The organism is Cupriavidus neocaledonicus (genome assembly GCF_000372525.1).
GTDB classification, from domain to species: Bacteria; Pseudomonadota; Gammaproteobacteria; order Burkholderiales; family Burkholderiaceae; genus Cupriavidus; species Cupriavidus neocaledonicus.
Map to the genome: position 1 here is coordinate 1 of NZ_AQUR01000086.1, position 55761 is coordinate 55761.

A 55761-nucleotide genomic window follows, 5' to 3' on the forward strand; every position below is an offset into this window, starting at 1 on the left:
AGCGGCAGCGCCTTGCCGCCGCGCATCTGCTCGTCGGCGGTGATCAGCGCCACCGCGCCGACGTCGACCAGCCGCTCCTGCAGCGACTTGGCGGAGAAGCCGCCGAACACCACCGAGTGCGTGGCACCCAGGCGCGCGCAGGCCTGCATCGCGACCACGCCCTCGACCGACATCGGCATGTAGATCACCACGCGCTCGCCCTTCTTGATGCCGAGTGACTTCAGGCCGTTGGCGAAGCGGCACACCTTGGCGTGCAGCTCGCGGTAGGTGACGCGCGTCACGGTGCCATCGTCGGCCTCGAACACGATCGCGACCTTGTTGGCATTGCCGTTCTGCAGGTTGCGGTCCAGGCAGTTGTACGAGGCGTTGAGCTCGCCGTCCTCGAACCACTTGTAGAACGGCGCGTTGCTCTCGTCCAGCACCCTGGTGAAGGGCTTGTTCCAGTGCAGCAGCTCGCGGGCGTAGCGGGCCCAGAAGCCTTCGTAGTCGCGCTCGGCCTCGTCGCACAGGGCGCGGTAGGCGTCCATGCTGGGAATGGCGGCCTGGCTGGCAAAGGCCTCGGGCGGGTTGAACACGCGATGCTCCTGCATCACCGATTCGATGGCGGACATGGACTGGTCTCCTGATTTTGGACTGGCTTTGGCTGCCACGTTACGCCCGACGGCTTACTTAAACCTGACGATAAATCCCTGCAGCCGGCAGGATCAGGCGCTGCAACGTGTTGCATTGCAGCGGGAAGAATCGGGGGCGCGCCGCGAAAGTGCAGCCTTCTCCATTAGGCTAGCACAGCTATAATGCCGCGAGCCTGATACCTGAATGCGGCGCGGCCCTTGCCGCGCGGTAGCACCGCCCAGCCCGGACCTGCCGTGCACCGCGCCGGCGTGTCGACCGGAAGATCCCGAGGCAAGTACCCGTGCCCGCCAACGCTGCTGTCTTCACTCCCGTCTACGTACTGTTCCTGGTCGCCTCGATGGCGCTGGTCGGCAGCAACGTCGGCCTCGGCAAGTCCATCATCGCCCATGTGCCGGTGCTGCTGTTCGCGCTGCTGCGCTTTGTCATCGCCATCGTCTGCCTGGCACCGTGGTACCGGCCCGCGCGCATGCGCCGGGTCTCGCGCGGCGAATGGCTGAACCTGTTCCTGCAGGCGTTCTTCGGCACCTTTCTGTTTACGCTGCTGATGCTCAACGGCGTGCGCCTGACCAGCGCCATGGCGGCGGGCGTGATCACCAGCACCATCCCCGCCACCGTGGCGCTGCTGTCCTGGCTGCTGCTGCGCGAACGCCTGTCGCGGCGCACGGTGGTGTCGGTGCTGCTGGCGGTGGCGGGCATCGCGGTGCTCAACATCGCGCGCGGCGATTCCCACGGCACCGGCGCAGGCAGCCAGGCGTGGCTGGGCAACCTGATGATCATGGGCGCGGTGGTGTGCGAGTCGATCTACGTGATCCTGTCGCGCCGGCTCACGCAGACGCTGGCCGCGATCGAGATCTGCGCCTACACGCACCTGATCGGCGGACTGCTGATGCTGCCGCTGGGACTGCTGCCGCTGCTGAACTTCGACGCCGCCGCGGTGCCGGCACAGACCTGGCTGATGGTGCTGTGGTACGCGCTGTCGGCCAGCGTGTTCTCGTTCTGGCTGTGGATGAAGGGCATCCGGCATGTGCCGGCGCAGCTGGCCGGGGTCTTCACCTCGGTGCTGCCGGTGGCCGCGGCCACCTACGGCATCGTCTTCCTGGGCGAGCAGCCAGGCTGGCCGCATGGCGTGGCGCTGGCGTGCGTGCTGGCCGGGATCGTGCTGGCCAGCTGGCCGGGGCGGATCACGCGCGGCGCGTGGCGCGGCAAGGCGGCCGGCGCCGAGCCGGGGGCGCGCGCCTGAGCGCTGCGGCAAGGCAGCGGTTACCGCTGGTAACACAGCGTTGCCATGGTCGCTTGGTACAATCCACGCCGATTTTCAACTCCGCCGACCCCGCCCCGCCATGGCTTCCAACCCGATTCCCGAGCAGCAGCCGCAAACCCTGCGGCCGATTCCCAGCATCATCTTCGCGTCGCGCTGGCTGCAACTGCCGCTGTACCTGGGCCTGATCGTGGCCCAGGGCGTCTACGTCTACCATTTCCTGATCGAGGTCTGGCATCTGCTCGCCCATGTGACCGAGTTCGACGAGAACAAGATCATGCTGGTGGTGCTGGGGCTGATCGACGTGGTGATGATCTCCAACCTGCTGATCATGGTGATCGTCGGCGGCTACGAGACCTTCGTCTCGCGGCTCGGCATCGACAACCATCCCGACGAGCCCGAATGGCTCGACCACGTCAATGCGGGCGTGCTGAAGGTCAAGCTGTCGATGGCACTGATCGGCATTTCGTCGATCCACCTGCTCAAGACCTTTATCGACGCCGAGCAGCGCACCACCCATACCATCATGTGGCAGGTGGCGATCCACCTGGCGTTTCTGCTGTCAGCGGTGGCGATGGCATGGGTCGACCGCATGGTGAGCCACCCCGCCGGCGCGCCCGCCAGGCATTGATAGCGGCTTGCGGGGCCAACCCGCTTGCTTGCGGACCGCGGCCATGTGCCGCGGTTTTTGCTTTTGGGCCGACGCATCGGCCAACAGCGGCGTCTACCGCACATTCATCGCTGTGGACGGCTGTATGCAGCCGGGCAGAGCGCCGCTGCTCAGTGTATGATTTCGGGCTGTGTTTCACCGCTGCCCACCCCACAAAATGACCGTCATCAAGCAAGAAGACCTCATCCAGAGCGTCGCCGACTCCCTGCAGTACATCAGCTACTACCATCCGATGGACTACATCACCAGCCTGGGCCGCGCCTATGAGCTGGAGCAGAGCCCGGCGGCCAAGGACGCGATCGCGCAGATCCTGACCAACAGCCGCATGTGCGCGGAGGGCAAGCGTCCGATCTGCCAGGACACCGGCATCGTCACGGTCTTCGTCAAGGTGGGCATGGACGTGCGCTGGGACGGCGCCACCATGGGCCTGACCGACATGATCAACGAGGGTGTGCGCCGCGGCTACACGCACCCCGACAACGTGCTGCGCGCCTCGATCGTCAGCCCGCCCGAAGGCGGCCGCAAGAACACCAAGGACAACACCCCGGCCGTGATCCACTATGAAGTGGTGCCGGGCAACACCGTCGACATCCAGGTCGCGGCCAAGGGCGGCGGCTCGGAGAACAAGTCCAAGTTCGTGATGCTGAACCCGTCGGACTCGATCGTCGACTGGGTGCTGAAGACCGTGCCGACCATGGGCGCCGGCTGGTGCCCGCCGGGCATGCTGGGCATCGGCATCGGCGGCACCGCCGAGAAGGCGATGGTGATGGCCAAGGAATCGCTGATGGAATCCATCGATATCCAGGACATCATCGCCCGCGGCCCCAGGGACTGGGTTGAGGAACTGCGCGTCGAGCTGTACGAGAAGGTCAACGCGCTGGGCATCGGCGCCCAGGGCCTGGGCGGCCTGGCCACCGTGCTCGACGTCAAGATCATGGCCTGCCCGACGCACGCAGCGTCCAAGCCGGTAGCGATGATCCCGAACTGCGCCGCCACCCGCCACGTGCACTTCACGCTGGACGGCAGCGGCCCGGCCAAGCTGGAAGCGCCGGACCTGTCGCAATGGCCGAAGGTCGAGTGGGCACCCAACACCGAGACCTCCAAGCGCGTCGACCTGGACACGCTGACGCCGGAAGAAGTCGCCTCGTGGAAGCCGGGCCAGACCCTGCTGCTCAATGGCAAGATGCTGACCGGCCGCGACGCCGCGCACAAGCGCATCGCCGACATGCTGGCCAAGGGCGAGAAGCTGCCGGTGGACTTCAAGAACCGCGTGATCTACTACGTCGGCCCGGTCGATCCGGTGCGCGACGAGGCGGTCGGCCCGGCCGGCCCCACCACCGCCACGCGCATGGACAAGTTCACCGAGATGATGCTGGCCGAGACCGGCCTGATCTCGATGATCGGCAAGGCCGAGCGCGGCCCGGTGGCGATCGAGGCCATCAAGAAGCACAAGTCGGCCTACCTGATGGCGGTGGGCGGTGCCGCCTACCTGGTGGCCAAGGCGATCAAGCAGGCCAGGGTGGTCGGCTTCGAAGACCTGGGCATGGAAGCGATCTACGAGTTCGAGGTCAAGGACATGCCGGTGACGGTGGCCGTGGACAGCGAAGGCACCTCGGTGCACAAGACCGGCCCGGCAGAATGGCAGGCCAAGATCGGCAAGATTCCGGTCGCCGCGCTGTAAGCCACTACGCGCCGGGACGGTAGAATCCGCCGTCGCGCTCGAAAAGCCGGGTTCCGACCCGGCTTTTTTCTGCACTGTTTCGTGTCCTCCTCGCATCCCAGTGAACCCCGCACCCATCGGCGTCTTCGATTCCGGCCTCGGCGGCCTGTCGGTGCTGCGCGAGATCCGCGCCCTGCTGCCGCACGAGCCGCTGCTGTACCTTGCCGACTCGAAGTACGCGCCCTACGGCGAAAAGCCCGAACGTTTTGTCGAAGCGCGCACGCTGCAGGCCTGCGAGTGGATGATCGATCAGGGCTGCAAGGCGCTGGTGATCGCCTGCAATACCGCCACGGGCCATGCCGTGGCGTTGCTGCGCGAGCGGCTGGCGGTGCCGATCATCGGGGTCGAGCCCGGCCTGAAGCCCGCCGCCGCGGCCAGCCGCAGCAAGGTGGTCGGCGTGCTGGCGACCGCCAATACGCTCAAGAGCGCGAAATTCGCGCGGCTGCTGGCATCGCTGGACGGCGAAAGCCGCTTCCTGTGCCAGGCCGGGCTGGGACTGGTGACGCTGGTCGAGCAAGGCCAGACCGACGGGCCCGCCGTGCGCGAGCGCCTGGCGGCTTACCTCGCGCCGATGCTGGAAGCCGGCGCCGATACCCTGGTGCTGGGCTGCACCCACTACCCCTTCCTGGCAGGCGCTATCCGCGCCATCGCCGGCGATCGGCTGGCGCTGGTCGATACCGGCAGCGCGGTCGCGCGCCAGCTGGCGCGCAAGCTCGACGAGCATGCGCTGGCCGCGCCGTCCGGTGCCCGGGGGCATGACCGCTTGCTCTCGACCAAGGATGCCGCGCATTTGCGCGCGATGGTGGCCGCGCTGCTGCAGATGCAAGCCGCTGCGGAAACCGTGGTGATCGAGCCGGCGCCGGCGTTCTGACCGGCGCCCTCGGTTACCCCTTCGATCAGCGCAGGAAGCCGAGCGGCCGGTGCTCGCGCACCTCGGGCTTGATCGCATGCTCCTGGCGCAGCTGCGCCAGGAATTCATCGGGCGTCAGCGCCTCGCCCAGCAGCACGCACTGGCGCTTGACCGTGGCAAAGTCGCCGGGCGTCAGGCAATCCATCGCATCCAGGTCCGCGCGCATGGCGTCGGTCAGGCCGGCGGCGTTGCCGTCGAGCGCCTCGTCGACGAACATGGCCACGCGCTGCGCCGGCTTCAGCGCGAGGAAACGGATCTTGAACGAGAAGCGCCGCAGCGCGGCCTCGTCGATGCGGTCGAACAGGTTGGTGGTGCAGATAAAGATGCCGTTGAAGCGCTCCATGCCCTGCAGCATCTCGTTGACCTCGGAGATCTCGTAGTTGCGCACCGCCTGCTGGCGGCTCTGCATGAAGCTGTCGGCCTCGTCCAGCAGCAGCACCGCGCCGTCCTCTTCCGCGCGCGCGAACATCGCGGCGATCTGCTGCTCGGTCTCGCCCACGTATTTGCTCATCAGGTCCGAGGCGCGCCGGATCATCAGCGGCAGGTCCAGCTCGGCCGCGATATGCTCGGCCAGCGCGGTCTTGCCGGTGCCGGGCGGGCCATAGAAGCACAGCGTGCCGCGCTGGCGCACGCGCAGCGCGTCGACGATCTTGACCACGTCATAGCGGGTCTCGAGATGCAGGTTCTCGAGCCGGTAGTGCGTGACCACCGGGCGCGCTTCGGCTTCCGGGCGCAGGCCCATGGCGCGGTCGGCATGTTCGAGCTGGCGCAGGATCAGCGCCTCCACGGGCTCTTCCACGTTCGGCCGCGCCAGCTCGACAAAGCGCGCCGCCGACTGCACCTGCGCCGGCGTCAGGGTCTTGCGCGCGGCCAGCCCGGCGATAAAGGCATCGCTGACATCGAGCCCCCCCAGGTGCTTGCGGATGATGTTCTCGCGCACCAGCGGCGGCGGGATCTTCAGCTCGAGGTGGAACTGGAAGCGGCGCAGGTAGGCCGGGTCGATCTGGCGGATCGAATTGGAAATCCAGATCACCGGCACCGGGTTCTGCTCCAGCGTCTGGTTGACCCAGGCCTTGCCGTTGACCGAGGCGCGCGCGTCCTCCTGGCCGAACAGGCTCATCAGCTCGCGCGCGCTGCCCGGGAACACGTCTTCGACTTCGTCGAACAGCAGCGCGGTATGGGCGCGCCCGCGCAGGAACGCCTGCGACACCTGCAGCGAACGGTAGCGGTCCTTGCCCGACAGGCTGTTGCCGTCGCGATCCAGGCAATCGACCTCATACAGCTCGCAGCCGGCCTCACGTGCCAGCAGCCGCGCGAACTCGGTCTTGCCGGTGCCGGGCGGGCCGTAGATCAGTACGTTGACGCCGCTGGCGTGCTGGCGCGTGGCATTGGCCAGCATGGCGCGCAGGTAGCGCGCGTCGGTCTCCACATGCGGATAGTCGGCGGTGGTCAGCGTGGGCGGCGCGGCCGGGCGCGTGAAGACCGCCATCATCTCGGCCTCGTTGGCGTAGTTGCCGAGCAGCACATGCAGCAGCCGGTCCGACAGCCGCATCAGGTCGCCGAGGTCGGTCACACTGTTTTCAGGCAGCGGCTGCTCGATCAGGTTAAGGGTCTCCAGCCGCGAGCCGGGCCGCAGCGACGCCGCCACGTCGGCCGCGCCGGCGCCGGTCAGGCCGGCCAGGATCTGGAACGCCTCCTGGCTGTGCGCGACCTTGCAGTCGACCATCACCGCGCGCAGGTCGCGCTTGTACTTGGCCAGCGCGGCATACAGCAACAGCTTGCGCTCGTGGTCGGGCAGGTCCAGCACGTGGCTGAGCATGTCGATATTGCGCACCAGCAGCACGCGCTCGCCCTCGAGCCGCTGGGCGATCGCCGCGGCCGACGCGTCGAACACGGCGAACATGTCCTTGGCGTGGTGCTTGACGTACTCGTCGAGGTAATAGAACAGCGCGCTTTCATCGAAGGCGCTGTTCCACTGGCCATGGCGGTCGAGGAATTCTTCCGGGGTCAGGCGCGCCGCGCCCTTCCAGGCGGGCATGTCGGCGCAGCGCGCGGCCAGGAAGCGCTGCACGCGCAGCACCACGCCGTAGGGCCACACCATTTCCTGGGCGCTGACGGTCAGGACATCGTTGATATTGCTGCGCAGGTTGAAGCGCGGGCCCAGCGCGCAGACCACGCGCAGCGCAAACTGCGCACACATCCAGTCCAGCGCCGAGCTGGACGATGCGCCGGGCATGGAGCGCAGCAGCGTCGATCGGTCATCTTCAGCAAAACGTGTGAAGTCCATGAACGGGTCCCCGAGCGCGCGATGCGCGATGGCGGGCCGCGACAGGCGCACCGCCACGTCTGCAGTGTCTTTCTATGCTAGCGCGCTTTCCCGCCCTGCGGGCGCGCCCGTGCACGGCCGGCGCCGGCCAGGGTGGCCTGGGGCACCGAAGCGCGGCGCGGTGCCATGGCGTGCCAGCGCGCATGATCCAACCGTATTGCCCTCCCCGATTTGCCGCCGGGACTTGCCGGTATAACGCGCGCGGGCGGAAAATTCCAGTTGCGACGCACAAATCACAACAAATAAGAATCATTATCGTTTATACTCAGCAGCTGACACGCTGCCCCAGAGTGGCGCTCCCACGGCAACCCAGTTGAAGGAGCGTTTATCATGGAATTGCTGCTTAGCCTGCTGGTCGGTTGCGGCATCTCGCTGATCCTGTTCTACCGCAAGTGACGGCGCACGGCCGCCAAGGTGTCGCCGCCGGCAGACTTTTGTTGTTGACACATGTTCGACCAACGCTTCTTAAAGATTACGCTCGCCGTGCTGCTGTTCCACGCCGGCCTGCTTTACCTGATCCAGAGCGGGCTGGCCCGCAAGCTCACCGAGGCCGTGATCGCGCCGGAAATCATCGCGCGCATCATTCCGCTCGAGCCACCCAAGCAGGAGGCGCCGCCCGAGCCGCCCAAGCCGAAGCCCAAGCAGGAAACCCCGCCCAAGCAGGTCAAGGTGACCACGCCCAAGCCGACGCCGCCGCAGCCCAAGCCGGCACCGCAGCCGGTCGCCGACCTGCCGCCGACGCCTTCGGCGCCTGCAGCGCCGCCCGCCCCGCCGGCGCCCCCGGCCCCGCCCGAGCCCGCCCCGGCACCGGTGTCGGCCGCGCCGCGTGCCGTCGGCATCGGCGAAATCCAGTGCACGCCGCCGCAACCGAAGTATCCTTCCCAGTCGCGCCGCATGGGCGAGACCGGCAAGGCCGTGGTGCGGCTGACCACCGATGAAAGCGGCAAGGTCGTCAAGACCGCCGTGGTGACGTCGAGCGGCTCGTCGCGGCTTGACCAGGCCGCGGTGGAAGCCGTGCAGGCCATGCGCTGCAAGCCCTATATGGACAACGGCCGCGCCGTCGCCGTCACGGCGCAGCAGCCGATCGGCTTCGAGCTGAACTGACCGCCCCCGATTTCCGATCTCTGATCTGACCTAAACCAAGCGAACTCACCAGGAAACCAACACATGCAGGACCTCGGACTCACCCACCTCTGGTCGCAAGGCGACTTCGTCATGCGTGCGACCGCCATCATTCTGCTGATCATGTCGCTCGCCTCATGGATCGTGATCCTGACCAAGGCGTGGGATCTGGTGCGCCTGAAGAAGATGGCGCAAGGCGCGGAAAAGCGCTTCTGGCATTCGGACGATTTCGACCACGCGCTGGAAACCCTGGGCGCCGGCGACGCCAACCCGTTCCGCACGCTGGCCATCGCCGGCAAGGAAGCCGCCCAGCACCATCGCGCCAGCCAGCCGCAGCTGCACGACGTGATGGATATCTCCGACTGGCTGACGCGTTCGCTGAAAAGCTCCATCGATGAATCGGTGGCACGCATGCAGTCGGGCCTGGCGGTGCTGGCATCGGTCGGGTCGACCGCGCCGTTCGTCGGCCTGTTCGGCACCGTGTGGGGCATCTACCACGCGCTGATCGGCATCGGCGCCTCGGGCGTGCCGACCATCGACAAGGTTGCCGGCCCGGTGGGCGAGGCGCTGATCATGACCGCCTTCGGCCTGGCCGTGGCAATCCCCGCCGTACTGGGCTATAACGCCCTCACCCGCGGCAACAAGTCGGTGATCTCGAAGCTCAACCGCTTTGCCCACGACCTGCACGCCTACTTCGTCACCGGCGCGCGCGTGCGCCCCACCGGCGCCCGCGCCGAGGACGGCACCGTGCGCCTGGCCACGGCACAGCGCTAAACCGCTAGCAAGGAAGTCATCATGGCATTCGGTACTCTCGAAGGGGACGACGACGAGGTGATGAGCGAAATCAACATGACGCCGCTGGTCGACGTCATGCTGGTGCTGCTGATCATCTTCATCATCACCATCCCCGTGATCAACCACGCGGTGAAGATCGACCTGCCGCGCGCCACCAACACGCCGAACGACCCCAAGCCACAAAACATCAACGTCTCGATCGACGCTAGCGGCAAGGTCTTCTGGAACCAGGTGGAAGTGGACCAGGCCACGCTGGAAAGCAATATCGCGCTGGCCGCGCAGCAGCAGCCGCAGCCTGAGCTGCATCTGCGCGCGGACCGCGAGGTGCGCTACGAGCGCGTGGCCGAGGTCATGGCCGCCGCGCAGCATGGCGGCCTGGGCAAGATCGGCTTCATCACTGAACCCAAGCAGTAAGCCGGCCCCTGCGGGCACGTCTCTGAACGACAAAGGGCACCTTCGTGTGCCCTTTTGTCATGGTGCCGAGAGCTTGCGAAGATGCCGGCCAGCGCCGTGGCTCCGGCCGTAGTCGTCGCGCCACTCGTAATCTTAGCGAGAGGCTATTGTAATGATAACAATTCTCATTTAATATCATTCCATTGACTGCGCCAGGCGCGGCACCGCCGGCCCGGATCGCACTCCCCTAACTCTCCTATCGCAGAACGGAGCCAGATGATGAGCACACTTTCCCTGCCGCTGTCGCAACCCCGCGAAGTCACCCGCCGCCGCCTGTCGCTGCGCCGCGTCGACGTGGCCGCGCAGCCGCGCCGGGATGCCGGGGCAAAAACGGCCCCGTCGGCGATCGCCTCGGTCAAGTCCGCCGTGGCGGCCCTGCCCGCGCGCCTGGAAGCGCTGGTGCGCGACAGCCTGAGCTCGGCGCCGGCCGGCGAACCGGTGGCGCTGGATGCGATCATGCGCGGCGCCAGCACGCTGCCGATCCTGCACAACGGCGAGGTCTACACGCTGCGCGTGACACGCTACGGCAAGCTGATCCTGACGAAATGACGCTGCCCCCGCGCGTTGCGGCAGGAAGGCAGCCGGGGGAGCGATTCGCAATCCGCGCCAGGCGCGGACGCCACGAACGTGGTCGCAAAGACTTTTGTGGGGACCACCTCGGAACGAGGTGTTGGGCAGTAGCCAGGTATGCGTGCCGCGGGCGGGAGTCAGACCCCGGCCGTACCCAGCCATGCCCTCTTTTATGCCGCCCCGCAGGCGCTGCCTGCGGGGCTTTTTCATGCACCGGCGCCAGCGCCGGCGCGAACGCCTTACAGTCCGAGCGCGGCGATGCCGGCACGCGCGACCTGCGCGTCCTCGGTCGACTTCACGCCCGACACGCCGACGGCGCCCACCACCTGCTCGTTGCAGACGATGGGCACGCCGCCCTCCAGCATGCCCTGCAGCACCGGCGCCGTCATGAACGAGTAGCGGCCGTTGTTGATCATGTCTTCGTAGACCTTCGACTCACGGCGGCCCAGCGCCGAGGTGCGGGCCTTTTCACCGGCGATATAGGCCGAGATCGGCGCGGCGCCGTCCAGGCGCTGCATGGCCAGCAGATGGCCGCCGTCGTCGACCACGACGATCGACACGGCCCAGTGATGGTTCTTTGCCTCGGTTTCCGCTGCGGCCATGATCTTCTTCACGTCGTCTGCCGTCAGAACCGTCTTTTGCTGCATGCCACTCTCCTGGTCATAGATTTGGATAGAGGCCGAAGTATAGCGCCGCACCTGCGCCACCGTCATGGCAGCACCGCCACCGGACGACTGAGCTTGCGCACCACAGCAAAATGGCCCGCAAGCGGGCCATGGGTCATGCGATGACTGCGGCGGTGCGGTCAGGCGCCGTCGGTGAACGGGTCGACCTTGCCCAGCCTGGCGCCGTCGGTGTACGGGTCGGTCTTGCCGACACGCGCGCCGTCGGTGAACGGATCCGGCTTGCCGACCTTGGCGCCATCGGTGTACGGGTCGACTGCGCCGACCTTGGCGCCGTCGAGATACGGGTCGACCTTGCCGACCGCGGCGAACGAGGCGGTGGACGCAGTGCCCAGGAGCGCCAGTGCGGCGGCGGCAATCACGGCTTGTTTGATCTTCATGAGATTCCCCTTGCTTCTTGGTTGGTCACGGCATCGCACGCCAGAGGGACCAGCGTCATCGCGATGTCACACAAGTAGTTTAGGGAAAACCCTTAGCGTCGTGCAGGTGATGCTTTGAGCAGTCCGTTCAAATATTTTGACCTCTATCAAATTGCGCCGGTCCGCCCGGAACCAGGCCGGCACCGTTATGTCGCGCTCGCAGCGCCAAAAGGAAAGGGCCCGCAAATGGGGCCCCTTCAGAACAGCCTCGATCCAGGATCGTGCTCAGTCACGCCACCTGCCGTGGCCGTGGCCATGTCCATGGCCACGGTGGTAGCCCGGCGGGCCATAGTAACCGCGATGGCCGCCGTAATAGCGCGGCGGGCCGTAATAGCCAGGACCGTAGTAAACCGGGCGCGGGCGGACCACCACTGGCGGTGGACCGTAATAGACCGGAGCGGGCGCCACCACGACCGGCGGCGGGCCATAGTAGGCCGGAGCGGGCGGATAATACGCCGGCGCACCGATCACCACGCCCGGAACGCCGACGGACACGCCAACGCTCACATGGGCCATGGCTGCGCCAGACGCCAACCCGGCGGCAATACCGCATGCTGCAAGCCACCAACGTTTCATATCCGCCTCTCAAAGTGGGATTTCTCGTAACTGGTATTGTAGGGGTTCGGAAATTTCCAGGTGCAACGGCGCGCACGACATTGTTACCAGCCGTAACAGTGTCGTCACTTTTCGCCAGAGACCAGTTGCAGGTCGTCGGCACGCGCGCCTGCCCTTCCGTCTCAGCCGCGGCTTGCATCCGGGATGCGGAGCCACCACAATATCGGGCTTGCCGCGCGCTGCAGCACCCTGGGCCGGTCTGGCACCGACCGGTAACGGCAACAGACGCAGCGCACGCGCCCGAGTGGTGAAATCGGTAGACACAAGGGACTTGAACAATTTGAGCCTTCGGGGGGAAACGCCCGAAGTGACGCCCGTCAAAGTCGGCGAACGCCCTGGATGCCATGGCATCCGAGCCAACGCCGAGCCAAGCCCAGCCGCCAAGGCCGGGAAGGTGTAGAGAGCAGACGGCGGGCACCTACGGCCGCAAGGCTATGGTGAAGGCGTGCTCCAGCCCACGAACAGCGCCCGCGCTGGCGGCGAAAGCCGAAGTGGGAAGAAAATCCCTCGCCGCAAGGCGTGCCGGTTCGATTCCGGCCTCGGGCACCAAATCCACAGTTGCCATCCTTTGCTTTGGCGGCGACATCCTGCGGGCCGCTGCTCACTGCTGGCGGTCACTGCTGGCGGCCGCCGAAACTTGCAGCGAAACAAAAAGGGGGCAATCGCCCCCTTTTTGCCTGACTCCGGATTGCGCCGTCACGCCATCGCGTAGCACATCAGCGCCCCCGCGCCCATCAGGAACACGAACAGCACACCGGCCAGCGCCAGCGGCTTGCGGCCTGCGCGCACCAGGTCGCCGATGCGGGTGTGCAGGCCGATCGCGAGCATCGCGCAAGCCAGCAGCCAGTTGTCCAGCGCGATCAGCGGCGCCTTCCAGGCAGCGGGCACGGCGCCGGCCGAATTGACCGCCATCACCGCGACAAAGCCCACCGCGAACCAGGGCACCGACTTCATGATGCCGCGCAGGCGGCCTGCGCCGGCGCCGGACCGGGCCGGCTGCGAGCCGCCCTGAGGCCACAGCGCCATCACCAGCAGCAGCGGACCCAGAGCCAGCACGCGCACCATCTTGGCCACCACGGCGGCGTCGGCGGTTGGCTCGCTGATCATCTTGCCGGCGGCGATCACCTGCGCCACTTCGTGCAGCGTCGCCCCGGTAAAGATGCCGAACATGCGCTCGCTCACGGCCCAGTGCCAATGGCCGGTGGCCAGTTCGTACAGATAGGGATAGAGCAGCATGCCCACGGTACCGAACAGCACCACCGTCGCCACCGCCACGGCAGTCTGCTTGTCGTCGGTGCGCACCACCGACGACACGGCGATCGCCGCTGCCGCGCCGCAGATGGCGCTGCCGGAACTGACCAGGATCGCCTCGCGGCGGCTCAGGCCGAACCAAGTCGTGCCAACCCAGGTGCCGAACAGCAGCGTGGCCACCAGCATGGTCAGCGGCACGGCGATGCCCGGCAGGCCCAGCGCGACGATCGAGGCGAAGGTCAGGCGCAGCCCGTACAACGCCACGCCCAGCCGCAGCAGGTAATGCCGCGCCACCTGCATGCCGGGGGCCAGCGGCGCCAGCCAATGGCGCGGCAACGTATTGGCCGCAACCATGCCGGCGCACATGGCCAGCGTCAGCGCGCTGAGCCCGTAGCGCGATACCGCCGGATGCTCGGCCAGCGCAATCGCCAGCCACGCGATGCCGCCCAGCGGGAGCAGTGTCAGCAAGCGCTGCGACCAGGGCGGCGGCAAGGCCGGTGCCGCGGTTGGCGCGGTGGCCGGAGTGGTGCGGGGGCTGGAGACGGAAGACATGGCGGGCTCGAGTTGGGTGTGCTTTAGTGACTCCAGCGTAATGGCGCCCGCCTAACCCGTAAAACGGGTAATATCGTTATGCGTTATTGATATTTTCGATATGGACCCTCACGCCCACCAGCCGGCCGCGCCGCGGCCGGAGCAGCGCCCGCTGCGCCTGACGCTGCGCCAGTTGTCCGTGTTCGTGGCGGTGGCCCAGCATGGCAGCACGATGGCGGCTGCCCAGGCGCTGGCGATGTCGCAATCCGCGGTCAGCGCGTCGCTGGCGGAGCTGGAGCGCGCGCTGGACAGCCCCCTGTTCGACCGCATCGCGCGCCGCCTCAGCATCAACGAGACCGGCCGGCAATTTTTTCCGCGCGCGCTGTCGCTGCTGGACCAGGCGCAGGAACTCGAGCGTTTTGCCGGCCAGACCGGGGTCCAGTTGCGCATCGCCGCCAGCAACACCATCGGCAGCTATATGCTGCCGCCGCTGCTGGCGGGCTTCCGCCACTCGCGCAGCGGCCCGTGCACGCTGGACCTGCGCATCGGCAATACCCGCGAGGTGCTGCAGTCGCTGCTGCAGTTCGAAGCCGATATCGGCCTGGTCGAAGGCGCGAGCCACGAACGCGACCTGCGCAGCGTGCGCTGGTGCGACGACGAGATGGTGGTGATCGTCGGCCCCTCCCACCCGCTCGCCGCGGCACCCCATGACCTGGTGGCCCTGCGCGATGCCGAGTGGATCGTGCGCGAGCCCGGCTCGGGCACGCGCGAGGTGATCGAGGAGCGGCTGGTGCCGCTGCTGGGCGAACTGCGCTTCGCGCTGGAACTGGGCAACGCCGAGGCCATCAAGCGAGCGGTGATGAGCGGCTTTGGCGTCAGCTGCCTGTCGCTGCATGTGGTGCGCGACGAACTCGAGCGCGGCACGCTGGTGGCGATCCGCGATGGCCTGCCGCGCATCGTGCGGCCCCTGCAGCTGGTGGTGCACCAGGACAAGTTCCCGACCCAGGGGTTGCTGGCGTTCACCGAGTACCTGCGCACCATGGCGCCGCGCATCGGCGCCTGAAGGGAAACCGGTCAGGCCGGCTGGGGACCGGCGCCGCGGCTGCGGCGCGCCGTGTACAGGTCGAGCATGTGGAACAGCACGGGATTGAGCATGATCGACAGCAGCGCACCGGCCAGGATCAGCGCCTGGCCGCGTTCGGGCAGGATCTTCAGATAGACACCGAGGCTGGCGAGGATGAACGAGAACTCGCCGATCTGCGCCAGGCTGACGGCAATGGTCATGCCGGTCTGCCCCGAATGCCCGAAGGCGCGCACGATGCCCAGCGCCGCCAGCGACTTGCCGACCACGATGATAAACAGCGTCGCGAGCACGCCCCAGGGGTCGTTCACCAGCACCATCGGGTCGAACAGCATGCCCACCGAAACGAAGAACAGCACGGCAAAGGCGTCGCGCAGCGGCAGCGATTCCTCGGCCGCGCGATGGCTGAATTCGGATTCCGCCAGCACCATGCCCGCAAAGAACGCACCCAGCGCAAACGACACGCCGAACAGCGCATAGGCGCCATAGGCCACGCCCAGCGCGGTTGCCAGCACGCCCAGGCGGAACATCTCGCGGTTGCCGGTCCAGACGATGCGCTCGAGCATCCATGGGATAAAGCGGCGGCCGATTACCAGCATCACCGCCACGAACGCCGCCACCTTGCCCAGCGTGGCGAAGATCGCCAGCACTACCTCGGGGCCCGCAGCGCCGGACGCCGGGCCCGCACCGGCCAGCAGGCCGGCCATTGCCGGCAGCAGCACCAGCGCCAGCACCATCGCCAGGTCTTCGACGATCAGCCAGCCAACGGCGATGCGTCCCTGCGGCGATTCCACCAGGTTGCGCTCCTGCAAGGCCTTGAGCAGCACCACGGTGCTGGCCACCGACAGCGCCAGCCCGTACACCAGCCCCTGCCCCCACGACCAGCCGAAGCCCCACGACACCAGCATGCCCATCAGCGTGGCGATGCCGATCTGCACCACCGCGCCCGGAATGGCGATGCGTTTGACCGCCATCAGGTCCTTGATCGAGAAATGCAGGCCCACGCCGAACATCAGCAGGATCACGCCCAGCTCGGCCAGTTCCGGCGCCAGCGCCTGGTCGGCGGTGTAGCCGGGGGTATGCGGCCCCACCACGATGCCCGCGCACAGGTAGCCGATCAGCGGCGGCAGGCGCAGCCGACTGGCGACCGCGCCAAGGATGAAGGCCAGGACGATACCGCCGACGATGGTACTGATAAGCGGGGTGGCGTGATGCATGCGTGCGGGATTCCTCGGGTCAGGGGCGGAACGGCTAACCCGCTCCCTTGCCCTGGCAAGTGGCACAGCGCATCCGGCGCGCACCAGCGGTCAGCGCGGGACAGTCGCCGCAGCCCTGGGCAGCAGCATCGGAACGGGGAAGAACGGGAAATGCCGCAGCGGCCCCGGACACGCCGGCGGCGCGTCACGGATCGGGGATGGCGATTGACATGCTGCCCCGCGAACCAGGCCGCGGAGCCCCCCGAAAAGCGTACGACAGGAGTAATGTAACATGCCCGCCACGTCCGGGCGGTTGCACCCGGCCCGGGAAAACAAAAACGGCGCCAAAAGGCGCCGCTCTGCTTGCAACTGGAGGCGGAGGTCGGAATCGAACCGGCGTACACGGCTTTGCAGGCCGCTGCATAACCACTCTGCCACCCCGCCAGGTGACGTGCTGCTGGATTGTATCCGCATTCAGCCGAGGCTGCCGCAGCGCTTCGATACGGCATGCCGCTGAACGGCGATCAACCCAAACAAAAAGGGAAGCGTGGCTTCCCTTTGGGGATTGGAGCGGGAGACGAGTCTCGAACTCGCGACCTCAACCTTGGCAAGGTTGCGCTCTACCAACTGAGCTACTCCCGCAGGGCACTGCTTAAATCGAATCAAGGTGTTTTATGCTGCAATGCGCCGATATCTCACAACATCTTGCGCCAAACCTACCTTATCTCGCTGCTTTCGCTTGCGTCGTCAGCAACGAGAATGAGATTATGCAAAGAACTGCCCTCTCCGTCAACCACTTTTTCGAATTTCTTTTCATTTCGGCGCGCCTGCGCGCGCCACTACGTTGCTGCGTTCGCGGATCTGCGGCCACGCCAGCTTCATGTAGTAGATCATCGACCACAGCGTCAGCACCGCCGCCACATAAATCATCCAGGTGCCGAGCCGATGGGCATCGAAGCCGAACAGGCGGTCGCTGAACAGCAGCAGCGGAATCGCAATCATCTGCACGGTGGTCTTGAGCTTGCCGAGGAAATTCACCGCGACGCTCTTGGAGGCGCCGATCTGCGCCATCCACTCGCGCAGCGCCGAAATCGTGATCTCGCGCCCGATGATGACCAGCGCGATCAGGTCGGTGACCCGGCCCAGCGCCAGCAGCGACAGCAGCGCCGCGGTCACCATCAGCTTGTCGGCGACCGGGTCCAGGAATGCGCCGAACGACGAAGTCTGGTTCCAGCGCCGTGCGAGGAAGCCGTCGAGCCAGTCCGTTACCGCGGCGATGATGAAGAACGCCGCCGCGGTCAGGTTCTTGGTGTGCATCGGCAGCCAGGCGTCAGGCAGGTAGAAGACCCCCACCACCAGTGGAATCATGGCGACGCGAAGCCAGGTCAGCAGGATCGGGATATTGAAGGGCATGGAACTCGGACGGCGGGGGACGGTAACCAATCCTGCGATTGTCGCCGATTTCGGGGCCAATCGAGCATTTCCGGCGATTGGCGTGACGGCCCGCCGCCTGGCGCGGCGGGCGGAGTCAGTGCAGCTGCCGGTAGATTTCCTCGGCAAGGCCGCGCGAAATGCCCTCGACGCTGGCCAGTTCGTCGATGCTCGCGGCCATCACGCCGCGCAGGCCGCCGAAGCGGGTCAGCAGCTTCTGGCGCCGGCGCGCGCCGATGCCCTCGATCTCTTCCAGCCTCGAGGTGGTGCGCGTCTTGGCGCGGCGCGCGCGCATGCCGGTGATGGCAAAGCGGTGCGCCTCGTCGCGGATCTGCGCCACCAGCATCAGCGCGGCACTGCCCTGGCCCAGTTCCAGCGCGGGGCGGCCGTCGGCGAACACCAGCGTCTCCAGGCCGACCTTGCGGCCCTCGCCCTTGGCGACACCGACCAGCAGGCCGATATCCAGCCCCAGTTCCTCGAACACCTGCCGCGCCACCTCGACCTGGCCCTTGCCACCATCGATCAGCACGATCTGCGGCACCAGCGCCGCGGCTTCACTGCCTTCGATGCCGCCATCCTCCTGGATCTGCTCGACCAGCTTCTGGTAGCGCCGCGTCAGCACCTGCCGCATCGCCGCGTAGTCGTCACCGGGGATGATGTCCTGGATGTTATAGCGGCGGTATTCGCTGTTCTGCATGTCATGGTGGTGGTACACCACACACGACGCCTGCGTGGCCTCGCCGGCGGTATGGCTGATGTCGAAGCACTCGACGCGCAGCAGTGCCAGGTCCTCCAGGTCGAGCCCGATGGTTTCCGCCAGCGCGCGCGTGCGCGCTTCCTGGCTGCCCTGCTCGGCCAGGCGGCGCGACAGCGCCAGCGCCGCGCCTTGCTGCGCCATCTCCAGCCAGATCTTGCGCTGGCCCTGCGGCTGGCGCACCAGCGTGACCTTGCGTCCCGCATGCAGCGCCAGCGCCTCGAGCACCGCGCCATCGTCCGGCACATGACTGACCACGACGATGGGCGGCGCTGGCTGCTCCAGGTAGTGCTGCACCATGAAGGCCGACAGCACGCGCGTGGCGATGCGGTCCACCGTCAACGGCAGCGCGGCGGCCGCGGCGCCAGCGTCGTCGGCGCTATCGTCGGCGCTGTTGTCCTCGGCGCGCTCGTCGGCGTCCTCGACGATCATCGCCGCTTCATCCGCATGGGCCGGGAAGTAAGCCTTGTCGCCCAGGTGGCGCCCGCCGCGCACCATCGCCAGGTTGACGCAGGCGCGGCCACCCTCGACCGCAACCGCCAGCACGTCGATGTCGCGCGCCTGCCCGCCCACCTCTTCCACCGCCTGGCGCTTGAGCACGGTCGACAGCGCCGCGATCTGGTCGCGCACAGCCGCCGCCTGCTCGAATTCCAGGTGTTCGGCGTGCCGCTCCATCTTGCCTTGCAGGCCTTCCAGCACCTCGCTCTGGCGGCCTTGCAGGAAGCGCGCCGCGTTGGCGACATCGCGCGCGTAATCCTCTTCGCTGATGGCATTGACGCACGGTCCGGTGCAGCGGTGGATCTGGTGCAGCAGGCACGGTCGCGTGCGATTGTTGAAGACGGTGTCCTCGCAGGTGCGCAGCTGGAACACCTTCTGCAGGATCTGCATGCTCTCGCGCACCGCGTAGGCGCTCGGGAACGGGCCGAAGTACTGGTGCTTGCGGTCGGTGGCGCCGCGGTAGTACGCCATGCGTGGGAAGCGGTGCCCGGTCAGCTTCAGGAACGGGTACGACTTGTCGTCGCGAAACAGGATGTTGTAGCGCGGCGCCAGCGCCTTGATCAGGTTGTTCTCGAGCAGCAGCGCCTCGGCCTCGGTGCGCACCACCGTGGTCTCGATGCGCGCGATGCGCGACACCATCATCGCAATGCGCGGCGACAGCTGGGTCTTGTTGAAGTAGCTCGCCACCCGCTTTTTCAGGTCGCGCGCCTTGCCCACGTAGAGCACGTTGCCGTTCGCGTCGAAATAGCGGTATACGCCCGGCAAGCCGGGCAGGCGCGATATGACCGGACGGGCGTCGAAGGGCTCGGCCGGACCCTCGGCCGGGGCTTCAGCCGGCGCTTCAGCCTGCGTTTCGGCTGGCGCAGCGGACGGCATCTCGGCGTGCGCCTCGGCCGGTACCTCGTCGGCGGGTTTCGGAGAATCGGGTTGCTGGTCTGACATGTGGGGACGATGACCGCTGCGGGCCGGCGCGCAGCGACGCCGCGCGGCCTCTAAAATCGCAAGTTTAGAGCAATTCAACCGCGCGCCCCGCCGACCTCCACCTCTCATGCCAATCCGCTCCTGGGACATCTTCTGCACCGTGATCGACAACTTCGGCGACATCGGCGTCTGCTGGCGGCTGGCGCGCCAGCTGGCGCAGGAACACGGGCACGCGGTGCGGCTGTGGGTCGATGACCTGGCCAGCTTCGCCCGGCTGGCGCCGGACCTGGACCCCGCCGCAGCCGTGCAGCACCTTGCCGGTGTCGAAATCCGCCCGTGGCGTCCTGCCCCCGCGGCCGCCGAAGCCGACGGCACCGCCGGCGCCGACCCGCACGATGCCGTGATCGAGGCATTCGCCTGCCATCTGCCGCCGGCGTTCCTCGAGCGCATGGCGGCGCGCGCGCGCCAACCGGCGTGGATCAACCTGGAGTACCTGAGCGCCGAAGCGTGGGTGCGCGAACATCACGCGATGCCGTCGCCGCACCCGCGCCTGCCGCTGGTCAAGCACTTCTTCTTTCCCGGTTTCGAGCCCGGCACCGGCGGGCTGCTGCGTGAATCGATGCTGGGCGCGCAGCGTGCCGCGTTCCTCGACGGCGCGGCGGCGCAGGCGTCACTGTGGCACCGGTTGAGCGTGACGCCGCTGACCGACGCGCTGCGCGTGAGCCTGTTCGCCTACCGCAACCCGGCACTGCCGGCGCTGCTGGAGCAATGGCGCGATGGCACCGAGGCCGTCCATTGCCTGGTGCCGTCCGGCCTGGCGGCCAGCCAGGTGGCGGAGTGGCTCGGCGCCCCGCTGGCACCGGGCCGGCCGGTCGCCCGCGGCAGCCTGTGCGTGCAGGCGATCCCCTTCGTGCGGCAGGAGCACTATGACGAATTGCTGTGGGCCTGCGACCTCAACTTCGTGCGCGGCGAGGACTCCTTCGTGCGCGCGCAGTGGGCGGCGCGGCCGCTGGTCTGGCATATCTACCCCCAGGATGACGAAGCCCACCGGGTCAAGCTCGATGCCTGGCTGGAACTCTTCGCGAACAGCGGCGTGGCACCGCAAGCGGCGGCCGCGCTGGCGGATTTCTGGCACGCCTGGAACGGCTGCGGCAATGCGCCCGACTGGCCCCGCCTGAGGGCGCAGCTGCCGGCACTTGCGGGGATCGCCCCGCGCTGGGAGCGGCGCTTGCAGCATCCCGGCGACCTTGCCGCCAACCTGGTGGCGTTTTGCGAAAATCAGGTAAAATAACCGGTTGATCCAAATGGCGACCGGGCCGGAGAACCAGGGTCTTGCCGGGCGTGAACCACCACGCGGGGCAATGGCCTAAAGCAAGCTGGGCACGGGGTCGCGAGCGCGTGGATCCCGGCTCTCGCGGGCTTACCGCGGGCACGCCGGCAGCGCGCCTTCGCCATTCCAAATTCCTAGACTTTATTTTTCAGGAAATCAGTTCAGATGAAAATCGCACAGGAACTCCGCGTCGGTAACGTGTTCATGATCGGCGGCGATCCGATGGTCGTGCAGAAGGCCGAGTACAACAAGTCGGGCCGCAACGCCGCTGTGGTCAAGATGAAGTACAAGAACCTGCTGACGGACGCACCGGGCGAGTCGGTGTTCAAGGCCGACGACAAGTTCGAAGTGGTGGTGCTCGAGCGCCGCGAATGCACCTACTCGTACTTCGCTGACCCGATGTACGTGTTCATGGACGCCGACTACAACCAGTACGAAGTCGAGAAGGACAGCATGGGTGACTCGCTGAACTACCTCGAGGACGGCATGAACGTCGAAGTCGTGTTCTACAACGACAAGGCCATCTCGGTCGAAATGCCGACCACGCTGGTGCGCGAGATCGTCTACACCGAGCCGGCCGTCAAGGGCGACACCTCGTCGGGCAAGGTGCTCAAGGGCGCCAAGATCAACACCGGCTTCGAGCTGCAAGTGCCGCTGTTCTGCAACATCGGCGACAAGATCGAAATCGACACCCGCACCGGCGAATACCGCAGCCGCGCCAACTAAGGCGCTGGTCTGGCCCCGCTGCAGCGCGGGGCGGGCAATAAAAAATGGCAGCCTCGGCTGCCATTTTTGTTTGCGCGTCAGACGCGGCGCACGCGTTCAGGCGATCAGCTCGTGTTCCTTCAGCGTGCGCAGCGCGGCGCGGTACTCGCCCTCCTGCTGCAGCTTGTTCCAGTCGAGCGGCTTGCGGCGCGCGAACAGCTTGCGGATGCGACGCTGCGAGGCTTTGCCGATCTCGACGTCGAGCTCGCTCAGCAGCTGGTCGGCGCGGTCCGGATGGTTGCAGATCAGCACCATGTCGCAGCCCGCGCTCAGCGCGGCGCGCGCGGCCTCGGTGACGGTGCCGGCGACGCTGGCGCCTTCCATGCTGAGGTCGTCGCTGAAGATCACGCCCTCGAAGCCCAGCTGCGCGCGCAGCACGTCCTGCAGCCAGTAGCGCGAGAAGCCGGCCGGGCTGGGGTCGACCTTGGGATAGATCACGTGCGCCGGCATCACCGACGACAGCGACAGGCCGAGCCATTCATACGGGCGCGCGTCCTGGCCCAGGATCTGGTCCAGCGCGCGTTCGTCGACCGGGATCGCCACGTGCGAATCCGCCTCGACGTAGCCGTGGCCGGGAAAATGCTTGCCGCAGTTGCTCATGCCCGCCAGCAGCAGGCCATGGTTCAGGTGGCCGGCCAGCATCGACACCACGCGCGGGTCGGCATGGAAGGCGCGGTCGCCGATCACGGCGCTGCGGCCGTAGTCGAGGTCCAGCACCGGGGTGAAGCTCAGGTCGATATCGCAGGCGCGCAGCTCGGCGGCCAGCACGTAGCCGCAGGCGACCGCGGCCTTGGTCGCGGCCAGCACGTCGCGTTCCCACAGTTCGCCCAGGCGGTGCATCGCCGGCAGGTGGGTAAAGCCGTCGGTCTTGCAGCGCTGCACGCGACCGCCTTCATGGTCGATGCAGATCAGCACGTCGTCGCGCACCGCGCGAATCGCGCGCGTCAGCGCCTGCAGCTGCGCGCGCGACTCGAAATTGCGCGCGAACAGGATCACGCCGCCGGTGAGCGGATGCGCGATGCGGCGCGCGTCTTCCGCGTCGAGCTGCTTGCCGACGACATCGAGGACCACCGGGCCCGGCCGCTTGCCGGAATTCTTCTTGGACATGGAGAGGGTTGGATTCACAAGGCTGCAGGTTGAGACGCCGCCGCGCCGCTGCGCTCGGCAATGGCGAAGGCGACTGCGTAATCATGTTCGTCACTGACACTGACCCGCACGACCAGCCCGCGTTCCGCCAGCCACGCAGCCAGCTCGCCATGGCACACCGCGGTGGGCTCGCCGGATGGCAGGTTCATCAGTTCCATCGCGCGCCACGTCATCGGCCAGCGCATGCCCAGGCCGATCGCCTTGGAGAACGCTTCCTTGGCGGCGAAGCGCGTCGCCAGGAACGCCAGGCCGCGCTTTTCCGAACGCGCCTTGCGGGCGTGGTACTTGGCCAGCTCGTCGGGGCCCAGCACCTTTTCGGCGAAACGGCCGTTGGTGCGCGTCATCACGCCCTGCACGCGCGCGATCTGGATGATGTCGGTGCCGATGCCGTAAATCACGCCGGGGTGCCCCCGGCAGGATATTGCGTGCCCAGGCGCGCGGCCACCATGATCGCCTTCATCTCGCGCACCGCGTTCTCCCAGCCCGCGAACACCGCATGCGCGACGATGGCGTGGCCGATATTCAGTTCCTTGATGCCCGGCAGCGCCGCGATCGGCTGCACGTTGGTGTAGTGCAGCCCGTGGCCGGCATTGACCACCAGCCCCTGCTTCAGGCCGGCATCGACGCCATCGGCGATGCGGCGGAACTCGGTCGCCTGTTGGTCAGGCGTATGCGCGTCGGCATAGCGGCCGGTGTGCAGCTCGATCACGGGCGCGCCGCAGGCCGCGGCCGCGGCGATCTGGTCCACGTCCGGATCGATGAACAGCGACACGCGGATGCCGGCACCGGCGAGCTGCGCGCACGCCGCCTTGACCTGCTCGAAGCGGCCGGCCACGTCCAGCCCACCCTCGGTGGTCACCTCTTCGCGGCGCTCCGGCACCAGGCACACATCCTGCGGGCGGATCTCGCAGGCGATGTCCAGCATTTCCTGCGTGATCGCGCATTCCAGGTTCATGCGCGTGGCCAGCTGCGGGCGCAGCGCGCGCACGTCGGCATCGCGGATATGGCGCCGGTCTTCGCGCAGGTGCAGCGTGATCAGGTCGGCGCCGGCCTGCTCGGCCAGCAGCGCGGCGCGAATGGGATCGGGGTACACCGTGCCACGCGCGTTGCGCAGCGTGGCCACGTGGTCGATGTTGACGCCAAGGTCGATGACGCCCGGATTTGCGTGGAAGATCATGCGAGCAGGTGCAGGAGAAAGTCGGAGGTTCTTGTCGGTCAGAGATACTGCAGGTCGATCAGTATCTGGCGCGTCTTCAGCGGCGCGCCTTGCAGATAATAATGCAGCAGGAACCGCATCAGCGCGCGGCTTTGCGCGGCGGTCTGCGCGCGGCTGTAGTCGTCCTGCGCCATGTCCAGCAGGGTCTGGCCCGAAACCACCGGCCACGTCGACGGATCGCTCGGCTGGGCCCGGCGCACGCCGCGCTCGGGCTGGTAGACATAATCGAGGCCCGGCAGCACCCGCTCCCCGGTGCTCAGACACTGGTCGAACGCCACCGCGAAGCCGGTTTCCTGCAGCAGCACGCGCTCGAAGCTGCGCAGCACCAGCCCGGCCGGCTCGCCGTGCGCCAGCCGCGTCAGTGTCGACAGATAATGGCGGAACAACACCGGATGCGCGTCCTCGCGCGGGCAGAAGCGCATCAGCAGTTCGTTCAGGTAGAACGCCGACAGCAGCGCGTCGCCGGCCAGCGGCGGCATGCCGCCGACCCACTCGGCCTTGGTCAGGGTCTTGACCTCGCCGCGGCCGCTCCATGACACCGAGACCGGATGGAAGTGCTGCAGCACCGCGCGCAGCGCCGAGTGCGGTCGCTTGGCGCCCTTGGCCACCATCGAGATGCGGCCGTAGTCGCGCGTGAACACGTCCAGGATCAGGCTGGTCTCGCGATAGGGCCAGGCGTGCAGCACGAAGCCGGGCTGCTCGGCCACGCGCGATTCGGGCCGCGCCGGCACGATGCGCATGGCGCGATCCATCATCGCGCGCGCGGCGGCGTCGGCCATGCCGGGCAGCGCGCCGCTGTCGAGCAGTTCAGCGGCCTCGTCGACCACGGGGTCGGCGCGCCGGGCCTTGGGCGCGGGCGCGCGCGCGATGTCAGCGGTCTTGCTCACGGGGCGCTCGCTGGGGGCTCGCTGTCGGGTTGGGCGTCGGGATCGTTGCCGGGCTCACTCGTAGCCGTATGCGCGCAGGCCGGCTTCGTTGTCGGCCCAGCCGCTCTTCACCTTGATCCACATTTCCAGGTAGACCTTGCCGTCGAACAGCTTTTCCATGTCCAGCCGCGCCTCGGTCGAGATCTGCTTGAGCTTGCTGCCCTTGTTGCCGATGATCATGGCCTTGTGCGCATCGCGCTCGACCAGGATGGTGGCAAAGACGCGGCGCAGGCGTCCTTCGGTCTCGAACTTGTCGATGATCACGGTACTGGTGTACGGCAGCTCGTCGCCGGTCCAGCGGAACACCTTCTCGCGGATGATCTCGGAGGCCAGGAAACGCTCGCTGCGATCCGTCATCGCATCGGCGTCATACATCGGCTCGCCTTCCGGCAGGTAGGGCCGGATGATGTCGAACAGCCGCGCGATATGGTCGCGGGTCTTGGCCGACATCGGCACCACTTCGCGGAACGGGAACTGCTGCCCCATCTTTTCCAGGAAGGGCATCATCACTTCCGAGCGGTTCTCGCCGATGCGGTCGAGCTTGTTGGCCACCAGCAGCACCGGCGTGTTCTTCGGCAGCAGCGACAGCACCTTCTCGTCGTCGGCGCCGTAGTAGCCGGCCTCGACCACGAACAGCACCAGGTCCACCGACGACAGCGTGGACGTGACCGCGCGGTTCAGCGAACGGTTCAGCGCACTGGCGTGGCGGGTCTGGAAGCCCGGCGTGTCGACGAACACATACTGCGCGTCATCGGTGGTCTGAATGCCGACGATGCGATGCCGCGTGGTCTGCGCCTTGCGCGAGGTGATGCTGATCTTCTGGCCGACCAGCGCGTTCATCAGCGTGGACTTGCCCACGTTGGGGCGGCCGACGATGGCCACGGTGCCGCAGCGGAACGCCGCGGCCGGGGTATCCGCCGCGTCTTGCTGCGGATGGGTAGATTCGGTCATTCCTTCAACCTGAGAGACAGCTGCGGGTCCTGCGGCTGGGGTTGCTTGCGGGTCTTGCCGGTACGCTCGGCGCGGCTGCGCTTGAGCAGCTGCGGCACCAGCTTCTGGACTTCATCGAGCGCCAGCTTGGCGGCGGCCTGCTCGGCGGCGCGCCGCGACGCGCCGGTGCCGAACACCCGGACTTCCAGTTTAGGCACGGTGCACTCGACTTCAAACTGCTGGCTGTGCGCGGCACCGTGTGTGGCGATTACGTTATATTGCGGCAGGGCAATCTTGTGGCCCTGCAGGTATTCCTGCAGCAGGGTCTTGGCGTCCTTGCCCAGCGTGCGCGGATCGACCTGCTCCAGGATCGGGATATAGAGCTTGCGGATCAGCGCCCGCGCGGCATCGAAGCCGGCGTCGAGGAATACCGCGCCGACGATGGCTTCGAGCGCATCGGCCAGGATCGACGGGCGGCGAAAGCCGCCGCTCTTCAGCTCGCCCTCGCCCAGGCGCAGGGTATCGGACAACTGCAGCATCTGGGCGATTTCGTACAGCGCCTGCTGCTTGACGAGGTTGGCGCGCACCCGCGACAGGTCGCCCTCGTCGAGCTTGCCGAACATGCCATAGAGCATGTCGGCCACGGCGCAGTTGAGCACCGAGTCGCCGAGGAACTCCAGGCGTTCATTGTGCTGGGCGCTGTGGCTGCGGTGCGTCAGCGCCTGTTGCAGCAATTCGGGCTTGCTGAATCGGTAGCCGAGTCGTTGCTGCAAGGCGTCGAGGTTCATATCAGTGCTGCGTTCCTGAATAGGTAATCAACAGGCTCAGGGGTCCGTAGACAGGCACCTCGGTGCGGTACGAGAAATCGACCGACCGGATGGCGCCGTTATCGTCTTCCCGGATCAGCAGGTCCTCGCCCTTGACCGCGGTAATGCGGTCGATGGCGGCCTGCTTCTCGAAGAATTCGACCACTTCACGTTTGTTGGCGGCGCGCTGCTTGGCATAGCCGGCGGCGCGCTTGACCGAAAAATATTCCACCAGGCTCGGGATCGCGCGCAGGGCCGGCAAGGCCACGCCGACCACGAACACCACGATCACCAGCAGCGTCCACACGGAAAACCCGCCGGCGCCAGCCCGGCGCCATGCCGGATGGTTTCCTGCCCCCACCTTCCCAAATCGACCCATCGCGCCTGCCCTCGTTTTGTTGAGTGTTCTTGCGCCGCGCCAGAAGCTTACTTAAACGATCCAACGCGTCCGAAATTGCCCAGGTTCATCCAGATCACGAATGCCTTGCCGACGATGTTCTGGTCCGGCACGAACCCCCAGTAACGGGAATCGAGGCTGTTGTCGCGATTGTCACCCATGACGAAATAGTGACCTGCAGGTACCTTGCAAGTCACACCCTGTTGATTGTAGGTGCAGTTGTCCCGGTACGGAAAATCCGGATCCGCACCGGCGATAAAGGCCGGCCGGTCGGCGTCGTTCAGGATGCCATGCTCGACGCCGCCCGGGAGCTTTTCGCGGAAATGGCGCGAATAGGCCAGGCGCTCCTCGTCGAGGAAGTCCGGCAGCGCGGTGTACTCGGCCGGCTTGCCGTTGATGGTCAGGCGCTTGTTGGCGTACTGCACCACATCGCCGGGCACGCCGATGACGCGCTTGATGTAGTCGAGCGACGGATCCTTCGGATAGCGGAACACCATCACGTCGCCGCGCTGGGGCTCGCCCATGTCCATGATCTTCTTGTTCACCACCGGCAGGCGGATGCCATACTCGTACTTGTTGACGAGGATGAAGTCGCCGATCAGCAAGGTCGGGATCATCGAGCCGGACGGGATCTTGAACGGCTCGACCACGAACGAGCGCAGCACGAACACCGCCAGGATCACCGGGAAGAAGCTGGCCGAATACTCGAGCCACCACGGCTGGCGCAGTTTCTCCTCAGCGAGGCGCTTGCGCGTGGCGTCGGCATCGGCCGCGCCGAAGCTGCCTTGCAGGCGGCCCTGCTGCGAATCGAACTCGGCCAGCGCGAGCCGCGCCGAAGAGCGGCGCTGCCGCTCGAACACGAGCTTGTCGGCCACCCACGCCACGCCCGTGATCACCACCAGCACAAAAAGGATCAGTGCAAAATTCATGACGGCTTCTGGTTCTTGGAAATCCTGGTACAGCCTGTTCTGTCACCGCGCCGGCAAGGCTGCCGCGCGTGGCCCTGCCACTGCCCTGCCCGCGGCAATTACTTGTCGTCGACTTGCAGGATGGCCAGGAAGGCCTCTTGCGGAATCTCGACGGTACCGACCTGCTTCATCCGCTTCTTGCCTGCCTTCTGCTTTTCCAGCAGCTTCTTCTTGCGCGAGATATCGCCGCCGTAGCACTTGGCCAGCACGTTCTTGCGCAGCGCCTTGACGTTTTCGCGCGCGATGATGTTGGAGCCGATCGCAGCCTGGATCGCCACGTCGTACATCTGGCGCGGAATGATCTCGCGCATCTTGGCCGCGACCTCGCGCCCGCGGTATTGCGAATTGGAGCGGTGCACGATTACCGACAGCGCATCGACCTTGTCGCTGTTGATCAGGATATCGACCTTGACCACGTCGGACGGGCGATATTCCTTGAACTCGTAATCCATCGAGGCGTAGCCGCGCGACACCGACTTGAGGCGGTCGAAGAAATCGAGCACGATTTCCGCCATCGGGATTTCGTAGGTCAGCTGCACCTGCTTGCCGTGGTAGCTCATGTTGATCTGCGTGCCACGCTTCTGCGTGCACAGCGTGATCACCGAGCCGACATATTCCTGCGGCATGTACAGGTTGACGGTGACGATGGGCTCGAGGATGGCGTCGATCTTGCTGGGGTCCGGCATCTTGGCCGGATTTTCCACGGTGACAGTGGAGCCGTCGCGCATCTGCACCTGGTACACCACCGTCGGAGCGGTGGTGATCAGGTCCATGTCGAATTCGCGCTCCAGGCGCTCCTGCACGATCTCCATGTGCAGCAGGCCAAGGAAGCCGCAGCGGAAGCCGAAGCCCAGCGCCTGCGATACTTCCGGCTCGAACATCAGCGAGGCATCGTTGAGCCGCAGCTTTTCCAGCGACTCGCGCAGCGCCTCGTACTGGTTCGCTTCCACCGGATACAGGCCGGCGAACACCTGCGGCTTGACTTCCTTGAAACCCGGCAGCGGCGCTTCGGCCTTGCGTTGCACGGTGGTGAGGGTGTCGCCGACCTTGGCCGCCTTCAGTTCCTTGATGCCGGCAATGACAAAGCCCACCTGCCCGGCGGTCAGCGCGTCGCGCTGAATCGACTTGGGCGTAAACACGCCAACCTGCTCGACCAGGTGCTGCGCGCCGGTGGCCATCAGCAGCACCTTGTCCTTGGTGCGCAGCGTGCCGTTGACCACGCGCACCAGCATCACCACGCCGACGTAGTTGTCGAACCACGAGTCGATGATCAGCGCCTGCAGCGGTGCATCGGCATCGCCCTTGGGCGGCGGCACCTTGGCGATCAGCGCCTCGATCACGTCCTGCACGCCCTGGCCGGTCTTGGCCGAGCACGGCGTGGCATCCTGCGCGTCGATGCCGATGACGTCCTCGATCTCCTGGATCGCGCTGTCCGGGTCGGCCTGCGGCAGGTCGATCTTGTTCAGCACCGGCACCACCTCCACGCCCAGCTCGATCGCGGTGTAGCAGTTGGCCACGGTCTGGGCCTCGACGCCCTGCGAGGCATCGACCACCAGCAGCGCGCCTTCGCAGGCGGACAGCGAGCGGCTGACTTCATAGCTGAAGTCGACATGCCCGGGGGTGTCGATCAGATTCAGGTTGTAGACCTGGCCGTCGCGCGCCTTGTAGCTCAGCGCGGCGGTCTGCGCCTTGATGGTGATGCCGCGCTCTTTTTCGATATCCATCGAATCGAGAACCTGCGCTTCCATCTCGCGATCCGACAGCCCTCCGCAAAGCTGAATGATCCGGTCGGCCAGGGTGGACTTCCCATGGTCGATATGGGCAATGATCGAGAAATTACGGATATGGTCCATCTAATGTTCAGGGAAGCGCCGGCTGAGAGCCCGGGCGGCAACAAGCAGTGGAGCGGCCCGGCGCCGCGCGCCGCAAGGCGTGCGCGGGCGTACCGCGGGTTCGGGGGTGCAATTTTTGCGCCAATCCGCAATTTTACCGGATTTTCAATGACTTCCGGGTCGTCATCTGGTGGCGTGGCGCGAATGCCGGCGGCGTTCAGTGCTCGGTGCGCGCGGCGCCATGTGCGGCAAGCCATACCCTTGTCGCCGCTTCGTCAAGGAAATAGTGGCAAAGGGGCGCGGCATGCGCCGACGCGTCCGCGGCCAGGTCCGCCGGCGTGCCAGGCATCAGCACCGGCACCAGCTCGCCAAAGCGCGCCTCGAGGGCGGCATCGGCGTCGACATCGACTTCATGCAGGGTGAAAGAAAAATCGCGCCGGAGCGGCTCCAGCGCGACTTTCATGTCTTCGCACAGGTGGCAGTACGCCCGGCCGTACAGCGTCAGCGCGGGCGTGGCGGCCATGGCGGGTCAGCGCGCCGAGGTGGCGCCCGGTCGCAGCGTCAGCACCTGGGTGGCATCGCCGCGCCGCACGAACACCGCGGCGATGCGGCTCTTGTCCAGCCCGCGCACCAGTTCATTGAACTGGCGCGCGTTGGTCACGTCGGTGTCGCCCAGGCGCAGGATGATGTCGCCCGGACGGATGCCGGCTCGCAACGCCGGGCCGTCGGCCACTTCGACCTCGACGCCGGACTTGAGCTTGAGCTCCTTCAGGCGCGCCTCGGGCAGGTCGCTGACCACCAGGCCCAGCGCGTTGGGCTTGCCGGCCTGCGGCGCGCTGTCGTCCTTGGGCGCCGCGCCGCTGCGGGCGCGCGCCTTGCCGTCCGGCTCCAGCTCGGCGACGGTAATGCTGACCTCGCGGGTCGCGCCCTTGCGCCACAGCTGCAGCGGCACGCGCGTGCCGGGCTTGGTCTCGCCGACCATGCGCGGCAGGTCCGAGGCCCGCTCGATATCGCGGCCGTTGAACTTGAGGATGATGTCGCCCGCCTCGATGCCGGCCTTTTCGGCAGGACCGCCCGGCTCGACGCTGCCGACCAGCGCACCGCGCGCACGGCCCAGGCCCAGCGAATCGGCGACTTCCTTGGTGACATCGCCGATCGCCACGGCAATGCGGCCGCGGGTGACGCGCCCGGAGGACTTGAGCTGCTCCGACACGCGCATGGCCTCGTCAATCGGAATCGCGAACGAGATCCCCATGTAGCCGCCGCTGCGGCTGTAGATCTGCGAGTTGATGCCGATCACTTCGCCGCGCAGGTTGATCAGCGGCCCGCCCGAGTTGCCGGGATTGACGGCGACGTCGGTCTGGATGAACGGCAGGTAGTCGCCGGTGTCGCGGCCCTTGGCGGAGACAATGCCGGCGGTCACGCTGTTGTCCAGCCCGAACGGCGAGCCGATCGCCAGCACCCATTCGCCGGCGCGGACCTTGTTGGAATCGCCCAGCGGCAGGCGCGGCAGCCCGCTGGCCTCGACCTTGAGCAGCGCCACGTCGGTGCGTTTGTCGGAGCCGATCAGCTTGGCCTTGAATTCGCGCTTGTCCGGCAGCGTCACATAGATGGTCTCGGCGTCGGCCACCACGTGCGCGTTGGTCATCACATAGCCGTCCTGGCTGATGATGAAGCCCGAACCTACGCCGCGGCTCTGCTCTTCCTGCTGCGGAGGCTGGCCGCGGCGCGGCGGAGTGCCGGGCGCAGGCGCGCCGGGCATCGGCACGCCGAAGAAGCGGCGGAAAAATTCCGCCATTTCGTCATCGCTGCCCGGCGCGCCGCGCTGGCGCACCAGTTCGGTGGTGCGGATATTGACCACGGCCGGGCTGGCTTTTTCCACCAGATCAGTGAAGTCGGGCAGGTTGTAATTGGCGGCAGCGGCCTGGGCGTGGCTGACTTCGGCAACGGTCGGGCCGAGCAGCATCATGGCAGCCATGACCACGGCCCGCGCCAGGGCTGGAGATCTGAACATCATCGACAACTCCCGGGATTCAGCGAAAAGAAGAAAAACCGACTGGACGTGATCCCGTGGCGGGGACCCCTGCGCAGGTTTCATGGAGCCGGCCCCGTACAAAATCCGGGCGCCGGCTGCACCGGCTCACGCTCAGTGTACCGTCTTGGGCGGACGGTACTCTACGGCGGTCGCAAACTGGCGCACGGTGCTCGCCGGCACCTCGCCCACCACGGTGATCCAGAAATCGGCAACCCGGCGCACCACGACCTGGGTCGCGCCGAGCGCGGCCACGCCTTCGCGGCGCGCACGTTGCTCGGAAACCGGCTCAATGAAGACCGACAGGCCGGTCAGCCCGTCGCTGTAGACGACCTGCAGGACTTCGAACACCTGCCCGCGGGCATTGCCGGGTGCCGGCGCGCGCAACTCGCCAAGCGGACGGCGCACCTCGCGGATTTTCTGGAATCCCTTGAGCGGCACCGCGATCGACCAGCCCTCGTCGCCGATGCTGGTGGGCTGGTAGGTCACCTCGTAGTGGTTCCAGCCGCTGGAATTCTTGATCGCGGCCAGGATGCGCTGCTTCTCGGACGGGACGCCGATCTGCACCTGGGAGAACGACACCTGCTCCAGCACCTTGCCGCCGTCGCCGATGGTCTGCGCGCGCATCAGCAGGCCGGAGTTCTTTTCCGCCCACAGGCGCACCGCGTAGCGCGCGGCATCGTGCGGCTCCAGCGCAAAGACCTCGCACTCCATGCCGGCCACGCGCTCGGCGGGCATCTTGCGCATGTCGTACAGGTCCAGCACATCGTTCTTGTTGGTGGCGAGCAGCGCCGGGAAGCGGTCCTTGGCTTCCTGCTTTTCCACCACCACCAGCTTGGCTTCGGGGATCAGGCTGTGCACCACATCGTTCTGCCGCAGCACTTCGCGTGGCTTGCCATCGAGGGTTTCCAGCCGCTCGTATTCGTTGTGGACGAGATCGCTGTAATGCTGGATACGCGAGGCGTGCATGACGCTGCCGCGCTGATAGATCAGCGTGCCGACATAGTTCTCGCGCTGGGCGGCTTTATGGATCTTGTTGAGCCAGGCAGTGGCGTCGCGTCGGTTCAGCGTATTGTCCGCGGGCTGCGCGGTGGCCGCGGCAGCGCTCAGACACAAGGCCAGAAAAAAGGACCTACGCAGGGCCCTAATTCTCTGCGCGCCCGCTACATGGGCGGACGACCCTCCTTTATGCATGTCCGGCATTATTCCTGCGTATTTTCCTGAGTGAAGTTTGCACCGTTGGCAACCGTGCGCATGGTCGGCACGAAAGCATCCGTTGCCACTGAAGTGCGATGCGCACGCAGGTATTCGTCCAGGCGCGGGTCGCGGATCATCTGCGGCGCGTCCGCGGCGACCGTGACGATGCCGGCAGCCTGGCCGGCGGCCGGCTGCTCGGCCCGGGCCACCACGGCGTCAGGCGTTCCCACCGTGGCCGGGCCGCGCATCTGCGGCACCACCACCCAGCTGACCGCGGCCACGGCGGCGGCGATCGCGGTGCCCGGCATCACGCGGCGCACCCACGACGGCCTGACCAGCAGGCGATGGCGGGCACCGGCCTGTGCCACCGCCGGCGCCAGCACGTGCGGCTCGGCTTCCAGGCGTGCGGAGAAACGCGAGAGGAAATCGGCGGTGGAGCCCGCCTGCGTCAGGTCTTCGGAACGCAGCGCGTCGCCGATCAACTGGTACGTGCTCCAGTCGGAAATGCCAGCCTCGCTCTTTGCGAGATCCAGCACGGCATCGACTTCGTGCGGCGCCAGTTCGCCATCCATCAATACGGAGATCTGCTCCGCTGCTTCCACTACATGAACCGACTGCTTATGAGCCTGACCCATTTCCCACCCCAAGACATTCCATTGAACACCGATAATCCCGTTACTGCTGTCGCTTATCGATGCAGGAATAGGCTGCAACGCTGGCCGCACGACATTCTTCTCTACCACCTGGACCGCCACTTACCACCGCTTGCCCTCTGCCGTTCCCAGCAGCGGACGCAAGCGCTCGGCAATCGCCTCGCGCGCACGGAAGATCCGCGAGCGCACCGTGCCGATCGGGCATCCCATCGCTTCGGCGATTTCCTCGTAGCTGAGGCCCTCGATCTCGCGCAGCGTGATGGCGGTCCGCAATTCTTCCGGAAGTGCTTCCATCGCGCGGTTCACCGTCTCGGCGACCTGACGCGTGTGGAGCATCGACTCCGGCGTATTGATATCCCTTAGTTGTTCACCGTCCGCAAAAGTTTCAGCCTCTTCCGCATCGATATCGCTGGACGCTTCCGGGCGGCGGCCCTGGGTGGCCAGGTAGTTCTTGGCAGTGTTGACGGCGATCCGGTACAGCCACGTGTAGAAGGCCGACTCCCCGCGGAACTGGGGCAAGGCACGGTATGCCTTGATGAAGGCATCCTGCGCCACATCCTCGACTTCAGCGGGATCCCTCACCAGGCGCGAAATCAGGCGAATGATCTTCCGATGGTATTTAGTCACCAGAAGTTCAAAGGCCCGCTTGTCGCCCTGCTGGACGCGTTCAACTAGGAGCTGATCGGCTTCGCGTTCGCTCACGTATGGCTCACCTGCAGTGTATCTCTTGGTTTGGTCGTCACGACAAACGTTGTATTTTACCTACGATTCTCAGCCCGCCCGGTGAAGCAACGCGCATCCTGTGACCGCAAGCTAACAAAATCGTTCCCTGCCCGGGCAATCGGTTGCACCCGCAGTGCAACTCGCGCGGACCGTCGCAGCCATCGCGCCAGCTCGGGGCTGACTACCTGCCAGGGGAGAAGAATGACGCCGGGCATCGCATGGTCACCGGCGGCAAGGCACACCACCGTGGCGCCGCCCATCTGCCAGCACTGCCGCACCACGGCCTCGCGCCGCGCGCCGCCCGGTGCTTCCAGCCAGATCCGCAGCGGTCCTTCGGCGTCGGCGTCCTGCACGGCCGTACAGGTCCAGCGCAGGCCGCGCCACCATGCCGGCCAAGCGCGCAAGGTCGCCGCGGCGGCCAGCGCTAGGCCGATGCCAGCGGCGAGGTGCCACCACAGGAAACCGGCCTGGCTGCCGGCGATGGCGTCGGCCAGCGTCCGCGCCAGCAGCGCGAGCGCCAGCGATTCGGCGGCACAAAACACGAACAGGGCCCACCCCAGCGGGTGGACCCTGCCATGGCGCAGCCCCTTGAGGAACCCCGTAAGGGACCCCTTGAGGGCCCGCCTCAACCACGAATCAGGCGCGGCGGAAAACAAGCGTGCCGTTGGTGCCGCCGAAACCGAAGTTGTTCTTCACCGCCACGTCGATCTTCATCTCGCGCGCCGTGTTGGCCGCGTAGTCCAGGTCGCACTCGGGATCCTGGTTGTCGAGGTTGATCGTCGGCGGCGAGACCTGGTGGTGCAGCGCCAGCACGGTGAAGACCGATTCCAGGCCACCGGCGCCGCCCAGCAGGTGGCCGGTCATCGACTTGGTCGAGTTCACCACCATCTTGTAGGCCTGGTCGCCGAAGGCGGCCTTGATCGCATCGGACTCGTTCTTGTCGCCCAGCGGCGTGGAGGTGCCGTGCGCGTTCAGGTAGTGCACCTGGTCGGCGTTGATGCCGGCATCCTTGAGCGCATTGACCATGCAGCGGCGCGGGCCGTCCATGTTCGGTGCGGTCATGTGGTAGGCGTCGCCGCTCATGCCAAAGCCGATCAGCTCGGCATAGATGCGGGCGCCGCGCGCCTTGGCCGACTCGTACTCTTCCAGCATCATCACGCCGGCGCCCTCGCCCAGCACGAAGCCGTCGCGGTCCTTGTCCCACGGGCGCGAGGCCGCTGCGGGATCATCGTTGCGCGTCGACAGCGCGCGCGCCGCCGCGAAGCCGCCGATGCCCAGCGGCGACACGGTCGATTCGGCGCCGCCGGCCAGCATGGCATCGGCATCGCCGGCCTGGATCAGGCGGGCGGCCAGGCCGATGCTGTGCAGGCCGGTGGTGCACGCCGTCACGGCTGCCAGGTTCGGGCCCTTGATGCCGTGGATGATCGACAAGTGGCCGGCGATCATGTTGATGATCGAGCCGGGCACGAAGAACGGCGAAATCCGGCGCGGACCCCGCTCGCTCAGCACGGCATGGGTATCCTCGATCATCGGCAGGCCGCCGATGCCCGAGCCGACCAGCACGCCGATGCGCTCGGCATTGGCCTCGGTCACTTCCAGGCCGCTGTCCTTGAGCGCCTGCGTCCCGGCCGCGATGCCGTAATGGATGAACGTATCCATGTTGCGGGCTTCCTTGGCCGGGATGTAGTCCTCGGCATTGAAACCCTTCACCTCGCCGGCGAAGTGCACGGACAGCGCGGAGTGATCGAATTTGGTGATGGTGGCGATGCCGGACTTGCCGGCTACCAGGTTGGCCCAGCCTTCGGCAACCGTGTTTCCGACCGGAGACACAAGGCCAAGCCCAGTGACGACGACGCGACGACGGCTCACTATGTTTTCCTACGGGTGCGTGAAACGGGAACGGAACGCGGAGTTGCCCGCCGCCGGCCCGGCGGGCCGCGCGGCGAAGCTCATTCCATTCTGCTTCTTCGAACAGACGAAAGCCACAGAAAACAGCGAGGCGCGGCCGCAACGGCCCGCCCACCTGCCTTCTGTGGCTCGGAATGCAGAGACGACGGGCTTAGGCCTTGACGTGCGCGGTAGCGTAGTCGATAGCCTGTTGCACGGTCGTGATCTTTTCGGCTTCCTCATCAGGAATTTCCATGCCGAATTCATCTTCCAACGCCATCACGAGTTCAACCGTGTCGAGCGAGTCCGCACCGAGATCGTTCACGAACGAGGATTCGTTCTTGATGTCTGCCTCGGCCACGCCAAGCTGTTCTGCCACGATTTTCTTGACGCGTTGTTCGATATTGTCCATGTAACCCTCCAGGGAAGTTCGACAAAAAGTGGGCGCATTTTAGCAGGTTTGGGACAACAGAAATGCTGCCTGCCAAGCTTTGCAAGAATCGCGCCCGATTGGTTCGGAAAACTACGACTTCCGGCGGCTTCTTCCGGCTTCTTGGCCGAAAAACGCAGCCGGAAAACCATTAATTCATGTACATCCCGCCGTTCACATGCAGGGTGGTGCCGGTGATGTAGGCGGCTTGCGGACCGGCCAGGAAGGCGACCGCATTAGCGATATCCTCGGGCTGCCCCAGGCGGCCCAGCGGGATCTGCGTCTTGAGCGAAGCATGCTGCTCTTCGGACAGGGCCTTGGTCATGTCGGTGTCGATAAAGCCCGGCGCAACACAGTTGACGGTCACATTGCGGCTGCCGATCTCGGCGGCCAGCGAACGGGTCATGCCGGCCACGCCGGCCTTGGCCGCGGAATAGTTCATCTGGCCGGGATTGCCGACCGAGCCCACCACCGAGGTGATGTTGATGATGCGGCCATGGCGCGCCTTCATCATCGGGCGCAGCACCGCGCGCGACAGGCGGAACACCGAAGTCAGGTTGGTCTGGATCACGGCCAGCCAGTCCTCGTCCTTCATGCGCATCGCCAGCTGGTCCTGCGTGATGCCGGCATTGTTGACCAGCACGCCGATGCCGCCATGGCTCTTGACGATCTCGTCGATGAGTGCGTCGCAGGCCGCGGCGTCGTTGACGTTGAGCACGGCACCCTTGCCCTTCAGGCCTTCGGCGCCGAGGTAGTCGGTGATGCCGGCCGCGCCGGCTTCGCTGGTAGCGGTGCCGATCACGGTGGCGCCCTGCCGGGCCAGTTCCAGCGCGATGGCGCGGCCGATGCCGCGCGAGGCGCCGGTGACCAGCGCAACCTGGTTGTCGAGAAGTTTGGTCATGCGGTTGTCCTGTTGCTTACTTGAGCAGTGCCAGCGTGTCCTGCAGCGAGGCCGGATCGAAGATCGCGCCGCCGCTCAGGTTGCCGTCGATGCGCTTGGTCATGCCGGCCAGCACCTTGCCTGGACCGCATTCGATCACATGGGTGATGCCTTCGGCGGCCATCTTCTGCACGCACTCGACCCAGCGCACCGGCGCCGCGGCCTGGCGCACCAGCGCATCCTTGATCGCCGCCGGATCGTTGACGATGGCGACGTCGACGTTGTTCACCAGCGGAATCGATGGCGCCGCAAAAGCCAGGCCGGCCATGCGCTCGCGCAGGCGGTCGGAAGCGGGCTTGAGCAGCGACGAGTGGAACGGCGCCGACACCGGCAGCGGCAGCGCGCGCTTGGCGCCCTTGGCCTTGGCGATTTCACAGGCCTTCTCGACCGCGCCCTTGTGGCCGGCGATCACCACCTGCGACGGCGCGTTGAAGTTGACGGCCTCGACCACGCCCGCGGCCGACGCTTCGGCGCACGCGGCGCGCACGTCGTCATCCGACAGGCCCAGGATCGCGGCCATGCCGCCCTCGCCCACCGGCACGGCTTCCTGCATGGCCTGCGCGCGGAAGCGCACCAGCGGCACGGCGTCGGCAAACGGGATCACGCCGGCGGCCACCAGCGCGGAGTACTCGCCCAGGCTGTGGCCGGCCACCAGCGCCGGCGCCGGGCCACCGGCATCGAGCCAGGCGCGGTAGATCGCCACCGCGGCGGTCAGCATCACCGGCTGCGTATTGGTGGTCAGGTTCAGTTCTTCGGCAGGGCCTTCGGCGATCAGGCGGCCGAGATCCTGGCCGAGCGCGGCCGAGGCTTCTGCCACGGTGGCGCGCACCACGGCGTTGTCGGCGAAGGCATTGAGCATGCCGACCGACTGCGAACCCTGGCCGGGAAATACGAAAGCGAATTTCATCGGATGGAAACCCTAACAAGAAATCGGGGGCCGGCGCCGCGGCAGCTCGTGCCTGCGCGGCACGCCTGGCACCGGCCGCGTATCACATGCGCAGCAGCACCGCGCCCCAGGTGAAGCCGCCGCCCACGCCTTCCATCAGCACGGTGTGGCCGGGACGGATGCGGCCGTCACGGACGGCGACGTCGAGCGCCAACGGGATCGAGGCGGCCGAGGTGTTGCCGTGCTCGTGCACGGTCGCGACCATGCGCTCGGCCGGCAGGCCGAGCTTCTTCGCCGTGCCCTGCATGATGCGGATATTGGCCTGGTGCGGAATCAGCCAGTCGACCTGGTCGGGCGACACGCTGGCGGCTTCCATGGCTTCGCGCGCCACCTTGTCGAGCACGTTGACGGCGAGCTTGAACACCGCCTGGCCGTCCATGTGCAGGAACGGGTTGCCGGTGATGTTGCCGCCGGCGACATTGCCCGGCACGCAAAGGATGTCGACATGGCTGCCGTCCGAATGCATCGCGCTGGACAGGATGCCCGGTTCGTCGGACGCCGACAGCACCACCGCGCCGGCGCCGTCGCCAAACAACACGCAGGTGGTGCGGTCGTTGAAGTCGAGGATGCGCGAGAACACTTCGGTGCCGATCACCAGCACGTTGCGGTGCGAGCCGCTGCGGATGAACTTGTCGGCGGTGGCCAGCGCGTACACAAAGCCGGAGCACACCGCCTGCAGGTCGAAGGCCGGGCAGTGGTTGGTGATGCCCAGCTTTTCCTGCACGATGCAGGCGGTGCTGGGGAACACGAAGTCCGGCGTCGAGGTGGCGACGATGATCAGGTCGATGTCCTGGCGGTCGATGCCGGCGGCGGCGATGGCCTGCTCGGCAGCCTTGACCGCCAGCGTGCTGCTGGTCACATCGGGCTCGGCCCAGTGGCGCGCCGAGATGCCGCTGCGCGAGACGATCCACTCGTCGCTGGTCTCGATGCCCTTCTCGGCAAGCTGCGCGGCCAGCTCATGGTTGGTCACGCGCCGCGGAGGCAGGTAGCTCCCGGTACCGATGATTTTTGCGTACTTGGTCATGTATTGTCGGATCGTATGGCCCGCCGGCACCCTCGACCGGCGCGCGTGGCGCTCAGGCGACGTGGGGGCTGGGATGCGCGCCAGGCGCCTCTGTCTCCGGGGCGGGCTGGGCACCGCCTGCGGCGCTGGATTTATCGGCAAAGGCCCGGGTGATGCGGGCGATCACGCCATTCTTGGCGGCATCATACCCGCGTTTGATGGCCCACTCAAAAGAATGGGCATCGGCCGAGCCGTGGCTCTTGATCACCAGCCCGCGCAGGCCGAGCAGCGACGCGCCGTTGTAGCGCGCCGGGTCGAGCCGCTTGGCCAGGCGCGACAGCACCGGCATGGCGACCGCGGCCAGCAGCTTGGTAAACCACGAGCGGGTGAATTCTTCCTTGATCATGCTGCCGATCATCTTGGCCAGGCCCTCGGTGCTCTTGAGCGCCACATTGCCGACGAAGCCGTCGCAGACCACGATGTCGGTAGTGCCCTTGAAGATGTCGTTGCCTTCCACGTTGCCGTAGAAGTTCAGCTCCGAGGCGCGCAGCAGTTCGCCGGCGCGCTTGACCACCTCGTTGCCCTTGATGACTTCCTCGCCGATGTTCAGCAGGCCCACCGTGGGGTGTTCCTTGTGGTCGACGACGGCCACCATGGCCTCGGCCATGCGCGCGAACTGCAGCAGGTGCTCGGGTTCGCAGTCGGCGTTGGCGCCGAGGTCCAGCACCGTGGTGCCCCAGCCCTGTTGGTTGGGGATGGTGGTGGCGATGGCGGGCCGCTCGATGCCTTCGAGCGTCTTCAGCACGTAGCGCGATACCGCCATCAGCGCGCCGGTATTGCCGGCGGAGATGCAGGCACCCGCCAGGCCTTCCTTGACCTGGGTGACGGCAACGCGCATCGAGGAGTCGCGCTTCTTGCGCAGGGCCACCTCGACCGGGTCATCCATGGTGATGACCTCGGTGGCCTCGACGATGCTGACGCGCGGATGATCCAGCGCTTGCAGCTTCTTCAGCTGCGCCCGGATGGCGTCGGGCAAGCCGACCAGCACCATCTCGGCATCGTCGTGGCGGGAAAGAAAACTGATCGCCGCGGGCACCGTCACGGAAACTCCGTGATCGCCGCCCATGCAGTCGATAGCGATTTTGATCGTCATTGTTCCTGGTACGGATAGCGCGGCGGCGCACGCCACGCCCGGCGTGAATCCCGAGCGCCCAACAAAAAAGCGGCAACGATCTTGCCGCTTTTTTGTGTCTGACCGATTATTGTCCGACCCACAGGCATGCGCGAGCGAGACGCAACGTCACGCCTAGCGAAGCTATCAGTCGTTCTTGGTCTTGATGACCTTGCGACCACGGTAGTAGCCGTTCGGGCTCACGTGGTGGCGCAGGTGGGTTTCGCCGGTGGTCGGCTCGACGGCCAGCGGCGCGGCCGACAGGTGGTCGTGCGAACGATGCATGCCGCGCTTGGACGGCGACTTCTTGTTCTGTTGAACAGCCATGATGACTCCTTCGAGAATTTTTCAATATTAACACACGCATCCCGCCCAAGGCGTAGCCGGGGCCCGGCCGGATGCTTCAGATTCACCTGCAAGACCCTGCAGGCCGCGCGCTGGCGGCTTCAGTGCCGGGTCTTCAGGCCGGCCAGCGCCGCGAAGGGCGAAGGCCGCTTTTCTTCCTCAGGCTCAGCTTCAGGCTGGGCCTCGCCGTCCGTTCCGGTCACGAGGCTATCGTGCACGGTCGGGCAGACGTCATGCTTGGGCGCCACCGGCAACGCCAGCAGCACTTCATCTTCTATCAGTTCCAGCAGCGAGAACCGCTTCGAGCCGGCGATCACGTCGACTTCGTCGTCGTCCATCGGCGCGGCGTCGGCCGCTTCCTCGCTTTCCACCACCTCGAAACGCGTCGCCGTGTCGATCGGCTGGGCATAAGGCGCCAGGCAGCGCTGGCAATCCAGCCACATCCGGCCCTGCACCGTCACGTCGAGAAACAGCCGCTGCGCCACCGGGGCGCCGGGCTCGGCCGCCTCTTCGCGCACGAAGCCGGTGGCCGTATAGGCGAAGGTCTCATCGGGTGCCGAGGCTGGCGCTTGCGCGGCGGTCTCGGCTAAGATGCGCGGCAAATCCCGCACCGCCACGTCGCCGGCCAGGCTTTCACCCTTTCGGCACATGGCGAAGAGGTCAAGCGCGCGCAGGTCGATCGGCTGGGTCATGTGCGTGGCTCCTGTCGCAAATCAATGACGGATCAGCCACATTCCTCACCCGACGGAATGCGTGGACTGCGGGCCGCGCACATTGGCGGCACTGCGCCCGGGTGCGGATGCGGCTAAACGCGCGATTATACGGTGTAAACCTAGCTGAGGTCAAAGGCCTTGCTCCGGAAGCCACACGGCTTCCAGCCCTGATTCTATTACTTATGTCTCCAGACCCACGCCCCCGGCTGATCCTCGGCTCCGGCTCGCCCTACCGCCGCGAACTGCTGGAGCGGCTGCGCATTCCCTTCGAAGTCGCGGTGCCGGACATCGACGAAACCCCGCTGGCCGGCGAAGCGCCCGAGGCCACGGCGCTGCGGCTGTCGCAGCGCAAGGCCGAGGCCATCGCCGCCCGCCACCCCGGCGCGCTGGTGATCGGCTCCGACCAGGTGCTGACGCTGGACGGCGCCCAGATGGGCAAGCCCGGCACCCACGACAACGCGGTGGCGCAATTGCGTCGCATGCGCGGGCGCACCGCCACCTTCCACTCGGCGCTGTGCCTGCTGGACTCGCGCACCGGCACCGCGCAACTGGCCGACGTGCAGACCCGCGTGACGCTGCGCGACCTGACCGACGCCGAAATCGAGACCTACCTGCAGCTGGAGCGCCCCTACGACGTGGCCGGCAGTGCCAAGTCCGAGGGACTCGGCATCACGCTGCTGGCGCGGGTCGAGTCCGACGATCCCACCGCGCTGGTCGGCCTGCCGCTGATCGCGCTGACCGGCATGCTGCGCCAGGCCGGCTACCCTCTCCTTTGCGCATGAACCGCATCCACCCCACCCACCCACGATGAGCGGCACCCTCTACCTGATTCCCAATACCCTCGGCAAGCGCGACGAAGCCGACCCGCTGGCCGACGTGATCCCGGCTGGCGTGCAGCAGGTCGCGGCCGGGCTGGACTACCTCGTCGCCGAGAACGCCAAGACCGCGCGCGCCTTCCTGAAAAAGCTGGGTGAAACCACGCCGCTGGCGCGCCCGATCCAGCAGATCGAGATCCAGGAACTGAATGTCAATACGCGCGCCGACGCCCTGGCGGCGCTGCTGGCGCCGCTGCGGGCCGGACGCGACGGCGGCCTGCTGTCGGAGGCCGGCGTGCCGGCGGTGGCCGACCCCGGCGCCGACCTGGTGCGGCTGGCGCATGCGCGCGGCATCCGCGTGCGGCCACTGGTGGGGCCCAGCTCGATCCTGCTGGCGGTGATGGGCTCGGGCCTGAACGGCCAGAGCTTTGCCTTCAATGGCTACCTGCCGGTCGATGCCAACGAGCGCGCGCAGCGGCTGCGCGAGCTGGAACAGCGCTCGCGCAAGTCCAGCCAGACCCAGGTCTTCATCGAAACGCCGTACCGCAACGGCGCGCTGCTGGAGGCCATGCGCCAGCACTGCGCCGGCACCACGCTGCTGTCCGTGGCGGTCGACCTGACCCTGCCCGGCGAGACCATCGTCACGCTGCCGCTGTCTGACTGGCGCCCAGAGCGAATCGCGCTGCACAAGCGCCCGGCAATCTTCTCGCTGCTCGCCCTCTAGGGCAAACAAGCGGACGGAAAATGACAAAGGGGGCGCTCGCGCCCCCTTTGTTCACTCGCTGCCGCGCCCGGCTTCAGCGCATGCCCTGCATGCCGGTGCTCCACAGCATGGTCTTCATCGCAGCGGTGCCCACGGCCGCGCCAAAGCGCTTGGCCACGCGTTCGGCAATGTTCTCCTTGACCGTGTAGTCGACGATATCCTCGGCCTTGAACAGGTCGCGCGCCACGTACTCGGCACTGCCCAGGCCGTCGGCCAGCCCCAGCGCGACACTGCGTTCGCCCGACCAGAACAGCCCCGAGAACAGCTCCGGGTCGTCCTTGAGCCGGTCGCCACGGCCTTCCTTGACCACGTCGATGAACTGCTCGTGGATCTGCTTGAGCATGGCTTCGGCAAAGGCCTTCTGCTTCGGCACCTGCGGCGAGAACGGGTCGAGCATGCCCTTGTTGGCGCCCGAGGTGTAGAGCCGGCGCTCGACGCCCAGCTTGTCCATCAGACCGGTAAACCCAAAGCCGTCCATCAGCACGCCGATCGAGCCGACGATGCTGGCCTTGTCGACATAAATTTTGTCGGCCGCCGCCGCCACGTAATAGCCGCCGGAAGCACAGATTTCCTCGACCACCACATACAGCGGCTTGGACGGGTAGAGGCCCCGCAGGCGGTGGATCTCGTCGTTGATGATGCCGGCCTGCACCGGCGAGCCGCCGGGGGAATTGATTTTCAGGATCACGCCGGCGGCATTGCTGTCGGCAAAGGCCGCCTGCAGCGAGGCGTTGATCGCTTCGGCGCTGGCCGGCGTGCCGGCGGCGATTTCGCCTTCCAGCGTGACCATCGCGGTGTGCCGGCCCGAGGCGCTGATGGCGCCGTCACCCTTGAAGTCGAACACCGCAAACAGGATCAGCGCCAGCAGGCCGAGGCTGACCAGGCGGAAGAAAATACGCCAGCGCCGCGCCGCGCGCTGCTCGCGCAGCGAGGCGGTCAACACCTTTTCCAGCACATCGCGTTCCCAGCCGCCGCCCACCTGCCCGCTGCTGGTGGCGCCGGCCAGGCGCGCCTTGCGTTCGCGCGCTTCACGCCGCGCGGCGTCATCGCCCGCGCGAAGTTCGTCATCCAGCGGGAAATCGGCACGCGGCGCGGTCACCAGGCGCTCGGACTCGGGCGCGGCCGACCCGCCCTCTGCGGCGGGCTTGCGCTGGTCCGGCTGCCCCGGTTCGTTGGGCGCGTCCGAATCCGGTTTCTGTTGTTCTGTCATGCAAATCGCTCGTGGAAATCCATTCAGGCGCCGCCGCAAGGCTCGGGCGCGCGGTACGGCGCCCGTGGCAGCCAGTAGACCTGGCCATCGCGTTCTTCGACCTGCAGCTTGGCCAGCGCAGCGCCGCGGCAAGGACCGCCAACGCACTCGCCGCTATCCGGCGCGTACACCGCGCCATGAGTGGCGCACATCAAGTATAGGCCCGAGGCATCGAAGAACCGGCCCTCCTGCCAGTCCAGCTCCATCGGCACGTGCGCGCACTGGTTCAGATAGGCATGCGCAACGCCATCGAAGCGCACCACAAAGGCGCCGATCTCGCGCCGGTCGAGCGCCACCGAGAAGCGCACGCCGAGCCCGCCCTCCTGCAATGCATCGGCGGCACACAGCCGCACCGGCGCCTGGCCCGAGGCTGCGTCAGGCATGGGCCAGCAGCCACTCGGTCAGGTCGGCGATCGAACTGGCACAGTGCACCGGCGCCATGGCCCTCAGCGACTCGGCGGGGTGCGCCCCGTAGCAGACCCCCAGGCCCTTGGCGCCGGCGTTGGCCGCCATCTGCAGGTCATGGGTGGTGTCGCCGACCATCACCGTGCGCTCCACGTCCTGACCCAGTTCGCGCGTCAGTTCGTGCAGCATCGCAGGGTGCGGCTTGGAGAAGGTTTCGTCGGCACAGCGGGTGGCGTCGAAGAGCGCGGTCAGGCCGCTTGCTGCCAGCGCGCGCTGCAGGCCGACGCGGGTCTTGCCGGTGGCCACGCCGAGAAAATAGTGTTCTGCGCGCAGCGTTTCGAGCATGTCGCGCACGCCGTCGAACAGCACGAGGTCGGCATCGCGGGTCAGGAAATGGTAACGGTAGCGCTCGGCCAGCCGCGGGTAGTCGGCCGGGTCCAGTGTCGGCACCGCATACGACAGCGCATCCTTCAGCCCCAGCCCGATCACGTGGCTGGCGGCGCTGTCGTCCGGCACCGGCAGGCCCAGGTCGCGGCTGGCGAGCTGGATGCACTTGGCGATGGTCGGGGTCGAGTCCATCAGCGTGCCGTCCCAGTCGAAAACGATCAGGTCAAATTGTTGCCTGGCCATGGAAGTCCTTGTGGCGTTTGAAGCACTGCCCTACTCCGGGGCGTGCAACTCACGCAATTGTTGCAGGAATCCGACGCAGTCGTCGGGCAGCGGCGCTTCCACGGACAACGGCTCGCCGGTGGCCGGGTGGATAAACACCAGCCGGTGCGCGTGCAGGAACATGCGCTTGAGGCCCGGCTTGGCCCCGGAACGCGCCAGCGACTTGTTCAGCGTGAAATCGCCGTATTTTTCATCGCCGACGATCGGAAAACCGGAGTGCGCCAGATGAACGCGGATCTGGTGGGTGCGGCCGGTCTTCAGTTCGGCCTCCAGCAGCGTGAAGCCCGCAAAGGCCTCGACCCGGTTAAACACGGTATGCGAGGCCAGCCCGTCGGCCTGGACCCGCACCCGGCGCTCGCCGTCCGGCGTGCTGTACTTATATAGCGGCAGCTTTACGTGCTGGCGGGCGTTCAGGAATTCTCCGGCCACGCAGGCGAAATAACGCTTGTCCATGGTGTTGCCGCGAATCTGCTCATGCAGGTGGACCAGCGCCGAGCGCTTCTTCGCGAGCACCAGGATCCCGGAAGTCTCGCGGTCCAGCCGGTGCACCAGTTCCAGGAACTTGGCCTGGGGCCGCGACCGGCGCAACTGCTCGATCACCCCGAACGCGACGCCCGAGCCGCCATGCACGGCGACACCCGCCGGCTTGTTGATGACCAGCAGGTGGGCGTCCTCGAATAACACCGGAAATTCTCCGGCAGGCACCGGGGCGCCGGATTGCGCCGCGCTCGCCACCCGCATCGGCGGAATGCGCACCACGTCCCCGGCTTGAAGTCGATAAGTGGCATCGATACGCCCTTTATTGACCCGGACCTCGCCCGAGCGGAGCACGCGGTAAATATGGCTCTTGGGTACCCCCTTGGCCACCTTCAGCAGGAAGTTGTCGATGCGCTGGCCTTCGGAGCCTTCGTCAATCGTGACATACGCCACCTGTGGGCTGGCCGGCGCAGGTTCGGCAGCCTTTTCAATTTGATGGCGTAACTCATTCATTTTCAATATAATTTCCTCGCTGTTCCGGCTCGTGGCCGGCAGCGCAAGACCTGTGTAAGCGATGGATCTTCTAGTTTTATTCGATTTTTCGCATTCTACACTTGGGGTTGCCGTCGACCCCGCCCGTCTCCCGCAATTCGCGTTACGCCAAGCGCCAGACGGGCAAATGGCAGCAAAAAGCAGCACGCACGGTGCCGCCGGCATGCAGGAAGTCGCCCAAAGGTGGCTTCGGCACGGCAGGCGGTGACGTGGGAACTGAGTGTTCAGGTAAAACAGAATTTAAAGGCGGATGCCCAGCCGGCATCCGCTTCGGTGAGAGAAGTCCCGCCCGCACCGGGAAACGGTGCCGGCCGGCAGGTTGACCTGCCGCCTGACTGAAAGTTACCGGCGCCCGGTCGCAGAACTCCAAGAAGTAGTAGGTGCGCCCGCCAGGAGAAGTCAGGCTGCAACGGCAACCATGCCGTGTCCGAAAAATTTGCTCTTTGACGCGTCTAGGCCTTCCGCGGCCGGCCGCGATGCCGCCGGTGCTGGTTGCACCGGCGCCCAGCATCGCCTCCGGCATGGGAATGCGCCGGATGTCTGCGCAAGAGCAGCCTCCGGTGTTCTCTCCTGCCCTGCGGTCGTTACCCCGACGTCATCGCTCTCTTTCACCCGCGCCCAGCCGCTCGCATGTCTTGCGCAGCGGCGCTTTCCGGCAATTCTCGCGCCTCGCTCGCTCCCTCGCGTGCTCCATGGATCGCCGCGGACACCGCCCAGACGGTGCCACCCGCGACACTGGAGTGAGGTATTGCGATGAAACGCATGCTGTTCAACGCGACGCAACAGGAGGAACTGCGCGTCGCCATCGTCGACGGTCAGAAACTGATCGACATCGACATCGAGACCGCCGGGCGCGAACAGCGCAAGGGCAACATCTACAAGGGTGTCATCACCCGCATCGAACCCTCGCTGGAAGCCTGCTTCGTCAATTACGGCGAAGAGCGCCATGGCTTCCTGCCGTTCAAGGAAGTCGCGCGCGCCTTCTTCAAGGAAGGCATCGACGTGCGCAACGCGCGCATCCAGGACGCCCTGCATGAAGGCCAGGAACTGATCGTCCAGGTCGAGAAGGAAGAGCGCGGCAACAAGGGCGCGGCCCTGACCACCTTCATCTCGCTGGCCGGCCGCTACCTGGTGCTGATGCCGAACAACCCGCGCGGCGGCGGCGTGTCGCGCCGCATCGAGGGCGAGGACCGCCAGGAACTGCGCGAGACCATGGCGCAGCTGACCGTGCCGGAAGGCATGAGCATCATCGCCCGCACCGCCGGCATCGGCCGCTCGGCCGAGGAACTGCAGTGGGACCTGAACTACCTGCTGCAACTGTGGAAGGCCATCGACGGCGCCGCCGGCGACAACAAGGCGCCGCTGCTGATCTACCTGGAATCCAGCCTGGTGATCCGCGCCATCCGCGACTACTTCCAGCCGGATATCGGCGAGATCCTGATCGACACCGACGAGATCTACGAACAGGCCCGCGCCTTCATGAGCGTGGTGATGCCTGACAACATGAACCGCGTGAAGAAGTACCGCGACGACGTACCGCTGTTCTCGCGCTTCCAGATCGAGCACCAGATCGAATCGGCCTACTCGCGCATGGTGATGCTGCCGTCGGGCGGCGCCATCGTGATCGACCACACCGAAGCGCTGGTCTCGGTGGATGTGAACTCGGCGCGCGCCACCAAGGGCGCCGACATCGAGGAAACCGCACTGCGCACCAACCTCGAGGCGGCCGACGAGATCGCCCGCCAGCTGCGCCTGCGCGACCTGGGCGGCCTGATCGTGATCGACTTCATCGACATGGAGTCGGGCAAGGCCCAGAAGGACGTGGAGACGCGCCTGAAGGACGCGCTGCGCCACGACCGCGCGCGTGTGCAGATGGGCAAGATCAGCCGCTTCGGCCTGATGGAGCTGTCGCGCCAGCGCCTGCGCCCGTCGCTGTCCGAGGGCTCGCACATCACCTGCCCGCGCTGCAACGGCACCGGCCATATCCGCGATACCGAATCGTCCGCCCTGCAGGTGCTGCGCATCATCCAGGAAGAGGCGATGAAGGAAAACACCGCCGCCATCCACTGCCAGGTGCCGGTGGAAGTAGCCGCCTTCCTGCTGAACGAGAAGCGCCAGGAAATCAACCTGATCGAGCTGCGCTTCAAGGTCAACGTGCTGCTGATCCCGAACAAGCACCTGGAAACGCCGCACTACAAGCTGGAGCGCCTGCGCCACGACGACCCGCGCCTGGAAGACAGCACCGCCAGCTACAAGATGGCCGAGGCTGCCGCCAAGGAACTGGAAGCCGACACCAGCTACAGCAGCCGTCGCAAGGAAGAAGCCAAGCCGCGCCAGGAAGCCGCGGTCAAGGGCATCACGCCCGAGCAGCCCGCCCCGGTCTCGGTGCCGCGCCCCGAGCGCGCCCCGCGCCCGGAAGCCGCTCCGGTGGCGCCGCCCGTGCCGGCCACCAAGCCGGTCGAAGCGGGCGGCTTCATCGCCTGGCTGAAGGGCCTGTTCGGTGCCCGCCCGGCCACCCCGCCGGTGGTGGAGCCGGCCAAGCCCGCAGCCGCCGCGGAAACCCGCAGCGCCGATGGCCGTCGTGAGCGCGGTCCGCGTGGCGATGGCCGCGGCCAGCGTGGCGAGCGCGCCGAACGCGGTGAGCGCGCCGAACGCGGCGAGCGTGGCGAACGTACCGAGCGCGGCGAACGTGGCGAGCGCCAGGGCCGCGGCCAGCGCGGTGAACGAGGCGAGCGCGCCGAGCGTGGCGAACGCCCGGCTGGCGAGCGCGGCGAACCGCGCGAAGGCCGTGGCGAACGCCAGGGCCGCCAGCCGCGCCAGCAAGGCGAAGGCCAGGCCACGCCGGCCGTGGCGCGCCAGGCCGAGGCCGCGCCCGCCGAGCGCGTCCAGGGCGAGCGCGCCGAGGCGCGCCAGGAAGGCCGCCGCGACCGCAACCAGGAACGCCGCGAGCGCCAGCGCGAACGCCAGCGCGAGCGCAGCGAGCTGCGCGAAGCCGAAGCCGGTGAAGCGCCGCAGCCGGAAGCCATCGCTGCCGCCCAGGCCCTGGGCGTACTGCCCGAGGCCTTGACCGAAGACACCCGGGCCCGCGCCGAACTGCCGGAAGGCGCCGAAGGTGTCGCCGAAGGTATCGCCGAAAGCGCGGAGACCGCCGATGGCGAGGAACGCCGCCGCCGCAACCGCCGTGGCCGCAACCGCTATCGCCGCGAACGCGACGAGTCGGTGCAAGGCGTGGCAGGTGAAGGCGAAGGCGCTGCTGCCGAAGGCTTCGCCCCGGCCAGCGCCGAAGCCGGCGCGCCGGCCGAGCCCGCGCCGCAAGTAGCCGTGGCCGCGCAAGCCGCTCCCGAACCCGTCGAAGCCGTCCGCATCGCGGTGCCGGCAGACGTGACGCCGGCACCGGCGGCGCAAGCCACCCCGGCGGTCCAGCCGGTGGCCGCGCAAGCTGCCGAACCTGCCGAAACTGTTACGCCGGTGGTGGCCGTGGCGGTGACCGAGGCGGTGGCCGCCGAAGCCATCGCCGAACCTGCAGTCAGCGCGGCAGTCGAGACCGCCGCGCCGGTCGTGCCGCCCGCCACCCCGGCCCCGGTGCCGGCCCCGGCATCCGCACCGGAACCCGTGCTGGCGCCGGTCGCTGAAACCGCTCCGGCGGCCGAGCCCGCAGCCCGGGCCCCGGCTCCGGTTCCTGCCGCGGCGCTGGCATCGCTGGAAAACCTGGAACCGATGCTGGCCACCGCCGGCCTGCAATGGGTCCATACCGACAGCGACAAGCTGCGCTCGGCCCAGGAAGCCGCCGCCCGCATCGTGCCCGCCCCGCGCGTGCCGCGTGAGCGCAAGCCGCTGCCGCCGCTGCCCCAGGGCCCGATGATCCTGGTGGAAACCGGCAGCCGCGAAGTGCAGATGGCATCGCAGCAGTAGGCGACGCCGCTGCGCTGCAGCCAAAGCATGAAGGGGACGGCCTGGCCGTCCCCTTTTTTCATGGGCGGCGCGCCGGGTGAATCCCCGTCATCACCGCGGGATGCGGATGCCCCGCCCCGGCCTCGGCTAGAATGGCAGCAGAATGCATCCGGCCCCCGAGCGCCCGCGCCACATCGCTTTTTGCGTTGTCGTCCCGCTCCCCGGGCGCCGTGCCACCCACAGGCCATGACCGAATCCGTCATCCCGATTTTCGACCTGCGCGACCATCGCTACCGCTCGATGACGCCCAGCATTCCCGGCAACCTGGTTGCGCCGACTGGCCTGGTGGCCGACCGCCGTGGCCGGCCGCTGCACGACCTGCGCATCTCGGTGACGGACCGCTGCAACTTCCGCTGCGTCTACTGCATGCCGAAGGAAGTGTTCGACAAGGACTACACCTTCCTGCCGCATTCCGAGCTGCTCAGTTTCGAGGAGATCGAGCGCACCGCACGGCTGTTCGTTGCCCACGGCGTCGAGAAGATCCGCCTGACCGGCGGCGAGCCGCTGCTGCGCAAGAACATCGAGCATCTGGTCGAGATGCTGGCGAAGATCGAGACCGTGTCGGGCAAGCCGCTGGACCTGACCCTGACCACCAACGCCTCGCTGCTGGCGCGCAAGGCGCGCGCGCTGCGCGACGCGGGCCTGACGCGCGTCAGCGTCAGCCTGGACGCGATCGACGATGCCACCTTCCGCCGCATGAATGACGTGGATTTCGCCGTCGCCGACGTGCTGCGCGGCATCGAGACCGCGCAGGCGGTTGGCCTGGCGCCGATCAAGGTCAACATGGTGGTCAAGCGCGGCACCAACGATCAGGAAATCGTGCCGATGGCGCGCCACTTCCGCCACAGCGGCATCATCCTGCGCTTCATCGAGTTCATGGACGTCGGCGCCAGCAACCACTGGCAGATGGACGAAGTGCTGCCGTCGGCCGAAGTGGTGAAGCGCATCGATGCCGAATTCCCGCTCGAGCCGGTGCAGGCCAACTATGCCGGCGAAACCGCCGAACGCTGGCGCTACCGCGACGGCGCCGGCGAGGTCGGCGTGATCTCCAGCGTCACCCACGCCTTCTGCGGCGACTGCAGCCGCATCCGGCTTTCCACCGAAGGCCGGCTCTACCTGTGCCTGTTCGCCACCGAGGGCTTCGACCTGCGCGCGCTGCTGCGCGGCGGCTACAGCGACCTGGAAATCTCCAACGCGATCGCGCAGGTCTGGCAAGGCCGCACCGACAACTATTCCGAGCAGCGCAGCGACCCGGCAGTGCGCGCCAGGCGCGCCGAGCGCAAGATCGAGATGTCCTATATTGGCGGCTGACCCCGCCGCACACTCAATCCATGATTGCACGCGACGATATCACCGGCCTGATCCTCGCAGGCGGCAGGGGCAGCCGCATGGGCGGCACCGACAAGGGCCTGCAGCCGCTGCAGGGCACGCCGATGGCCATGCACACGATGATGCGGCTGACGCCCCAGGTGGGCGGGCTGATGATCAACGCCAACCGCAACCTGGCCGCCTACGAGTCCTTCGGCGTGCCGGTCTACACCGACAGCGTGCCCGACTTCGCCGGCCCGCTGGCCGGGATGCTGGCCGGGCTGGAACAATGCGCGACTCCCTGGATGGTGACGGCGCCGTGCGATTCGCCGTTCCTGCCCGCCGATCTGGTGGCGCGCCTGGCCCAGGCGCTCGAGGCCGAGGGTGCCGAGCTGGCGATGCCGGTGACGCTGGACCCCGACGGGCGGCGCCAGACCCAGCCGGTGTTCTGCCTGATGCCGGTCAGTGCGCTCGACAGCCTGGTGGCTTATCTTTCCGGGGGCGGCCGCAAGATCGAGACCTGGGCCGCCTCGCACCGGCTGGCCGAAGTGTTGTTCGACGACGCCGCGGCCTTTGCCAATATCAACACCCTGGACGAACTGCGCGCGCACGAGGCGCGCTGAATCCCCGCCACCGCCGACCGCCGAGCCGCCATGCCCTCCCTGCAAGCCGTCATTTCCTGCCTGTCCGACTACGATCCCACCGCGCTGCCGGTGGACCACGCCAACCGCATCATCGGCGAGGTGGTCGAGCCGGTGCGCGGCATCGAGCAGCTGCCGATCCGCAGTGCGCTGGACCGGGTACTGGCCGAGGACATCGTCTCGACCATCGACGTGCCGGCGCATGACAACTCGGCGATGGACGGTTATGCCTTCCAGGGCGCGGCCCTGGCCGCGGCGCAGACCGCCACGGTCGAGCTCGAGGTGATCGGCAGCGCGCTGGCCGGCGGCACCGGCGCGCTGGCCCCCACCGCGGTGCAGGCGGTGCGCATCATGACCGGCGCGGTGATGCCGGCCGGCTGCGATACCGTGGTGCCGCAGGAGTTCGTCGAAACCGTCGGCGGCAGCGCGCGCATCCGCTTTGCCGCGGACTGCGTCCGCATCGGCGACAACCGGCGCCTGCGCGGCGAGGACCTGGCCCGCGGCCAGGCCGCGCTGCAGGCCGGGCGCATCCTGCAGCCGGCCGATCTTGGTCTGCTGGCGTCACTGGGCGTGGCCGAGGTGCGCGTGCGCAGGCGCCTGCGCGTGGCGTTCTTCTCCACCGGCGACGAGCTGCGCTCGATCGGCGAGCCGCTCGATCCGGGCTGTGTCTACGACTCTAACCGCTACACGCTGCACGGCATGCTGCGCCGGATGAACGTGGACCTGCTCGACATGGGCGTGGTGCGCGACGATCCCGAGTCGCTCGAAGCCGCTTTCCGCACCGCCTGCGAGAGCGCCGACGCGGTCATCACCTCGGGCGGGGTCTCGGTCGGCGAGGCCGACCACACCAAGCAGATCATGGCGCGCCTGGGCGATGTCACGTTCTGGAAGATCGCCATGCGCCCGGGCCGGCCGATGGCCTTCGGCCGCATCCAGGCCGACGGCGCGGGCGCGCATTCCGCGCTGCTGTTCGGCCTGCCCGGCAATCCGGTGGCGGTGATGGTCACCTTCTACCATTTCGTGCGCGCGGCGCTGCACCGGCTGATGGGCGCGACGGTGCCGCCGCTGCCGCTGCTGCGCGTGCGCAGCGCGCAGGCGATCCGCAAGAAGCCGGGGCGCACCGAGTACCAGCGCGGCATCCTGGCGCGCGCCGGCGACGGCGAGTGGGAGGTGCGCATCACCGGCCAGCAAGGCTCGGGCGTGCTGCGCTCGATGAGCGAGGCCAACTGCTTTATCGTGCTCGGCCACGAGCAGGATTCGGTCAAGGCCGGCGACGCGGTCGAGGTGATGCTGTTCGACGGGCTGGTTTGACCGGCACGGCGGGGCCTGCGCGCAACCATTCGCTACTCGATCGTAGCAATGTGTCGTTTTTGTGCTGCACATTTGCCGCCGCGGCACCGTTGCCGCAGGGCTTTCGGCTGCCCCGCGGCCGCCGGGCTATGCTTGGCATCGGCCAATCGCTACACTTGGCGCACGATTCAGAAACATTCGAGTATCCCCCGTCATGAATCAGGAGATTGCGTACCTCCACCCCGTCAAGACCGCCCGCGCGCTGGTGCTGGTCTACCTGTGCTTCTCCCTGCCGATCGTGTCGCTGGGCCTGTTCGTTACCTTCGTCCGCTATGGTGACCTGCCGGCGATCACGGTCTTCAGCGCGATCATCCTCAATGCACTGATCGGCTTCGGCCTGCTGTGGCTGGCCTGCAAGGCCTATAACTGGGTCGCTGCCCGTTTCGGCGGCATCGAGGTCCACGTGCGCGAGCTGTCCCCCGAAGAAGACCGCTGAACGGCGCACTGCCAGTCCCGGCCGGGCGCCACGCCGGCCGCCTTTCCAGCTTTCCCCGCCGCCGGCCCTGTTGCGCTCAGGCCTGGCTGTTTTCCGCGCGATCAGCATTTTCCGGCGCGCCGTCCGCCGCTGCTTCCAGACCGAGGCCAAGCAGCTGCTGCGCGGCTTCGCCCGGCAGCGCCTCCACCGTGCGCAGCTTGCGCGCCATCTGCCGCGTGCGCACCTCGGCCTGTTCGATATTGCGCGCGGCCCGCTCGAGCGTATCGCGGGTCTTGGCCAGCACGTCGCCGAACTTGCCGAATTCGGTCTTGACCGCGCCCAGCACTTCCCACACCTCGCTCGAGCGCTTCTCCAGCGCCAGCGTGCGAAAACCCATCTGCAGGCTGTTCAGCAGCGCGGTCAGCGTGGTCGGGCCGGCCACGGTCACGCGATAGTCGCGCTGCAGCTGGTCGGTCAGGCCGGGACGGCGCAGCACCTCGGCATAAAGCCCTTCGGTCGGCAGGAACAGGATGGCAAAGTCCGTGGTCTGCGGCGGCGCCAGGTATTTTTCGGCGATGGTCTGGGCCTCGCGCCGCAGTGCCAGTTCCAGTTCGCGGCCGAACGCCAGCACGCCGTCCGGATCGCCGCGCTCCTGCGCGTCCACCAGGCGCTCGTACTGCTCCTTCGGAAACTTGGCGTCGACCGGCAGCCAGACCGGCGCATGGTCCGCCCCCGCCGCCTTGCCGGGCAGGCGGATGGCAAACTCGACGCGCGCACCCGAGTTGCGCACGGTCTCGACGTTCTTGCCGTACTGCTCCGGCGTCAGCATCTGCTCCAGCAGCATTTCCAGCTGCACCTCGCCCCAGGTGCCGCGCGACTTCACGTTGGTCAGCACCTTCTTCAGGTCGCCCACGCCCTGCGCCAGCACCTGCATTTCGCCGAGGCCGCGATGCACCTGCTCGAGCCGGTCCGA

55 protein-coding genes and 2 tRNA genes (1 of these 57 only partly in view) are annotated in these 55761 nt (G+C 67.0%); 18 read left to right on the forward strand and 39 right to left on the reverse strand.

What is annotated here, in order from left to right; translation table 11 throughout:
- A partial coding sequence (locus A3AG_RS31530; protein ID WP_018005125.1) for an AMP-binding protein occupies positions 1 to 611 on the reverse strand: 611 nt, incomplete at its 3' end.
- A 302-nt stretch (positions 612 to 913) separates the two neighbouring features.
- Here A3AG_RS31530 and A3AG_RS0109235 point away from each other — a divergent pair.
- The 4 genes from A3AG_RS0109235 (at position 914) to murI (ending at position 5152) form a co-directional block, all read left to right on the forward strand.
- Complete coding sequence (locus tag A3AG_RS0109235) at positions 914 to 1873, forward strand: DMT family transporter (RefSeq protein WP_018005126.1); 960 nt, start codon at positions 914 to 916, stop codon at positions 1871 to 1873.
- 100 nt (positions 1874 to 1973) lie between these two features.
- Positions 1974 to 2522: a TIGR00645 family protein gene (locus A3AG_RS0109240; RefSeq protein WP_018005127.1), complete on the forward strand. Its 549-nt coding sequence runs from the start codon at positions 1974 to 1976 to the stop codon at positions 2520 to 2522.
- A 196-nt stretch (positions 2523 to 2718) separates the two neighbouring features.
- Complete coding sequence (locus A3AG_RS0109245; protein WP_018005128.1) at positions 2719 to 4242, forward strand: fumarate hydratase; 1524 nt, start codon at positions 2719 to 2721, stop codon at positions 4240 to 4242.
- Positions 4243 to 4342: 100 nt separating this feature from the next.
- Complete coding sequence (murI, locus tag A3AG_RS0109250; RefSeq protein ID WP_018005129.1) at positions 4343 to 5152, forward strand: glutamate racemase; 810 nt, start codon at positions 4343 to 4345, stop codon at positions 5150 to 5152.
- 25 nt (positions 5153 to 5177) lie between these two features.
- Here murI and A3AG_RS0109255 read toward each other — a convergent pair whose 3' ends face one another.
- Positions 5178 to 7478 carry an AAA family ATPase gene (locus tag A3AG_RS0109255; RefSeq protein WP_026164068.1) on the reverse strand — a complete coding sequence of 767 codons (2301 nt, stop codon included), beginning with the start codon at positions 7476 to 7478 and terminating at the stop codon, positions 5178 to 5180.
- 486 nt (positions 7479 to 7964) lie between these two features.
- On the opposite strand from A3AG_RS0109255, the gene A3AG_RS0109260 reads away from it, so the two are divergent.
- The 4 genes from A3AG_RS0109260 to A3AG_RS0109275 all read left to right on the forward strand — a co-directional run bounded on the left by A3AG_RS0109260 (position 7965) and on the right by A3AG_RS0109275 (position 10436).
- Complete coding sequence (locus tag A3AG_RS0109260; RefSeq protein WP_018005131.1) at positions 7965 to 8621, forward strand: energy transducer TonB; 657 nt, start codon at positions 7965 to 7967, stop codon at positions 8619 to 8621.
- 63 nt (positions 8622 to 8684) lie between these two features.
- Positions 8685 to 9413 (forward strand): MotA/TolQ/ExbB proton channel family protein, encoded by a 729-nt coding sequence (locus A3AG_RS0109265; RefSeq protein ID WP_018005132.1) that lies wholly within the window; start codon positions 8685 to 8687, stop codon positions 9411 to 9413.
- Positions 9414 to 9434: 21 nt separating this feature from the next.
- Complete coding sequence (locus A3AG_RS0109270; protein WP_012353289.1) at positions 9435 to 9848, forward strand: ExbD/TolR family protein; 414 nt, start codon at positions 9435 to 9437, stop codon at positions 9846 to 9848.
- A gap of 258 nt (positions 9849 to 10106) precedes the next feature.
- Positions 10107 to 10436: a hemin uptake protein HemP gene (locus A3AG_RS0109275; RefSeq protein WP_026164069.1), complete on the forward strand. Its 330-nt coding sequence runs from the start codon at positions 10107 to 10109 to the stop codon at positions 10434 to 10436.
- Between the two features lie 260 nt (positions 10437 to 10696).
- On the opposite strand, the gene A3AG_RS0109280 is transcribed toward A3AG_RS0109275, so the two are convergent.
- From A3AG_RS0109280 to A3AG_RS0109295, 4 genes are all read right to left on the reverse strand, one after another.
- A complete protein-coding gene (locus A3AG_RS0109280) occupies positions 10697 to 11104 on the reverse strand; it encodes a heme-binding protein (protein ID WP_026164070.1) in 408 nt (135 codons plus the stop codon).
- Positions 11105 to 11262: 158 nt separating this feature from the next.
- Positions 11263 to 11520: a hypothetical protein gene (locus A3AG_RS0109285; RefSeq protein ID WP_018005135.1), complete on the reverse strand. Its 258-nt coding sequence runs from the start codon at positions 11518 to 11520 to the stop codon at positions 11263 to 11265.
- Positions 11521 to 11784: 264 nt separating this feature from the next.
- Positions 11785 to 12135, reverse strand: coding sequence for a hypothetical protein (locus tag A3AG_RS34530; protein ID WP_018005136.1), 351 nt, complete (start codon positions 12133 to 12135; stop codon positions 11785 to 11787).
- 735 nt (positions 12136 to 12870) lie between these two features.
- Positions 12871 to 13977 carry a YeiH family protein gene (locus A3AG_RS0109295; protein WP_018005137.1) on the reverse strand — a complete coding sequence of 369 codons (1107 nt, stop codon included), beginning with the start codon at positions 13975 to 13977 and terminating at the stop codon, positions 12871 to 12873.
- Positions 13978 to 14077: 100 nt separating this feature from the next.
- Here A3AG_RS0109295 and A3AG_RS0109300 point away from each other — a divergent pair, with 100 nt between their 5' ends.
- Entirely contained in the window at positions 14078 to 15019 is a 942-nt protein-coding gene (locus tag A3AG_RS0109300; protein ID WP_018005138.1) for a LysR family transcriptional regulator, read from the forward strand.
- A gap of 11 nt (positions 15020 to 15030) precedes the next feature.
- Here the strand turns inward: A3AG_RS0109300 and A3AG_RS31535 are convergent, their stop codons facing one another.
- The 5 genes from A3AG_RS31535 to uvrC all read right to left on the reverse strand — a co-directional run bounded on the left by A3AG_RS31535 (position 15031) and on the right by uvrC (position 19792).
- Entirely contained in the window at positions 15031 to 16254 is a 1224-nt protein-coding gene (locus A3AG_RS31535) for a cation:proton antiporter domain-containing protein (RefSeq protein ID WP_018005139.1), read from the reverse strand.
- Between the two features lie 349 nt (positions 16255 to 16603).
- Positions 16604 to 16677: transfer RNA gene (locus A3AG_RS0109310), tRNA-Cys, on the reverse strand.
- Positions 16678 to 16799: 122 nt separating this feature from the next.
- Positions 16800 to 16875: transfer RNA gene (locus A3AG_RS0109315), tRNA-Gly, on the reverse strand.
- 171 nt (positions 16876 to 17046) lie between these two features.
- Positions 17047 to 17646 (reverse strand): CDP-diacylglycerol--glycerol-3-phosphate 3-phosphatidyltransferase, encoded by a 600-nt coding sequence (pgsA, locus tag A3AG_RS0109320; protein ID WP_018005140.1) that lies wholly within the window; start codon positions 17644 to 17646, stop codon positions 17047 to 17049.
- 115 nt (positions 17647 to 17761) lie between these two features.
- Positions 17762 to 19792, reverse strand: a complete 2031-nt coding sequence (gene uvrC / locus A3AG_RS0109325; RefSeq protein WP_018005141.1) for an excinuclease ABC subunit UvrC — start codon at positions 19790 to 19792, stop codon at positions 17762 to 17764.
- 172 nt (positions 19793 to 19964) lie between these two features.
- Between uvrC and earP the strand changes: the two genes are divergently transcribed.
- Both earP and efp read left to right on the forward strand, forming a co-directional pair.
- The gene (earP, locus tag A3AG_RS0109330) at positions 19965 to 21128 is read left to right on the forward strand and encodes an elongation factor P maturation arginine rhamnosyltransferase EarP (RefSeq protein ID WP_018005142.1); all 1164 of its coding nucleotides are present in this window, start codon (positions 19965 to 19967) and stop codon (positions 21126 to 21128) included.
- A 204-nt stretch (positions 21129 to 21332) separates the two neighbouring features.
- Positions 21333 to 21893 carry an elongation factor P gene (gene efp, locus A3AG_RS0109335; RefSeq protein WP_010814696.1) on the forward strand — a complete coding sequence of 187 codons (561 nt, stop codon included), beginning with the start codon at positions 21333 to 21335 and terminating at the stop codon, positions 21891 to 21893.
- Between the two features lie 96 nt (positions 21894 to 21989).
- Here the strand turns inward: efp and nagZ are convergent, their stop codons facing one another.
- The 23 genes from nagZ to A3AG_RS0109450 all read right to left on the reverse strand — a co-directional run bounded on the left by nagZ (position 21990) and on the right by A3AG_RS0109450 (position 42172).
- Entirely contained in the window at positions 21990 to 23039 is a 1050-nt protein-coding gene (gene nagZ / locus A3AG_RS0109340) for a beta-N-acetylhexosaminidase (protein ID WP_018005143.1), read from the reverse strand.
- A gap of 14 nt (positions 23040 to 23053) precedes the next feature.
- On the reverse strand, positions 23054 to 23476 hold the full coding sequence (gene acpS, locus A3AG_RS0109345; RefSeq protein WP_018005144.1) for a holo-ACP synthase: 423 nt from the start codon (positions 23474 to 23476) through the stop codon (positions 23054 to 23056).
- Positions 23473 to 24255 (reverse strand): pyridoxine 5'-phosphate synthase, encoded by a 783-nt coding sequence (gene pdxJ / locus A3AG_RS0109350; protein ID WP_018005145.1) that lies wholly within the window; start codon positions 24253 to 24255, stop codon positions 23473 to 23475. Before pdxJ ends, acpS begins: the two co-directional genes overlap by 4 nt.
- A gap of 38 nt (positions 24256 to 24293) precedes the next feature.
- Positions 24294 to 25181: a DNA repair protein RecO gene (recO, locus tag A3AG_RS0109355; RefSeq protein ID WP_018005146.1), complete on the reverse strand. Its 888-nt coding sequence runs from the start codon at positions 25179 to 25181 to the stop codon at positions 24294 to 24296.
- A 54-nt stretch (positions 25182 to 25235) separates the two neighbouring features.
- A complete protein-coding gene (gene era, locus A3AG_RS0109360; RefSeq protein ID WP_018005147.1) occupies positions 25236 to 26171 on the reverse strand; it encodes a GTPase Era in 936 nt (311 codons plus the stop codon).
- Complete coding sequence (rnc, locus tag A3AG_RS0109365; protein WP_012353305.1) at positions 26168 to 26938, reverse strand: ribonuclease III; 771 nt, start codon at positions 26936 to 26938, stop codon at positions 26168 to 26170. The genes era and rnc overlap by 4 nt, the downstream gene beginning before the upstream one ends.
- 1 nt (position 26939) lies before the next feature.
- Positions 26940 to 27335, reverse strand: a complete 396-nt coding sequence (locus A3AG_RS0109370) for a DUF4845 domain-containing protein (protein ID WP_018005148.1) — start codon at positions 27333 to 27335, stop codon at positions 26940 to 26942.
- A gap of 47 nt (positions 27336 to 27382) precedes the next feature.
- A complete protein-coding gene (gene lepB, locus A3AG_RS0109375; protein WP_018005149.1) occupies positions 27383 to 28282 on the reverse strand; it encodes a signal peptidase I in 900 nt (299 codons plus the stop codon).
- A gap of 98 nt (positions 28283 to 28380) precedes the next feature.
- Positions 28381 to 30174 carry a translation elongation factor 4 gene (gene lepA, locus A3AG_RS0109380; RefSeq protein WP_018005150.1) on the reverse strand — a complete coding sequence of 598 codons (1794 nt, stop codon included), beginning with the start codon at positions 30172 to 30174 and terminating at the stop codon, positions 28381 to 28383.
- A 196-nt stretch (positions 30175 to 30370) separates the two neighbouring features.
- Entirely contained in the window at positions 30371 to 30676 is a 306-nt protein-coding gene (locus A3AG_RS0109385; protein ID WP_018005151.1) for a glutaredoxin family protein, read from the reverse strand.
- 6 nt (positions 30677 to 30682) lie between these two features.
- Positions 30683 to 32170 carry a DegQ family serine endoprotease gene (locus A3AG_RS0109390; RefSeq protein ID WP_018005152.1) on the reverse strand — a complete coding sequence of 496 codons (1488 nt, stop codon included), beginning with the start codon at positions 32168 to 32170 and terminating at the stop codon, positions 30683 to 30685.
- 129 nt (positions 32171 to 32299) lie between these two features.
- Entirely contained in the window at positions 32300 to 33379 is a 1080-nt protein-coding gene (locus A3AG_RS0109395) for a MucB/RseB C-terminal domain-containing protein (RefSeq protein ID WP_026164072.1), read from the reverse strand.
- 8 nt (positions 33380 to 33387) lie between these two features.
- On the reverse strand, positions 33388 to 34017 hold the full coding sequence (locus tag A3AG_RS0109400) for a sigma-E factor negative regulatory protein (RefSeq protein WP_018005154.1): 630 nt from the start codon (positions 34015 to 34017) through the stop codon (positions 33388 to 33390).
- A gap of 120 nt (positions 34018 to 34137) precedes the next feature.
- Complete coding sequence (gene rpoE / locus A3AG_RS0109405) at positions 34138 to 34737, reverse strand: RNA polymerase sigma factor RpoE (RefSeq protein ID WP_012353313.1); 600 nt, start codon at positions 34735 to 34737, stop codon at positions 34138 to 34140.
- A gap of 56 nt (positions 34738 to 34793) precedes the next feature.
- Positions 34794 to 35414: a hypothetical protein gene (locus A3AG_RS31540; RefSeq protein ID WP_026164073.1), complete on the reverse strand. Its 621-nt coding sequence runs from the start codon at positions 35412 to 35414 to the stop codon at positions 34794 to 34796.
- Positions 35395 to 36627 carry a beta-ketoacyl-ACP synthase II gene (gene fabF / locus A3AG_RS0109415; RefSeq protein WP_018005156.1) on the reverse strand — a complete coding sequence of 411 codons (1233 nt, stop codon included), beginning with the start codon at positions 36625 to 36627 and terminating at the stop codon, positions 35395 to 35397. The genes A3AG_RS31540 and fabF overlap by 20 nt, the downstream gene beginning before the upstream one ends.
- 190 nt (positions 36628 to 36817) lie before the next feature.
- On the reverse strand, positions 36818 to 37057 hold the full coding sequence (gene acpP, locus A3AG_RS0109420) for an acyl carrier protein (RefSeq protein ID WP_008644813.1): 240 nt from the start codon (positions 37055 to 37057) through the stop codon (positions 36818 to 36820).
- 169 nt (positions 37058 to 37226) lie between these two features.
- Complete coding sequence (fabG, locus tag A3AG_RS0109425; RefSeq protein WP_018005157.1) at positions 37227 to 37976, reverse strand: 3-oxoacyl-ACP reductase FabG; 750 nt, start codon at positions 37974 to 37976, stop codon at positions 37227 to 37229.
- 16 nt (positions 37977 to 37992) lie between these two features.
- Positions 37993 to 38922, reverse strand: a complete 930-nt coding sequence (fabD, locus tag A3AG_RS0109430; protein ID WP_018005158.1) for an ACP S-malonyltransferase — start codon at positions 38920 to 38922, stop codon at positions 37993 to 37995.
- 82 nt (positions 38923 to 39004) lie between these two features.
- A complete protein-coding gene (locus A3AG_RS0109435; RefSeq protein ID WP_018005159.1) occupies positions 39005 to 39985 on the reverse strand; it encodes a beta-ketoacyl-ACP synthase III in 981 nt (326 codons plus the stop codon).
- A gap of 52 nt (positions 39986 to 40037) precedes the next feature.
- Positions 40038 to 41117 (reverse strand): phosphate acyltransferase PlsX, encoded by a 1080-nt coding sequence (gene plsX / locus A3AG_RS0109440; protein WP_018005160.1) that lies wholly within the window; start codon positions 41115 to 41117, stop codon positions 40038 to 40040.
- 165 nt (positions 41118 to 41282) lie between these two features.
- Entirely contained in the window at positions 41283 to 41462 is a 180-nt protein-coding gene (gene rpmF, locus A3AG_RS0109445; RefSeq protein WP_010814675.1) for a 50S ribosomal protein L32, read from the reverse strand.
- 119 nt (positions 41463 to 41581) lie between these two features.
- Complete coding sequence (locus A3AG_RS0109450; protein WP_018005161.1) at positions 41582 to 42172, reverse strand: DUF177 domain-containing protein; 591 nt, start codon at positions 42170 to 42172, stop codon at positions 41582 to 41584.
- A 203-nt stretch (positions 42173 to 42375) separates the two neighbouring features.
- Between A3AG_RS0109450 and A3AG_RS0109455 the strand changes: the two genes are divergently transcribed.
- Positions 42376 to 42975: a Maf-like protein gene (locus A3AG_RS0109455; RefSeq protein WP_018005162.1), complete on the forward strand. Its 600-nt coding sequence runs from the start codon at positions 42376 to 42378 to the stop codon at positions 42973 to 42975.
- Between the two features lie 25 nt (positions 42976 to 43000).
- Positions 43001 to 43732, forward strand: coding sequence for an SAM-dependent methyltransferase (locus tag A3AG_RS0109460; RefSeq protein WP_018005163.1), 732 nt, complete (start codon positions 43001 to 43003; stop codon positions 43730 to 43732).
- 73 nt (positions 43733 to 43805) lie between these two features.
- Here the strand turns inward: A3AG_RS0109460 and A3AG_RS0109465 are convergent, their stop codons facing one another.
- The 4 genes from A3AG_RS0109465 to A3AG_RS0109480 are packed head-to-tail and all read right to left on the reverse strand — an operon-like array spanning position 43806 to position 47084.
- Positions 43806 to 44981 carry a S49 family peptidase gene (locus tag A3AG_RS0109465; protein WP_018005164.1) on the reverse strand — a complete coding sequence of 392 codons (1176 nt, stop codon included), beginning with the start codon at positions 44979 to 44981 and terminating at the stop codon, positions 43806 to 43808.
- Positions 44982 to 45004: 23 nt separating this feature from the next.
- On the reverse strand, positions 45005 to 45403 hold the full coding sequence (locus A3AG_RS0109470; RefSeq protein ID WP_018005165.1) for a Rieske (2Fe-2S) protein: 399 nt from the start codon (positions 45401 to 45403) through the stop codon (positions 45005 to 45007).
- Positions 45396 to 46055 (reverse strand): HAD-IA family hydrolase, encoded by a 660-nt coding sequence (locus A3AG_RS0109475; protein ID WP_018005166.1) that lies wholly within the window; start codon positions 46053 to 46055, stop codon positions 45396 to 45398. The genes A3AG_RS0109470 and A3AG_RS0109475 overlap by 8 nt, the downstream gene beginning before the upstream one ends.
- A 30-nt stretch (positions 46056 to 46085) precedes the next feature.
- Positions 46086 to 47084, reverse strand: a complete 999-nt coding sequence (locus A3AG_RS0109480) for an RluA family pseudouridine synthase (protein WP_018005167.1) — start codon at positions 47082 to 47084, stop codon at positions 46086 to 46088.
- A 792-nt stretch (positions 47085 to 47876) separates the two neighbouring features.
- On the opposite strand from A3AG_RS0109480, the gene A3AG_RS0109485 reads away from it, so the two are divergent.
- The 5 genes from A3AG_RS0109485 (at position 47877) to A3AG_RS0109505 (ending at position 54809) form a co-directional block, all read left to right on the forward strand.
- The gene (locus A3AG_RS0109485) at positions 47877 to 51035 is read left to right on the forward strand and encodes an Rne/Rng family ribonuclease (RefSeq protein ID WP_018005168.1); all 3159 of its coding nucleotides are present in this window, start codon (positions 47877 to 47879) and stop codon (positions 51033 to 51035) included.
- Between the two features lie 225 nt (positions 51036 to 51260).
- Positions 51261 to 52385 carry a GTP 3',8-cyclase MoaA gene (gene moaA / locus A3AG_RS0109490; RefSeq protein ID WP_026164074.1) on the forward strand — a complete coding sequence of 375 codons (1125 nt, stop codon included), beginning with the start codon at positions 51261 to 51263 and terminating at the stop codon, positions 52383 to 52385.
- A 20-nt stretch (positions 52386 to 52405) separates the two neighbouring features.
- On the forward strand, positions 52406 to 53005 hold the full coding sequence (mobA, locus tag A3AG_RS0109495) for a molybdenum cofactor guanylyltransferase MobA (protein WP_018005170.1): 600 nt from the start codon (positions 52406 to 52408) through the stop codon (positions 53003 to 53005).
- Positions 53006 to 53035: 30 nt separating this feature from the next.
- Positions 53036 to 54334: a molybdopterin molybdotransferase MoeA gene (moeA, locus tag A3AG_RS0109500; RefSeq protein ID WP_018005171.1), complete on the forward strand. Its 1299-nt coding sequence runs from the start codon at positions 53036 to 53038 to the stop codon at positions 54332 to 54334.
- Between the two features lie 193 nt (positions 54335 to 54527).
- Positions 54528 to 54809: a hypothetical protein gene (locus tag A3AG_RS0109505; RefSeq protein WP_018005172.1), complete on the forward strand. Its 282-nt coding sequence runs from the start codon at positions 54528 to 54530 to the stop codon at positions 54807 to 54809.
- Between the two features lie 76 nt (positions 54810 to 54885).
- On the opposite strand, the gene A3AG_RS0109510 is transcribed toward A3AG_RS0109505, so the two are convergent.
- A protein-coding gene (locus A3AG_RS0109510) for a DNA recombination protein RmuC (protein WP_018005173.1) crosses the window boundary here: on the reverse strand, positions 54886 to 55761 show its 3' portion. The gene runs 624 nt beyond the window's last position; the window shows 876 of its 1500 coding nt (coding positions 625-1500); its start codon lies off the right edge, out of view; the stop codon is at positions 54886 to 54888.

Bases quoted from the DNA above. Each gene is read 5' to 3' on its own strand.
- earP (WP_018005142.1), top strand. From the start codon at position 19,965: ATGCCAATCCGCTCCTGGGACATCTTCTGCACCGTGATCGACAACTTC.
- A3AG_RS0109390 (WP_018005152.1), bottom strand. From the start codon at position 32,170: ATGATGTTCAGATCTCCAGCCCTGGCGCGGGCCGTGGTCATGGCTGCC.
- A3AG_RS0109240 (WP_018005127.1), top strand. From the start codon at position 1,974: ATGGCTTCCAACCCGATTCCCGAGCAGCAGCCGCAAACCCTGCGGCCG.
- A3AG_RS0109400 (WP_018005154.1), bottom strand. From the start codon at position 34,017: ATGGGTCAGGCTCATAAGCAGTCGGTTCATGTAGTGGAAGCAGCGGAG.
- A3AG_RS0109485 (WP_018005168.1), top strand. From the start codon at position 47,877: ATGAAACGCATGCTGTTCAACGCGACGCAACAGGAGGAACTGCGCGTC.
- A3AG_RS34530 (WP_018005136.1), bottom strand. From the start codon at position 12,135: ATGAAACGTTGGTGGCTTGCAGCATGCGGTATTGCCGCCGGGTTGGCG.
- fabD (WP_018005158.1), bottom strand. From the start codon at position 38,922: ATGAAATTCGCTTTCGTATTTCCCGGCCAGGGTTCGCAGTCGGTCGGC.
- A3AG_RS0109450 (WP_018005161.1), bottom strand. From the start codon at position 42,172: ATGACCCAGCCGATCGACCTGCGCGCGCTTGACCTCTTCGCCATGTGC.
- plsX (WP_018005160.1), bottom strand. From the start codon at position 41,117: ATGACGATCAAAATCGCTATCGACTGCATGGGCGGCGATCACGGAGTT.
- A3AG_RS0109260 (WP_018005131.1), top strand. From the start codon at position 7,965: ATGTTCGACCAACGCTTCTTAAAGATTACGCTCGCCGTGCTGCTGTTC.
- efp (WP_010814696.1), top strand. From the start codon at position 21,333: ATGAAAATCGCACAGGAACTCCGCGTCGGTAACGTGTTCATGATCGGC.
- A3AG_RS0109460 (WP_018005163.1), top strand. From the start codon at position 43,001: ATGAGCGGCACCCTCTACCTGATTCCCAATACCCTCGGCAAGCGCGAC.
- lepB (WP_018005149.1), bottom strand. From the start codon at position 28,282: ATGAATTTTGCACTGATCCTTTTTGTGCTGGTGGTGATCACGGGCGTG.
- lepA (WP_018005150.1), bottom strand. From the start codon at position 30,174: ATGGACCATATCCGTAATTTCTCGATCATTGCCCATATCGACCATGGG.
- A3AG_RS0109275 (WP_026164069.1), top strand. From the start codon at position 10,107: ATGAGCACACTTTCCCTGCCGCTGTCGCAACCCCGCGAAGTCACCCGC.
- era (WP_018005147.1), bottom strand. From the start codon at position 26,171: ATGACCGAATCTACCCATCCGCAGCAAGACGCGGCGGATACCCCGGCC.
- A3AG_RS0109265 (WP_018005132.1), top strand. From the start codon at position 8,685: ATGCAGGACCTCGGACTCACCCACCTCTGGTCGCAAGGCGACTTCGTC.
- A3AG_RS0109435 (WP_018005159.1), bottom strand. From the start codon at position 39,985: ATGACCAAGTACGCAAAAATCATCGGTACCGGGAGCTACCTGCCTCCG.
- rnc (WP_012353305.1), bottom strand. From the start codon at position 26,938: ATGAACCTCGACGCCTTGCAGCAACGACTCGGCTACCGATTCAGCAAG.
- moeA (WP_018005171.1), top strand. From the start codon at position 53,036: ATGCCCTCCCTGCAAGCCGTCATTTCCTGCCTGTCCGACTACGATCCC.
- fabG (WP_018005157.1), bottom strand. From the start codon at position 37,976: ATGACCAAACTTCTCGACAACCAGGTTGCGCTGGTCACCGGCGCCTCG.
- rpmF (WP_010814675.1), bottom strand. From the start codon at position 41,462: ATGGCTGTTCAACAGAACAAGAAGTCGCCGTCCAAGCGCGGCATGCAT.
- A3AG_RS0109280 (WP_026164070.1), bottom strand. From the start codon at position 11,104: ATGCAGCAAAAGACGGTTCTGACGGCAGACGACGTGAAGAAGATCATG.
- A3AG_RS0109285 (WP_018005135.1), bottom strand. From the start codon at position 11,520: ATGAAGATCAAACAAGCCGTGATTGCCGCCGCCGCACTGGCGCTCCTG.
- mobA (WP_018005170.1), top strand. From the start codon at position 52,406: ATGATTGCACGCGACGATATCACCGGCCTGATCCTCGCAGGCGGCAGG.
- A3AG_RS0109295 (WP_018005137.1), bottom strand. From the start codon at position 13,977: ATGTCTTCCGTCTCCAGCCCCCGCACCACTCCGGCCACCGCGCCAACC.
- A3AG_RS0109475 (WP_018005166.1), bottom strand. From the start codon at position 46,055: ATGGCCAGGCAACAATTTGACCTGATCGTTTTCGACTGGGACGGCACG.
- A3AG_RS0109300 (WP_018005138.1), top strand. From the start codon at position 14,078: ATGGACCCTCACGCCCACCAGCCGGCCGCGCCGCGGCCGGAGCAGCGC.
- A3AG_RS0109470 (WP_018005165.1), bottom strand. From the start codon at position 45,403: ATGCCTGACGCAGCCTCGGGCCAGGCGCCGGTGCGGCTGTGTGCCGCC.
- A3AG_RS0109455 (WP_018005162.1), top strand. From the start codon at position 42,376: ATGTCTCCAGACCCACGCCCCCGGCTGATCCTCGGCTCCGGCTCGCCC.
- A3AG_RS0109385 (WP_018005151.1), bottom strand. From the start codon at position 30,676: ATGGCCGCCACGCCCGCGCTGACGCTGTACGGCCGGGCGTACTGCCAC.
- A3AG_RS0109245 (WP_018005128.1), top strand. From the start codon at position 2,719: ATGACCGTCATCAAGCAAGAAGACCTCATCCAGAGCGTCGCCGACTCC.
- A3AG_RS0109255 (WP_026164068.1), bottom strand. From the start codon at position 7,478: ATGGACTTCACACGTTTTGCTGAAGATGACCGATCGACGCTGCTGCGC.
- uvrC (WP_018005141.1), bottom strand. From the start codon at position 19,792: ATGCCGTCCGCTGCGCCAGCCGAAACGCAGGCTGAAGCGCCGGCTGAA.
- A3AG_RS0109505 (WP_018005172.1), top strand. From the start codon at position 54,528: ATGAATCAGGAGATTGCGTACCTCCACCCCGTCAAGACCGCCCGCGCG.
- pgsA (WP_018005140.1), bottom strand. From the start codon at position 17,646: ATGCCCTTCAATATCCCGATCCTGCTGACCTGGCTTCGCGTCGCCATG.
- nagZ (WP_018005143.1), bottom strand. From the start codon at position 23,039: ATGTCCAAGAAGAATTCCGGCAAGCGGCCGGGCCCGGTGGTCCTCGAT.
- pdxJ (WP_018005145.1), bottom strand. From the start codon at position 24,255: ATGATCTTCCACGCAAATCCGGGCGTCATCGACCTTGGCGTCAACATC.
- A3AG_RS0109270 (WP_012353289.1), top strand. From the start codon at position 9,435: ATGGCATTCGGTACTCTCGAAGGGGACGACGACGAGGTGATGAGCGAA.
- A3AG_RS0109395 (WP_026164072.1), bottom strand. From the start codon at position 33,379: ATGCATAAAGGAGGGTCGTCCGCCCATGTAGCGGGCGCGCAGAGAATT.
- moaA (WP_026164074.1), top strand. From the start codon at position 51,261: ATGACCGAATCCGTCATCCCGATTTTCGACCTGCGCGACCATCGCTAC.
- A3AG_RS0109480 (WP_018005167.1), bottom strand. From the start codon at position 47,084: ATGAATGAGTTACGCCATCAAATTGAAAAGGCTGCCGAACCTGCGCCG.
- A3AG_RS0109465 (WP_018005164.1), bottom strand. From the start codon at position 44,981: ATGACAGAACAACAGAAACCGGATTCGGACGCGCCCAACGAACCGGGG.
- acpP (WP_008644813.1), bottom strand. From the start codon at position 37,057: ATGGACAATATCGAACAACGCGTCAAGAAAATCGTGGCAGAACAGCTT.
- A3AG_RS31535 (WP_018005139.1), bottom strand. From the start codon at position 16,254: ATGCATCACGCCACCCCGCTTATCAGTACCATCGTCGGCGGTATCGTC.
- A3AG_RS0109370 (WP_018005148.1), bottom strand. From the start codon at position 27,335: ATGGGTCGATTTGGGAAGGTGGGGGCAGGAAACCATCCGGCATGGCGC.